Below are 56861 nucleotides of genomic sequence, written 5' to 3' on the forward strand. Positions count from 1 at the left end.
CCCCGTGAGCACATGAACCCGCGGCCCGCTCCCCCGCCGCTCCGCCCCTTCTTCCGGCTGTCTTCGGACTGTCTTCCGACTGCTGACACGCTCGTGAGCTGTGGGACGATTCAGAGGTTTCAGAGGAGGAGGGCTGGTGGAGGCAGGGCATCGTGTGGCGGGCAGATATCACCTGCTCGAACCCATCGGCCGGGGCGGCATGGGGGTCGTGTGGCGTGCTCACGATGAGCTGCTCGACCGTGCGGTGGCCGTCAAGGAGGTTCTCTACCAGCCGATGACCGAGGAGGACCGGGCGGCGTTCAACCGCCGGACCATCCGCGAGGCACGGGCCGCCGGCCGGATCTCCCACCCCAACGTCGTGGTCGTCCACGACGTGATCGAGGAGGACGGCCGCCCCTGGATCATCATGCAGCTCGTCCGCTCCCGTTCCCTCGGCCAAGTGGTCCGCGAGCACGGCCCGCTCGTTCCCGAACGCGTCGCCTCCATCGGCCTCCAGGTGCTCGACGCCCTGTGCACGGCGCACGCCTCCGGGATCCTGCACCGCGACGTCAAGCCGGAGAACGTGCTGCTCACCGAGGACGGCCGGGTGGTCCTCACCGACTTCGGCATCGCGACCATGTCGGAGGAGGCCGGGCTGACCATGACCGGCGTCGTCACCGGCACCCCGGCGTTCCTGCCCCCGGAGCGGCTCAACGGTGACCCCGCGACCCCCGAATCCGACCTCTGGTCGCTCGGCGCGACCATCTACGCCGCTGTGGAGGGCAGAGCGCCCTTCGACCGGACCTCGCCCATCGCCACCATGGCGGCCGTACTGCACAACGACCCCGATCCGGCCAGGCGCGCCGGGCCGCTCACCCCCGTGATCGACGGCCTCCTCATCAAGGACCCCACGCGACGGATCGACGCCGTGGAAGTCTCCGCGATGCTCCACGCGGTGGCCACCGGAACGGCAGCCGCCCGCGACCGCCACGCCGGACACCGGCCCGAGCCGTTCCCTCTGGCCGCGGCCTCACCGGACTCCGGAGCCGGTCCGCACGCTCCCGGTGCCGCTTTCGGTACGGCTACGCCCCCCTCGACCGGCGCCCACGCCGTCGGCCTCCCCGGATCCGGTGTCCCCGGGCCCGACGGTTACGGACCCGGCGTCCCCGGGCCCGACGGTTACGGACCCGGCGGTTACGGACCTGGCGGTTATGGACCCCAGAGCCACGGGTCCGGCGGCCACGGCTTCGCCGTCCCGGGGGTGACCGGTCCCGGGTCCGCTCAGGGGGTCGGCAACCACAACGGCCTTCAGGGACAGGGCGCCCCCGGCGGCGCATATGGAGCCGCCGGTCCCGGGCTCGCATATGGAGCCGCCGGTCCCGGGCTCGCATATGGAGCCGCCGGTCCCGCGGGCGTGCACGGGATGGGCACCGTTCCGCCCTGGAGCGGCGCACCGACCGGCGGCCCGCCCCAGCCGCCCGCGCCGCCGCAGTCCGGGCGGCGCTCGTCCGCGACACGGATGGTCCTGGTCATCCTTCTCCCGGTACTGCTCGCCGGTGCCGGGGTCGGTGGCTGGTACGGCTATCAGGCCCTCACGGCGGATGCCGGCGGCGGGCCGTCGCCAGCCGAGTCATCTGGGTCGTCCGGGTCGTCCTCTGGGACATCTGGGACATCTGGGACGTCGTCTCCCGCCCCGTCCGCGAAGCCGTCTACCGGCAGCGGATCTCCCGTCCCGTCGGCGTCACCGTCTTCCGCGAGCAGGCTGCCGCGCGGGTGGGCGATGCGCGACGACAAGCTGGGCTTCTCCATCGCGGTTCCCCAGAACTGGACGGAGGAACGGGGAGCGACGCGAGTACGGTTCCAATCTCCCACGTCCAGGACCACCTATCTGGTGGTCGACTTCACGCGCTGGGTCGACACCGACCAGGATCCGATGCTCCACGCTCAGCAACTGTCGGAGAATCCCAAGACCACGAGCGCCTTCCCCGGCTATCAGCGGCTCGGCCTGCGGTCGGTGGTCTTCCAGAGACTTCCCGCCGCCGACTGGGAGTTCACCTGGCAATCGGATCAGGGCACGGTGCACGCCCTCGACCGCTCCTTCGTCACCACCGACAAGCGGGACGTCGCGATCTACTGGCAGACCTCCGACAGCCGATGGGCTCAGGAGGGGCAGTCCTACTTCACCTGGTTCACCAGGACGTTCCGGTCCGGCCGGTAACGCTCGCCCTCACCGCGACCGGTCCGGCCGGTAACGCTCGCCCTCACCGCGACCGGTCCGGCCGCACCGCCCCGTGATCGCGTCGTCCGGCACGCTCAACGCCGGCACGCGGCCACGTGACAGAGCACCCGCCGAAATCGGAGCGGTCCATGGCTGGCGGAACGCGGCCGCGCGTGTGCATCGTTGACCATGAGCGATCCTCTGCACGAACGCGACCAGGCCGCCGCGGCGCTGGACATGGTGGCCAAGGCCGCCGGTCCCTACCTCGACTCGCTCGGCGACCGTCCCGTTCACGACCACCGCGCGGACATCCTTCTCGACCTGCTCGACGGCTCGCTTCCGGAGCACGGAGAGGGCACCCTCGACAGCGTCGAGCTGCTGCTGCGCGTCGGTACCGAGGCGGCGACCCACTCCTCGGGCCCCCGTTTCTTCCACTTCATCGTCGGAGGCTCGACGCCGGCGGCCCAGGCGGGCGACTGGGTGACCTCGCTGCTGGACCAAGCCGGCGGGCTCTGGCTGACCTCGCCGTTCGCCGCCCGGGCGGAGACCGTCGCGCTGCGGTGGCTGAAAGACCTGTTCGGACTGCCGCAGTCCTACGGCGGCGTGCTGACCCCGAGCGCGACCTTCGCCAACCTCACCGGGCTGGCCTGCGCACGACAGTGGTGGGGCGAGTGTCACGGCCGTGACGTGGCGGCCGACGGGCTCGCCGGACTGCCGCCGATGCCGGTGCTGGCCGGAGGCTACCTCCACCCGAGCAGCCGCAAGGCGCTGCTGACCCTCGGCTGCGGCCGGGACAGCGCCCGGATCTTCGCCCGGGACGACGCGGGGCGGGTCGACCTGGAGGCCATGGAGCGTGAGCTCGAACGCGTCGACGGCCCGGCCGTGATCGTCGGGAACGCGGGTGAGGTGAACACCGGCGACTTCGACCCCATCGGCGACCTGGCGGACCTGGCCGAACGGCACGGCGCCTGGCTGCACGTGGACGGCGCCTTCGGGCTGTTCGCGGCGGCCTCCCCCCGGCTCTCGCACCTGGTCGAGGGGGTGGAACGGGCGCACTCGGTGACCGCGGACGGGCACAAGTGGCTCAACGTCCCCTACGAGAGCGGATTCGCGTTCGTCCGGGAGCAGGGGCTCATGGGCCGGACCTTCGGCCCGTGGGGCGCGGCCTACCTCCCCGCCGAGGACGACCCGCACCTCAACTACAACTGCCTGGGCCCTGAGTCGTCGCGGCGAGCGCGGGCACTGCCCATCTGGGCGACCCTGCGGGCGTACGGCAGGCAGGGCAACCGCGAGATGGTCGAGCGCCACCACGCGCTGGCCCTGCGGCTGGGCGAGATCGTCGAGAGCGCCCCCGACCTGGAGTTGCTCGCTCCGGTACGGCTCTGCGTGGTCTGCTTCCGCTACCGCCCGCCCGGCGTTCCCGAGGAGGAGGTGAACGCGCTGAACGCGTGGATCGGCGAGGAGTTGCTCGCCGACGGCCGCGTCTACGCCGGGACCACCACCTACCGTGGGATGACCGCCCTGCGCCCCGCCATCCTCAACTGGCGCACCACCGAGGCCGACATCGATCTGCTGGTCTCGGTCGTCCGGGAGATCGCCGCCCGCCGTACGAGATGACGGGGAGCCGGCCCGGCGTGACGTGGGCCGGGCGGGCTCCGATCCGTGAGACGGGTGAGACCCGGCGTCGCGCTAGCTCTCGTCGCTGACGATCTCCAGGGCGCGGGCCAGGTCCTCGGGATAGGGGCTGGTGAACGAGACCCACTCCCCTGACGCCGGGTGTTCGAAGGCGAGGGAGACCGCGTGCAGCCACTGCCGGGTCACACCGAGCCGCGCGGCCAGCGTGGGGTCGGCACCGTACATGAGATCGCCCACGCACGGGTGGCGCAGAGCCGACATGTGCACCCGGATCTGGTGCGTCCTGCCGGTCTCCAGCTTGATGTCGAGCAACGACGCCGCGCGGAACGCCTCCACGGTGTCGTAGTGGGTGACCGACTCCTTGCCGCCCGCCACGACCGCGAACCGGCCGTCACCGGACGGGTGCCGGTCGATGGGCGCGTCCACCGTGCCGCGCAACGGGTCCATGTGGCCCTGCACCAGCGCGTGGTAGCGCTTGTCGACGGTGCGTTCCTTGAACGCCCGCTTGAGGTGGGAGTAGGCGAACTCGCTCTTGGCGACCACCATCGCGCCGGTGGTGTTCGCGTCGAGCCGGTGGACGATGCCCTGGCGTTCGGCGGCGCCGCTGGTCGCGACCTTGTGCCCGGCTCCCAGCAGCCCGCCGATGACCGTGTGCCCGGTCCAGCCGACCGTCGGGTGGGCGGCCACTCCGATGGGCTTGTCCACCACGACGATGTCGTCGTCCTCGTACAGGATCGTCATGCCCGGCACGGGTTCCGCCACGGGCATCGGTGTGGCCGGCGGCGGGGGAATGGTCACGTCGAGCCAGGCCCCGGCGTGCACGCGGTCCGACTTGGCCGCGATCGAGCCGTCGACGAGCACGTCACCGGTGGCGATCAGCTCCGCGGCCCTGGTCCGGGAGAAGCCGAACAGCCGGGCCAGGGCGGCGTCCAGGCGCTCGCCCTCCAGGCCCTCCGGCACGGGAAGACTGCGCTGCTCACCCATCGGACTCCTCCCCGGTGTGCCGCGAACCGTCCACCTGGTAACCGCGCCAGGCGAGGAAGACGGCCAGGATGCCGCCGCAGACGATCGCCGAGTCGGCGATGTTGAACACCGGGAAGCGGGTGGCCGGGAAGACCTGAATGAAGTCGACCACGTGTCCCTGCAGCGGAGCGGGCGCGCGGAAGAGGCGGTCGGTCAGGTTCCCGAGCGCGCCCCCGAGCAGCAGCCCCAAAGTGATCGCCCACGGAAGGCTCCGGAGCTGCCGTGCCGTACGGAGGATCGCGATGACCACACCGAATGCGATCACCGTGAAGACGATCGTCATCCCGGTGCCGATGCTGAACGCGGCTCCGGAATTGCGGATCACGTTCAGCAGCAGCACCTCGGGGATGACCTCCACCGGCTCCTTGTGCTCGAGGAAGGTCACCACGAGCGTCTTGGTCACCAGGTCGAGGACGTACGCGAGAACCGCCACGACGCCGAGGACGGCGATCCTCCGCGCGCGGACGGGGCCGTCGGCGGTCCCCGCTTCGGCCTGGTCGCTCAGCGGCGCTCCTCCCGCTGCTTGCAGGCCACGCACAGCGTCGCCCTCGGGAACGCCTGAAGGCGCTCCTTGCCGATCGGCTTGTGGCACGATTCGCACACTCCGTAAGTCCCTGCGGCGATGCGGGCGATCGCCCGCTCGTTCTGCGCGAGCAGGTCGCGCGCATTCAGGGTAAGGGCGATCTCACGCTCACGCTCATACGTCTTGGCGCCGGCGTCCGCCGGATCATCTCCGGCGCCCTCACTGGCGTCCCCTGACGCGAGCTGTTCCTCGGCCCGGGAGATGTCGGCGACGAGTTCCTCGATCTCGTGCCGGAGCCGCTCCCGCACCTCGGCGAGCTCTCCTTCTGACCAGGTCTCTTCGCTGGTGGCGGTTCTCGTCGCACGCGTCGTCATGAGGGCCTCCCGTTGTAAGGCGCAGTGATCAAACACACGAGCAGTCCGGGCAGCATAGGTCGCCCGAAACGGCCCGGCAATCGACGCGCCGGGCGCTTTACCTGCCCCATAAGCGAACGATGCACCTGTTCCTCAGGCGAACGGGACACCCGCCCCGCGAGCGAATTCCACCCGTGTGCGGACGGCTCACCCGGCCCGCAGGCGAGCGGCGCGTTCCGCGATCTCCTCATCGTTCCCCTCGATGTCCACGACCTTGTCGCGACTTGTCGTACCCGTGACAAGCCGGACCGCGCCCCGCGACACCCCGAAAGCGGAGGCGACGGCCCTCAGGGCCGCCTCCGTCGCCTTTCCGTCCACCGCGCGGGCGCACACCCTGACAACAATCGCGGTGTCTCCGTATGTTCCGCCCACGCCCTCGCGAGCGGAACCCGGCTTCACCCTGATCGACAGCCGCATTTCGGGAAGCCCCTATCGTGTCTCTGCGTTATCGTTTTAGTTTGCAAGGCGCTGATGGGGACGAGTACCTCCGTACCCACTCGCAGGAGCGACCCGGGGACGGTGCGAGCCCGGGGCGAGCCGCGGAGAGAAGATCACCCCGGAGCCGCCGGAAGAAAGGCCCACAGCCGAGTAGACCCGGCCGCGACACGAATGAGAGGGCCCGCCCACGAGGCGGGTCAAGAAGGGTGGTACCGCGGAGCCGTCCGGCTTCGTCCCTTCACGCCATGTCAGTCACGCGTGGAGGTCCCGCCCGACGATGTCTTCCCACTACTTCTGCTCTCTTCCCGCGCAGGTGGACCTGCCGGCCCTCGAACGCGAGGTCCTCGAACGCTGGCGGGAAGGGAAGGTATTCGAACGCTCTCTCGAACAGAACGCCGGCGGCCCGTCCTGGGTCTTCTTCGAGGGTCCGCCCACCGCGAACGGCATGCCCGGCGTCCACCACATCGAGGCGCGCGTCTTCAAGGACGTCTTCCCCCGTTACAAGTCGATGCGCGGCTACCACGTTCCCCGCAAGGCGGGCTGGGACTGTCACGGCCTGCCCGTGGAGGTCGCCGTCGAGAAGGAGCTCGGCCTCTCCGGCAAGCCCCAGATCGAGGCGTACGGCATCGCCGAGTTCAACGCGAAGTGCCGGGAGTCCGTCCTCCGGCACGTGGACGCGTTCGAGGAGATGACCGAGCGGATGGGCTACTGGGTCGACATGTCCCAGGCCTACCGCACGATGGATCCCCAGTACGTCGAGGCCGTCTGGTGGTCGCTGAAGACCATCTGGGACAAGGACCTGCTGTTCCGCGACTTCCGCATCACGCCGTACTGCCCCCGCTGCGGCACCGGGCTGTCCGACCACGAGCTCGGCCAGCCGGGCGGGTACGAGACCGTCTCCAGCCCCTCGGTGTACGTGCGGATGCCCGTCACGTCCGGCCCGCTGGCCGAGATGGGCGCCGCGCTGCTGATCTGGACGACCACACCGTGGACGCTGGTGTCCAACACCGCCGTGGCCGTACACCCCGACGTGACCTACGTCGCGGCGCGTACCGGCGGCGAGGTGCTCGTGATCGCCGAGCCGCTACTGGCGCAGGTTCTCGGTGACCGCGCCGAGGTGCTCGCCACGTTCACCGGAAAGGACCTGGAGCACACGTCCTACCGCCGCCCGTTCGACCTGGTCGCCTTCCCTGAGGTGCCCGGGCAGGACGGTCCCGGCGCGCACTATGTCGTGCTGGGCGACTACGTCACCGTGGAGGACGGCACCGGCCTGGTCCACCAGGCCCCGGCCTTCGGCGCCGACGACATGGCCGTCTGCAAGCGGTACGGCATGCCGGTCGTCAACCCGATCGGCCCTGACGGGCGCTTCCTGCCGGACGTCCCGCTGGTCCGCGGCATGTTCTTCAAGGACGCCGACGAGCCGCTGACGGAGAGCCTGCGCGAGCGCGGCCTGCTGTTCCGCGGCAGCCACTTCGAGCACAGCTACCCGCACTGCTGGCGCTGCCACACGGCCCTCCTCTACTACGCGCTCCCGTCCTGGTACATCAGGACGACCGCGATCAAGGACGAGCTGCTCGCCGAGAACGAGCGGACCAACTGGTTCCCCGGCACGATCAAGAACGGCCGGTACGGCGAGTGGCTGCGGAACAACGTCGACTGGGCGCTGTCGCGGTCCCGCTACTGGGGCACGCCACTGCCGCTGTGGGTCTGCTCCGAGGACGACGCGCACGTCACCTGCGTCGGGTCGCTCAAGGAGCTCGGCGAGCTCGCCGGTCAGGACCTGTCCGGGCTCGATCCGCACCGCCCCTATGTGGACGACGTCGCCTTCCCCTGCCGCGAGTGCGGTGCCGAGGCGAGGCGCGTGCCCGACGTCATCGACGTCTGGTACGACTCCGGCGCCATGCCGTTCGCCCAGTGGGGCGCGCCGCACGTCGGCAAGGAGACCTTCGAGCAGGCCTATCCCGGGCAGTTCATCTGCGAGGCCATCGACCAGACCCGCGGCTGGTTCTACTCGATGATGGCGGTCGGCACGCTGGTCTTCGGCCGGTCCTCCTACGAGAACGTGCTCTGCCTCGGCCTGATCCTCGCCGAGGACGGCCGCAAGATGAGCAAGCACCTGGGCAACGTGCTCCGGCCGATGCCGCTCATGGAGCAGCACGGCGCCGACTCCCTCCGCTGGTACATGGCCACCTCCGGCTCGCCCTGGGCGCCCCGCCGGATCGGCCATACCGCGCTGGAGGAGATCATCCGGAAGGTCCTGCTGACCTACTGGAACACCGCGTCGTTCTTCACGCTCTACGCCAACGCCGAGTCGTGGTCGCCGTCCAGGCTGGCGGACGCTCCGCCGAGCGCCGAACGCCCGCTGATCGACAGGTGGGCGCTGGCCGAGCTGCACCGGACGGTCGCCGAGGTGACGGCCGCGCTCGACGAGTTCGACACGGCCAAGGCCGGTCGCCGGGTGACGGAGTTCCTGGACGACCTGTCGAACTGGTACGTCCGGCGCTCCCGCCGCAGGTTCTGGTCCGGCGAGGCCGCCGCGTTCGCCACGCTGTACGAGTGCCTGGAGACCGTGACGCGGCTGATGGCCCCGATCGTGCCGTTCCTCACGGACTACGTGTGGGATGTGCTGCGCGGGGTCGACGCGCCGCAGTCGGTGCACCTGGCCGCGTGGCCCGAGGTCGACGAGGCGGCGCTGAACCCGGCGCTCTCCGAGCAGATGGCGCTGGTCCGCCGCCTGGTGGAGCTCGGCCGCTCGGCCCGTGCCTCCTCCTCGGTCAAGACCCGCCAGCCGCTGGGCCGCGCGCTCATCGGGGCTCCCGGCTGGCCCGCGCTGCCCGGCGAACTGCGCGAACTGATCGCCGACGAGTTGAACGTCCAGGCACTGGAAGACATGTCCGGATTCTCCGCCGACCTGGTGACGTTCACCGTCAAGCCGAACTTCCGGTCGCTCGGCAAGCGGTTCGGCGCCCAGACCAAGCTGGTCGCCGCCGCCGTCGGCGCCGCCGACCCGGCGGCGCTCGCCCAGGCCCTCAGGTCCGGTACGGCCGCCGCCGTCGAGGCCGGTGAGCTGGGCACGGTCGAGCTCGGGCCGGACGACGTGATCGTCACCGAGCAGCCGCGATCGGGCTGGGCCGTGGAGACCGGCGCGGTGGACACCGGCACCGGGGAGACCGTCGCGCTCGACCTGGAGATCACCGACGAGCTGCGCCGCGCGGGCCTGGTCCGCGAGGTCATCCGGCTCGTCCAGGACGCCCGGAAGTCCACGGGGCTGGCGATCACCGACCGGATCGAGCTGTGGTGGTCCGCGAGCGGTGACGACTTGGCCGACGCCCTCCGCGCCGGGGGCCAAGCCATCTCCGACGAGGTCCTCGCCTCCGGTTTCGCCGAAGGCTCCCAGGACGGCCTCCCGAGGTTCGAGGACGCCGACCTCGGGCTGGTCTTCCAGCTCCGCCGCGCCTAGGCCGACCTCCTCATCCTGCGGCCGTCCGGCCGCAGGATGAGGAAAACCCGGCAGCGGAACCCGTACGCGGGTCCTGCTGCCGGGTGAGGGCCGGGATCTAGGCGGTGCAGACGGGGCAGGGTGTGAGCCCGGCCCCTTCCGCGTCCGGCCTGGTCTTCGTCTCGACGCTGTCCTCGGGAGCGGCCTTGATCAGGGGGCACTCGGGCAGGTGGTAACGACGGGCACCGATCATGATCTTCACGATGTCCGTCTCACCCGGCTGTGCCCCGGGATCCGGCTGCACCACGGGGTCGAAGAAGGAACGCGACACGGGTGCCGTGGTGGAACCGGCCGGGTCCGCTGACCCGGCGCGCCCGGGATCCTCGGTCTCGGCCGGGTCCGCCGGCTCCGTGTTCTTCGTCATGCTCTCCGCCCGTGGGGCGGTCTCTCCGGCGGACGCCACGGTCTCCGCGACCGCGGGCTCACCGGGTGTGCTTCCAGAGGGTGTGCCTTCCGAGGGCGTGTTCTCGCCCGCCGTGCTCTCCTCCGCGTCGGCCGCGACACGCGCCGCCGCCTCGGGGACGCAGGCGGTGCAGGGCGTGAACCCTTCCTCGCGAGCTTCCTCGTGCGTCAACTCCTCGACCTCGCGCCCCTGGAGCTGCCGGCAGTCCGCCAGGTGGAACCGCTTCCTACCGGGGATGACCAGCACGATCGCGTCAGGCCCCAGGTCCCGCCCGGCCGAGGCCGATGGCCTCGACAGCGGCCGCGTCGGCTGCTGCTGCGGGAAGGCGTGCGACATCGGCGCCCCGGGAGGGGGAACCGGGGGGACCGCCATCATGGGGGGCACCGCCGGATGCGCCGGGGGCCCGCCGAAGGCGGGAAGCCCGACGTGTCCGGGAAGAGGGGCGTGTCCGGGCATACCCGAATGCCCGGGAACGCCGGCGTGCGCCATCTGGGGAACCGCCGCGCCGCGAGGAGCCTGAACCGGTTCCTCGGCGGCACGACCGCCGGCGGGGAACAGCTCATGGCGCCTCAGCAACGCCCCGATCAGCAGGCAGACCGCGGACAGCACGCTGACCACGATCGACCACATCACGAGGAACGGCTTCGCCAGCACCACACCTGCGATGAGCAGGCCGATGGCGACGAGCACCAGCGCGGCACTGATAAGGATCACGGGGGGATCTCCGAGAAGCGGGTCGTGAGGAGGGGACGACCCGTCGCCTTACCGGCGGTCGTTGTGGGGGCCGTCGGGGGTCTGGAACGCGCCAGAGTGCTGCGGAGGCTCCTGGCCGAAGGGGTTGGGGTTGCCCTGCATCGGCTGGGGACCCGGGGCGACCGCGTGGGCCATCGCCGGGGCCGCGCCCACGATCGGGAAACCGCCGCTGTTCTCGGCCGAGACGTTCAGGTCCGCGAGCTGCTGCTCGAGGTACAGCTTCAGGCGGCTGCGGTACTCCCGCTCGAAGCTGCGCAGCTCCTCGACCTTGCGCTCGAGCTCGTCCCGGGTCTGCACCAGGGAGCCCATGGCCTGACGGTGGCGCTCCTGCGCGTCGCGCTCGAGGGTCTCGGCGCGGGCACGGGCGTCACCGATGATCTGCTCGGCCTGGCGGCGAGCCTTGCCGAGGATGTCGTCGGCCTCGCGGCGGGCGCGGGTCACGGTCTCGTCCGCCTCGCGGCGGGCGTCGGCGATCGCCTGGTCGGCGGTCTGCTGGGCGAGGGCGAGCACCCGGGCCGCGGTGTCCATGTTGTCCTCGGCGGGCGGCATGCCCATGCCGACGGGGACGGGCTCGGGACGGACGGGCTCCGGAGGCTTGATGGGCTCGGGCTGCGGCACCATCATCTCGGGCTTCGGCTCGGCGACCGGGGCGGGCGCCATCTGCATGCCACCGGCCATGCCCATGCCGCCCGGCACCTTGCCGCGCAGGCACTCGGCCAGTTTGGCGCGAAGCTCCTCGTTCTCCTGGATGAGTCGGTCGAGTTCCGCCTCGACCTCGTCAAGGAAGGCGTCGACCTCCTCCTCGTCGTACCCCGGCCTCAGCCGGGTGGTACTGAACTGCTTGTTCCGCACATCGGCGGGCGTCAGCGGCATGTGAGTCTCCTTGGCGCGCTTGGAGTCTGTCCGGAGGGACGGTTCCCGATCAACGAAGCGCGGACACGACTTGGATCAAGACCAAGACCACAATGAACAGCACTGTGAAGCTTAGGTCAAAGGCCACCGTACCCAACCTCAGGGGCGGAATGAAACGGCGGAGAAATTTGAGAGGCGGGTCGGTCAGTGTGTAAGTGACCTCCGCCACTACCAGGACGACCCCGGAAGGCCGCCAGGAGCGGGCAAAAAGCTGCACCGTATCAAAGATCATTCTGCCGATCAGCAGAACGAGATAGAGAGAGAGTACAGCGACCAAGATCTCACTGACGATCCCCACGGTCGAGCCTCACCTCCGTCCAGTTCCGCAGTCTCCGGTCCCCATGGGCACCGCTCAGCCGGTCACTGTCCATACATGGAACTCTAGCTCTGGTTGAAGAAGCCGCGTTCCGCGATTCTGGCCTTGTCTTCGGCGGTCACCTCAACGTTGGCGGGAGACAACAGGAACACCTTGTTCGTAACACGTTCGATGCTCCCGTGTAGGCCAAAGACGAGACCTGCCGCAAAATCGACAAGACGCTTGGCGTCACTGTCAACCATTTCCGTAAGGTTCATGATGACCGGAGTGCCCTCACGGAAGTGCTCCCCGATCGTGCGCGCCTCGTTGTACGTGCGGGGATGAAGGGTCGTGATCCGCGCCAGATCGGTCGTACGACGCTCGAGCACGGTGGTGGAGGGACGGGGCGCGGGGACGGACGCGTCGCCGTCCTCATCGTGCTCCTGGGACGCCGTATGTCCTCCCTGCCCCCCGGCGGAGAAGCCCCGGCGCGCCGACTCGTAGTCGTCGTCGGCGTAGTCCTCGTCGTTCGCGTACTCGGTCACGTACCTGTCGTCGTAGCGGTCGTCCTCCACGAGACCGAGGTAGACCGCCATCTTGCGCATCGCGCCGGCCATCTCTCGTCGTCCTCCGTGTCACCGGGGCGGGTTCACCGCGCCACGCGCCGTCCGGTACTGCCACGCAGTCCCGGCCGATGCCCGGCCCGGCTTCCTCCCCTTCATGCCTTCTAGGTCCCTGTCGGAAGGCCAGGGCGGTAGCCGTACCCCCGTGGAGCTCACCGCTGATCGACCTCTACCTGAATGCGGACGCCAAGGTCCACTTGGGGGACATTACCTGACGAAGGGCTTCCTGCGGCCGAGCAACGCCGTACCGACACGCAGGTGTGTCGCGCCGTTCGCGATCGCCTCGTCGAGGTCCCCGCTCATACCCGCCGATATGACGTCCGCGCCGGGGTGTTCCTCCCGTACGGCCCGCGCCGTCCGGGCCAGGCGGGCGAACGCCGGGCCCGGCTCCTCTCCCAGCGGCGCGACGGCCATGACACCGCGAAGCCGCAGGTTGTCGGCTCGGGCGATGGCGGCGGCCAGGTCGGGAACCGCCGCCGGAACGACGCCGCCGCGCTCGGCGACTCCTCCGGAATCAGGCGGCGCGGTGTCCAGCGACACCTGGATGAGGCAGCCGATCTCCCGGCCGGCCTTCACCGCCTCGCGGCTCAACGCGTCCACCAGCCGGGGACGGTCCACAGAGTGGACCAGGTCGGCGTACGCGACCACGGAGCGGACCTTGTTGGTCTGCAACTGGCCGATGAAGTGCCAGGTGAGGCCGAGACCGGCGCATTCGGCCGCCTTGGCGGCGGCCTCCTGGTCCCGGTTCTCACCGACGTCCGTCACTCCGAGCCCGGCGAGCAGCCGTACGTCGGAGGCGGGGTAGGTCTTCGTTACCGCGATGAGGGTGATCTCGGAAGGGTCCCGGCCGGCGGCACGGCACGCATCGCGGATGCGTGACTCCGTCTCGGCCAGGCCCGCCGCGAGCTCCTCGCGTCGTGCGTCGTTCACATGTACTCGCGTGTGGGGAGGGTCACTTGAGGAAGTCGGGCACGTCGAGCTCCTCCTCCTGCTCCTCGAACACCACCGGCCGGCGGGTTGCCGGCTGGCTGACGCGCGAGGTGATCGGAGTCGGCGGCTCGGGCGTGGGGCGCGGAATCGAGAAGGGTCCCGTTACCGTGCTCTGCTCCGAGCGCGACGCCTCCGCCGTGCTCTCACGTGAGAACGCTCCAGCGGGCTCGGAAGTTTCCGGAGCGCGATCGGAAACCGGCGTCATCGCGGGCTTGGGCGGCTGGACCGCCTCGACCTGGGAGACCGGCGGCGCGGGCGGGGTCACCGGAGTGGACGGGGCGGACATCGGCCGAACCGGGGCGGGCTGCTCCGCACGCGGTTCGGGCTTCGCCGGGGCGGAGGCCGCGGCCGGCCGCGCGGGCGGCGTGGTGGCCGGGCGGGCCGGTTCCGGCCGGGCGGGCTGCGGCCGCGCGGCGGACTGGGGCGGAGCGGCCGCCGGCTTGGCCGGCGCCGGCTCGTCGAAGCCCGCGGCGATGACCGTCACACGCACCTCGTCGCCGAGGGCGTCGTCGATGACCGTGCCGAAGATGATGTTGGCGTCCGGAGCCGCCGCGTTGGACACGAGCTGGGCCGCCTCGTTGATCTCGAACAGGCCCAGGTCCGAGCCGCCCGCGATCGACAGCAGCACGCCGTGCGCGCCGTCGATGCTGGCCTCAAGCAGCGGGCTGGACACCGCCATCTCGGCGGCGGCCACCGAGCGGTCGTCGCCGCGAGCGTGTCCGATGCCCATAAGCGCGGACCCCGCGCCGGACATGACCGACTTCACGTCGGCGAAGTCCAGGTTGATGAGTCCGGGGGTGGTGATCAGATCGGTTATGCCCTGCACACCGGAGAGCAGCACCTGGTCGGCGGCCTTGAACGCGTCCAGCACGCTGACCTGCCGGTCGGAGATCGACAGGAGCCGGTCGTTCGGGATGACGATCAGCGTGTCCACCTCCTCGCGGAGGGTCTCTATGCCGGCCTCGGCCTGCATCGCCCGGCGCCTGCCCTCGAAGCTGAAGGGCCGGGTCACGACACCTATGGTCAGGGCGCCGAGCGAACGGGCGATGTTCGCCACGACGGGCGCGCCACCGGTGCCGGTGCCGCCACCCTCGCCCGCGGTGACGAACACCATGTCGGCACCCTTGATGACCTCCTCGATCTCCTCGCGGTGGTCTTCGGCGGCCTTGCGGCCGACCTCCGGGTTGGCGCCGGCGCCCAGGCCGCGAGTGAGCTCGCGGCCGACGTCAAGCTTCACATCGGCGTCACTCATCAGCAGCGCCTGGGCGTCGGTGTTGATGGCGATGAACTCGACGCCCTTGAGTCCCTCCTCGATCATCCGGTTGACGGCGTTCACTCCGCCGCCGCCGATGCCGACGACCTTGATGACCGCGAGGTAGTTCTGCGGTGCTGCCACGACGAGGGGCCTTTCCGCTCGTTTGCGTTGGATGCGGGCGGTGCCCGCGCTGTCTCAAAACTCTCACCCTCAAGTTGAGATTTAGAGTTATGTCAACCTGAAGATTGATACGGACAGTAGGGTTGCCCCTCCCCCAGGGTCAACTAACCTCGCCGCAAGCGCCGTCCGGCGTGTCGCGGCCTGTCCGATTCGCGCGCGCGTCTGATCACTCCTGGCCAGGTTGATCGCGCGCCCCGTGAGAAATGTCACTTCACCGTCACCACGTCGGGTGAGCTGACGTCGTAACTGGCGGCCCGGGTCTTGAGGAGGGACTGCAGGACCCGTGTCTTCTCCGCCGACCGCCCGGCGTCTCCCCACGTGACCTCACGGCCGTCGGCCAGGAGCAGCGAGACGGACGACGGTGACGGCGCGCCCACCTCGCTGACGCGTGCCCTCAGCCCTTCGGGAAGGGCGGTCAGCACGGTCAGCGCGGACCGGGTGGCGACGTCGTCCGGGGCCGGCCGCTGGACGCGCAGCAGGGGCAGCCGGACCGTCACGCCCGCCTCGCCGAGGACCACCCCGTAGCGGTCCATGGTCATGGCCCTGCCGTTCACCTTGGCCACGGCCACGGGGGTGCGCTCGACGACCGCGACCTGGAGCGTCCCCGGCCAGCCGCGGTCCACGCGCACCGACTCCACCTGGGTCAGCGCCGCGACCCGCCGCTCGACCTCTTCCAGGTCGACCCGGGCCAGCGGAGTGCCCGGCACCACTCCGGACGCGCGCCGCACATCGTCGGCGGGCACCCTCGCGCTGCCGGTGACCCGAACGTCCCGCACCCCGAGCACGGACGAGAAGAAGACCAGCCACGTCGCCGCGCCGACCACGCCACCGGTCAGCAGGGTCGCCAGACCCACTCGCCAGATGGTCGCCCTCACGTCTCACTCCGATCGGCGGGCGGCGAGCCTCCAGGTGGGGTACCAGGTGCCGTACTCGCCGGTTCGGCTCACCACCTTCGCAGCCCGGAGGCCGTCACGCGCCGCGACTCGCCGGACCAGTGGCCCGCGACCGCCGCCACGACTCACCCGGCGGACAGTTCCTCGACGATCCGCGGGCCAAGCTCGGTCACGTCACCGGCGCCCATCGTGAGGACGATGTCCCCGGGACGCGCCCGTCCGGCCACCAGCGCGGGCACCGCCGACCGGTCCGGCGCGTACGCGACCCGCCCCTCGGGCAGCGGCACCTTCCCGGCCACCAGCGCGCCGGAGACGCCCGGCTCCGGATCCTCGCGGGCTCCGTACACGTCCAGGACGATCGCCTCGTCCGCGAGTCCGAGAGCCGCGCCGAACTCGTCGGCGAAGAAGCGGGTGCGGGAGTAGAGGTGCGGCTGGAAGACCGCGATCACCCGGCCGCCATCCGCCACGACGTCACGCGCCGCGCGCAGGTCCGCCGCCAGCTCCGTCGGATGGTGGGCGTAGCTGTCGAACACCGAGACGCCGTGCGCCTCTCCCTTGGCCTCGAACCGCCGCTTGGCGCCGGTGAACACCGCCAGGCCGTCCCTGATCTCGTCGAACGGCAGACCGAGCTCCAGGGCCACCGCGATGACGGCCGTCGCGTTGAGCGCGTTGTGCCGGCCGGGAACGGCGAGGCGCACGGTGCCGCGGCCGTCCACGGTGAACTCCAGGCCGAGTCCTCTCGGGACGATGTCGACGGCGCGGAGGTCGGCGCCCTCGACCTCGCCGTACGTGACGACCTTGAGGCCGCGCTCCCGGGCGATGGGCGCGAGCGCCGCGGCGCCCGGGTCGTCGGCGCAGAGCACGAGCACCGACCCGACCCGCTCGGCGAAACGCGCGAAGCTGTCGTAGACGGCCTGCGGCTCGCCGTAGTTGTCCAGGTGGTCGGGCTCGACGTTGGTCACCACGGCGATGCCCGGCGCGAGCATGAGGAAGGACCCGTCGCTCTCGTCGGCCTCGGCCACGAAGACCTCGCCGTTGCCCTCGTCCGCGCCGAGGCCGGTGGTGACGAGCTGCCCGCCGACGCAGTACGACGGGTCGGCGCCGCACTTCTGCAGGGCGACCGTCAGCATGGAGGTCGTCGTCGTCTTGCCGTGGGTGCCGGCGACGGCGATCCCGGTCCGCCCGGCCATCACCGCAGCCAGCGCCGCCGCCCGGGGGATGACCCTCAGGTTCTGCCGCAGCGCCTCCCCCAGCTCGGGGTTGGAGTCGCGGATCGCGGTGGAGACGACGACGGTGTCGACGTTCTTGATGTGCGAGGCGGCATGGCCCACGTGCACGACGGCTCCGAGGTCGCGAAGCTCGCTCAGCATCTCGGAGGTGCGGGCGTCGCTGCCGGACACGGGGACACCGCGCTTCAGCAGGATGCGCGCGATGCCGGACATGCCCGCGCCGCCGATGCCGATGAAGTGCACCCGTCCCAGCTCCTCCGCGGGGACGGGCTGTACGAGCTTGACAAGACTCACTGGTGGTTCCCCGCTCCTCGGGTCGTCTTCGTTCTCATCGGGAAGCGATCTCCAGGACCTTGCGCGCCAATATGACGTCGGCGTCCTTGCGGCCCATCCGGGACGCGGCCTCGGACATCATCGCGACACGTTCGGGGTCCTGCAGGATGGGCAGGAGCATCCGGACGATCCACTCGGCCGAGAGGTCGGCGTCGTCGACCATCAGGCCGCCGCCCGCCTGCACGATCGGCTGCGCGTTGAGCCGCTGCTCGCCGTTGCCGTGGGGCAGCGGCACGTACGCCGCCGGAAGCCCCACCGCGGTCAGCTCCGCGCACGTCATCGCGCCGCTGCGGCACAGCACGAGGTCGGCCGCGGCGTAGGCGAGATCCATCCGGTCCACGTAGGGCAGGATCACGTACTGCGGGTCGCCGGGCGGGGGCTCCATCTCGACCGTGTTCTTCGGGCCGATCACGTGCAGCACCTGGATGCCGGCCGCCCTCAGTATGGGCGAGGCCTCGAGCGCCGCCCGGTTGATGGAGCGGGCGCCCTGGGAGCCGCCGAACACCAGCAGCGTCGTGCGGTCGGACTCGAGACCGAAGTAGGACCTCGCCTTGTCCCCCAGGGAGAAGCGGTCCATCATCACGACCTCGCGGCGCAGCGGGATGCCGACGCACTGGGCGCCCGGCAGCGCGGTGTCGGGATGGCCGGTGAAGACGTGGTCGGTCAGCCGGGCGCCCAGGCGGTTGGCGAGCCCGGGCCTCGGGTTGGCCTCGTGGACCACGATCGGGACGCCGCGGCGGCGCGCCGCGAGATAGCCCGGAGTGGCGACGTACCCGCCGAAGCCCACCAGGACGTCGGCCTGGACGCGATCGAGGACGCCGGCCGCCGCGTTGATCGCCCCGGCCAGCCGGCCGGGCACCGTGAGCAGCTGCGGCGTGATGGCGCGGGGCAGCGGCACGGCGGGGACCAGCGCCAGCTCGTATCCCCGGGCCGGCACCAGGCGGGTCTCCAAGCCCTTCTCGGTGCCGAGGCAGGTGATCCCGATCGCCGGGTCCTGCTGGCGAAGCGCGTCGGCCAGCGCGAGCGCCGGCTCGATATGGCCGGCCGTGCCTCCGCCGGCGAGGACCACCCTCATGTCACTCCCTGCCCTCGGGTCGGATCGAGCGCCGGGTCATCGGCTCGCGCGGCGAGATCTCACCGACGGACGACCCAGGCCAAGCCAGCTTAGAGCCCGAGCGGCCGGTCCCGGTCCACGGGCGGCGAGGGCCTCGGCCGCTCCGGGCTCCTGCTTGGCGAACGACAACAACATGCCAAGCGCGGCGAGAGTCGGCAACAGGGCCGACCCTCCGTAGGAGACCAGCGGAAGGGGGATGCCGGTGATGGGCAGCACCCCGATCACCGCGCCGATGTTCACGAGCGCCTGGCCGGCGATCCACGCGACCGCCGCGGCGGCGGTCAGCCGGATGAAGGGGTCGTTGACCCGCGACGCGATCCGCAGCCCGGCGTAGCCGAGCAGGCCGAACAACGCGACCACGACGAGCGTGCCCATCAGGCCGAGCTCCTCGCCGAGGATCGAGAAGATGAAGTCACTCTCGGCGTGCGGCACCCAGTCCCATTTCGCCCGGCTGCTGCCGAGGCCGAGCCCGAACCAGCCGCCCGTTCCCATCGCTATCTGTCCCTGCGCCGCCTGGTAGCCCTCGCCCTGGGCGGAATCCCACACGTGCAGGAACCCCGTGAGCCGGGCCATCCGGTACGGCTCGACCATGATCATAATTGTCGTGGCGAGCACGAGCAGCCCGAGAACCGCGGCGAACAGCCGCACCGGCGCGCCGACCACCCACAGCAGGGTCAGGAAGATCAGCATGAGCACGATCGTCGTGCCGAGGTCGCGGCCGAGCATGACCAGGACCGCGAGGATGGCCACGCCCGGCATCAGGGGGACCAGCAGGTGCCGCCACTCGATCAGGCCGCCACGCGCCTTGCGCGCCAGCATGTCGGCGCCCCAAAGGACGAGCGCGAGCTTGGCCGGCTCCGAGGGCTGGATGGTGAAGCCGCCGATGTAGAGCCACCGCTGCGCGCCCAGCTCGGTGGCCCCGATGAAGATCACCATGACCAGGCCGATGATCGAGATCGCCAGCAGCGGATATCCCGCGAGCTGGAAGATGCGCCGCGGCAGCCGGGAGCAGATCCACATGATCGGAAGGCCGAGGGCCACCGCGCCGATCTGCCGCAGGAACAGGTAGAACGGCGAACGGCCCGGACTGATCTGCATCGACTCGATGCTGGACGCCGAGAGGACCATCATCAGCCCGAGCGCGAGGAGCAGAGCGCTGCACCCGAGGACCAGGTAGTACGAGACCAGCGGCCGTCCGAGGAGCTCACGGAGCCGGGCCCGCCACCGGAGTATGTCGTGCGCGTCTCCGGCCTTTTCCGCCGCCTCACTCGTCATATGTGCTTTCGTCCTCGTTTTCCCCGGCGTGACGTCTAGCCGGAAAGCCCGCGAACCGCTCGCGCGAAGGCGTCCCCTCGTGCCCCGTAATGCGGCCACATGTCCAGCGACGCCCCGGCGGGCGCGAGCAGGACGGTGTCCCCGGGAGAGGCGAGCCGCCGGGCTTCGCCGACGACGCGGTCCATGACACCAGTGTCTTGCCCGGGAACGTCCACCACCGGGACATTCGCGGCGTGTCGCGCCAGAGCCTGCCTGACTCGCTCGCGATCCTGGCCGAGGAGCACGGCTCCGCGCAGTCGCGGGGCGGCCCGGCGCACCAGGTCGTCGACGTCCGCCCCCTTCAGCTGGCCTCCGGCGATCCACACGATCGACGGGTAGGCCGCGAGCGAGGCGGCCGCGGCGTGCGGGTTGGTGGCCTTGGAGTCGTCCACGTAGTCGACCCCGCCGACCGTGGCCACATGCGCGATCCGGTGCGGGTCGGGCGTGAAGGCCCGCAGGCCGCGCCGTACGGCGTCGGCGGGCACGCCGTACGCGCGGGCGAGCGCGGCGGCGGCGAGCGCGTTGGCGACGTTGTGCGGCGCGAACGGCGTGATGTCGTGGAGATCGGCCAGTTCCTCGGCCTCGTGGACGGGATCGGCCACGAACGCCCGGTCGACCAGGAGCTCCTCGACCACGCCGAGCTGCCCCGGCAGGGGGGTGCCGAGCGTGAAGCCCACGAGCCGGGCGTCTCCGCCGCGGACCTCGCCCGGCCGGTACGGCGCGGCCAGGCGCTCGGACCACTCGTCGTCGGCGTTGTAGACGATCACATCGGCGTTCTCGAAGATCCGGGCCTTGGCGGCGGCGTACTCCTCCATGGAACCGTGCCAGTCGATGTGGTCGGGGGCGACGTTCAGCAACGCGGCGGCGTACGGCGCCAGGCTCGACGACCAGTGCAGCTGGAAGCTGGAGAGCTCGACCGCGAGCACGTCGTACGGCTCGCCCACGGCCTCGGCGATGGGGACGCCGACGTTGCCGACGGCGGCGGCGCGGTGCCCCGCCGCGACCAATATCGAGGTCAGCATCCGCACGGCGGTGGTCTTGCCGTTGGTGCCGGTCAGGGCGAGCCAGGCCGCGGCCGAGCCGTCGGTCGCGCGGTGCCGCCAGGCCAGCTCGACCTCGCCGATCACCTCGACGCCGGCCCGCGCGGCGGCGGCCAGCAGCGGATGGCCGGGACGCCAGCCGGGCGAGGTGACGAGCAACGACGTCCCCTCGGGGAGGATCGGCTCGCCGAAGCGCACCTCGACGCCGAGGGCGGCCAGCTCGGCGGCGGCCGCCCGCTGGCGCTCCCCTTCGTTCGCCTCGAGCACGATGACGCTCTCGCCGCTCGCGGCCAGGCCGCGGGCCGCGGCTGCGCCGGAGACCCCGAGCCCGGCGACGACCACGCTCACTGTCTGGGCATCCATTCGAGGTAGAAGAGGCCGAGCGCGGAGGCGGCGCAGAGCGCGGCGATCAGCCAGAAGCGCACCACGATGGTGGTCTCGGCCCAGCCCTTCAGCTCGAAGTGGTGCTGGAGCGGGGCCATCCGGAAGACCCGTTTCCCTGTCAGCTTGAAGAAGCCGACCTGGATCATGACCGACGCCGTGATGACCACGGGCAGGCCCGCCAGGACGACCAGCAGGAGCTGAGTGCGGGTGGTGAACGCCAGGCCGGCGATGACGCCGCCCAGGGCGAGCGACCCCGTGTCGCCCATGAAGATCTTGGCGGGCGGGGCGTTCCACCACAGGAAGCCGACCAGGGCTCCGAGGACGGCGGCGGCGACCACGGCCAGGTCCAGCGGGTCGCGCACCACGTAGCAGTTAGGGCCGAGCGCCGCGGTGCAGCTGTTGCGCAGCTGCCAGTTGCCGATCAGCACGTACGACGCGAGCACGACGCCGGTCGCGCCGCTGGCCAGCCCGTCGAGGCCGTCGGTGAGGTTCACCGCGTTCGAGAAGCCGACGATGATGAACAGCACCCAGATCGTGAACCCCACGAGTCCGATGGACGGCCCGAAGTCACGCAGGAAGGACAGCTTGGTCTCGGCCGGGGTGATGTCGTACGCGTTGGGGAACTGGACGCAGAGCACAGCGAACACGGCGCCGACGACGAGCTGGCCGAGCGCCTTGGCGCCGCTCCGCAGGCCCAGGCTGCGCTGCTTGTAGATCTTGATGAAGTCGTCCAGGAACCCGACGAGGCCGAGACCGGTCATCAGGAACAGCACCAGCAGGGCCGACACGGTCGGCGGTTCCGACACCGAGGAGAAGAACGTCATCAGGTGCGCGCTGAAATATCCGATCAACGCGGCGATCACGATCACGGTGCCGCCCATGGTGGGGGTGCCCCGCTTGTCGTAGTGCCCCGAGGGTCCTTCCTCGCGGATGTTCTGGCCGTAGCCGCGCCGGGCGAAGAGCCGGATGGCCAGGGGTGTGCCGGCCATGGACAGCAGCAGCGACACCATGGCGGCGATGAGGATGTTCCTCACCGGTCGTCACCTCCGAGCAGGGCCTCGGCGACCCGTTCGAGACCGGCCGCCCGCGGCCCCTTGACCAGGACCACGTCTCCCGGGGCGAGCCGCGTGGACAGTTCCGCGGCGGCGGTGGCGGCGTCGGGGACGTGCAGCGCGCCCGGCGCTCCGACCAGGACCGGTCCGGCGTCCTCACCGCCGACGACGATCAGGCCCTCCAGTCCGGCGCCCGCGGCGAGCCGCCCGACGTCCTCGTTCAGCGCGACGCTGTCCTCTCCGAGCTCGCGCAGCGCGGCGATCACGGCGAAGCTGCGCCGCCCCTCACCGAGTACGGCGAGGCTGTCGAAGGCGGCCCGCATCGAGTCGGGATTGGCGTTGTACGCGTCGTTGATGACGGTCACGCCGTCGCTCCGGTCGGTGACCTCCATGCGCCAGCGGCTGCGCGGCTCCGCCTCCGACAGCTCCTCACCGATCGTCCCCACCGGGAGCCCCAGCTCGTAGGCGGCCGCGGCGGCGGCCAGGGCGTTCTCGACGGCGTGCGCGCCATACAGGCGGAGCCGTACGGGCGCGGCGCCGGACGGCGTGCGCAGCGTGAAGGAGGCGCGTCCCCGGCCGTCGAGCGTCACGTCCTCGGCCCGCACCTCGGCGTCCGCGGACCGTCCGAAGAAGGTCACCCGGGCACGGGTGCGGCCGGCCATGGCGGCCACCAGGGGGTCGTCGGCGTTGAGCACGGCCACGCCGTCCTCCGGCAGCGCCTCCACGAGCTCGCCCTTGGCCTGCGCGATCGCCTCCTTGCCGCCGAACACGCCGAGATGGGCGGTGCCCACGTTCAGCACGACACCGATCCGCGGCGGCGCGATCCGCGCCAGGTCGGCGATGTGGCCGACGTTCCTCGCGCTCAGCTCCAGGACCAGGAACCGGGTGCCCTCGTCCGCCCGCAGCACGGTCAGCGGGTGGCCGATCTCGTTGTTGTACGAGCCGACGGGGGCCACGGTGGGGCCCATCCGGGCGGCGAGCCTGGCCAGCAGGTCCTTGGTCGTGGTCTTGCCGGCGGAACCGGTCACCCCGACCACGGTCGCGCCGGGCAGCTCGGACACGACGGTGGTCGCCAGCGCGGCGAGGGCGGCCAGGACGTCACCGACGATCACGGCCGGCGCCTCGACGGGCCGGGACGCGAGGACGGCGACCGCCCCGTCCGCGCACGCCCGCGCGGCGAAGTCGTGGCCGTCCGCACGCTCTCCCTTGATCGCGACGAACAGCGATCCCGGCTCGACGGCCCGCGAGTCGATCACGACGGGGCCGCGGACCACGGCGCGGGCGTCGGCGATGCCGGTGAGCGCACCCGAGGTGATCTCGGCGACCCGGGCCAGCGGCAACGGGATCATGCGTCTTTCCTGCTCTCTATCACGTTTGATCGGTCGACTCCGCCTCGCCTCACGCACGCTGCGGCGGCGCGTCCCGCCCCGCGTCGTGCCCGGCTCGGCTTCCTCTCCTGGAGATGGCCTCGGCGACCACCTCACGATCGTCGAAGGGGATGACCTTCCCCTCGACGTACTGCCCCTGCTCGTGGCCCTTGCCTGCCACGACCACCACGTCTCCCGCTCCCGCCCCCGCGATGGCCAGGTCGATCGCGGCGGCCCGGTCGGGCTCCACGATCACGTGCGCTCGTTCGCCCTGAGGCACCCTGAGCGCTCCCTCCATCATCGCGGCCAGGATCGCGAGCGGATCCTCGCTCCTGGGGTTGTCGCTGGTGAGAATCGCGACATCGGCCAGCCTCGCGGCGGCCTCTCCCATGATCGGGCGCTTGCCGCGGTCGCGGTCGCCACCACAGCCCAGCACGACGACGAGACGACCCTGGGTCACCTCGCGCAGCGAGCCGAGGACCGACTCTACGGCACCGGGCTTGTGAGCGTAGTCCACGATCGCCTGGAAGCCCACCGAGCCGGGAACGCGCTCCATCCGGCCGGGAACGCCGGTGAACGCGCCGATGCCGTCCACCGCCGTCTGCAGGCCGACGCCCGCCTCGACCAGTGCGACGATCACGCCGAGGGAGTTGGCCACGTTGAACGGGCCGGGCAGGGCCACCGAGGCGTCGGCTTCGACTCCCCCGGGACCGACCACACGGAAGGTGCTGCCGTCGGCGCCCAGCCGCACGTCCTCGGCCCGCCAGTCGGCCTCGGCGGCTCCCTTGGCGGAGAACGTCGTCGTCGGAACCTTGGCCCGGCCGAGGAGCTCGCGGCCGTACGGGTCGTCGATGTTGACCACGCCGACGCGGGACAGCTCGGGGGTGAACAGCCGGACCTTGGTGGAGAAGTAGTCCTCCAGGTCGCTGTGGAAGTCCAGGTGGTCCTGCGACAGGTTCGTGAATATCGCGACATCGTAGAAGATGCCGTCCACGCGCCCGAGCGCGAGAGCGTGGCTGGACACCTCCATGGCGGCGGCGGACACGCTCTGCTCCCGCATCAGCGCGAACAGCCCGTGCAGGTCGCTGGCCTCGGGGGTGGTGAGCTCCGGCGTGAACCGCAGGTCGCCCGCGCGGATCTCCACGCCGCCGACCAGGCCGGTACGGTGACCGGCCGCCCGCAGGCCCGCCTCCAGCAGAAACGTGGAGGTCGACTTGCCGCTGGTGCCGGTGACGCCGATGACCATGACGTCACGGGCTGGCCGGCCGTACACCCACGCGGAGACCTGCCCGAGCAGGGCCCGCGGGTCGGGCACGACGAGCACCGGCAGGCCGGTGGCCGCGGCGGCGGCACGGCCCTCCTCGTCGGTGAGGATCGCCACCGCCCCCGCCGCCATGGCCTCGCGGGAGAACGCGGCGCCGTGGGCGTTCTTGCCCGGGAGCGCGACGTACAGGTCGCCCCGCCGGATACGGCGGGAGTCGATGCCGATGCCGGTGACGGCGCCGCGGGGCGCCTTCGAGCCGGGTGAGGGCACCACGGAGGACGTGCCGAGAACGGCCGCCAGGCCGGAGAGCGGGCGGGCCGGCACGGCCTCGGGACGCATGGAGAACGGGGGACGCACGGCGAGAGCGTACCTTCCCTGGTCACTCTCCGGCGCGAAGGACGACCTTGGGCGCCTTCGTGCCGGTCGGCGGGATCTTCTTGGTCTTCAAGGCGAAGCTCATGACCTCCTTGAACACGGGCGCGGCCACCATGCCGCCGTAATGGCCCTTCTTCGGGTCCTGGATGACGGCCAGCGCCACCAGGCGCGGCGCGTCCGCCGGGGTGAAGCCGACGAACGTAGCCGTATAACCGCAGTACCCGCCGCACTTCTGGTCGTACCGCATGGCCGTGCCGGTCTTTCCCGCCACACGATATCCGGGGATCGCCGCCTCCGCTCCGGTGCCGTCGTTGCCCACGGCGGCTTCGAGCATCCCGGAGATCTGGCGGGCGGTCGTCTCGCTGATCACCCTCGTCTGCTTGGCGGTCGGCGCCGGAACCAGGTGCCCGTTGCCGTCGGTGGTCCCCGCGACGAGCGAGGGCGTCACCCGCACGCCGCCGTTGGCGATCGTCTGGTAGACGCTGGCCATCTGCAGCGCGGTGACCGAGACGCCCTGGCCGTACGCGACGGTACAGCGCTGGCTGCCGGACCAGGACTGCCACGCGGGCAGCAGGCCGGCCTCCTCTCCGGGCAGTCCGGAGCCGCTGGTCGAGCCGAACCCGAACGCGCGGATCGTGTCGTAGAGCCGCTGGTCGCTCAGCCGGCGCGCCGCCATGATCGTGCCGACGTTGCTGGACTCCGCGATGACCCCGGTGAACGTGAGCCGCTCGGGCGCGTGCGGGTGGGCGTCCTTGAGCGTCCGGTCCGCGCACTGGATCTGGTCGGGCACCCGGAAGACGGTGTTCGGGGTGACCCCGCCGTGCTCGATCGCCGCGGCGGCGGTGATCACCTTGTTGGTGCTCCCCGGCTCGAAGACCTCCGACACCGCCCGGTTGCCCCGGTCCGCCTCGGACACCGTGTCCCAGTGGTTCAGGTCCACTCCCGGCGAGTTCGCCATCGCGAGGATCTGGCCGGTCTTGATGTCCATCACGATCACGCTGCCGCTGAGCGCCTTGCTCTCCTGGACCTGGCGGTCGATCGCCTGCTCGGCCGCCCACTGGACGTCCCGGTCGATCGTCAGGCGCACGTCACGGCCCGCCACCGGCTCCTTGCGGGTGCTGCGCGTCATCGGGATGCGCTCGCCGTTCCGGCCGATCTCGATGCTCTGCTGGCCGTCCTGCCCGGCGAGGATCTTGTCGTACGTGCGCTCCAGCCCTTCGAGGCCGTGCCCGTCGAAGCCGACGAAGCCGAGCAGCCCGCCGGCGAGCCTGCCTCCGGGGTACTGGCGGCGGTAGGTCGGCTTGGAGCCGACGCCCTTGAGCCTGAGACTCATGATCTTCTTGGCGCGCAGCGGCTCGACGTCCCGGTCGAGGGGGATGTACCGCTGGTCGGTCTTCGCGAGCGCGGCGGCGACCTTCTCCTTGGGCAGGTTCAGCTCCCTGGCCAGGGTGGCGCCGACGAGGTCCCGCTTCTTCGGGTCCACGTCGTACGGGTCCACGTAGATCTCGGCCGCGTCCATGGTGAGGGCCAGCTCGTTGCCGTTCACGTCCGTGATCGAGCCGCGCTTGGCCGGCAGCGTCTCCGGCTGGACCCGCTGCTGGGCCGCCTTCGCCTGCAGCGCCTTCGAGTCCAGCCCCTGGAGCTGGACGAGGCGCCCCGCGAACAGGGACAGCACGAACGCCATGGCGATCAGCCCGGCGTGCAGGCGCCGCTCGGGGTTGCCCAGGCGCAGTACGGCGGGCGGCCGGGGTTGCGGGGTCCTGGGCGGCTGGTTCCTCGGCTGCCGGCTCCGGGGCGGCTCGTCGCCCGGAGGCCGGCCGGGCGGGCGGAGGCCGCGCGAGCGCATGGTCTCCTGCCGGTCGTCCCCCCTCGGGGCGCGTGGCCCTCCGGAACGCGGCTCACCGCCCTGCCCGCCGGGCGCGGAGCGCGGCTTGCCGTTCTGCCCGCCGGGCGCGGGGCGCGGCTTACCGTTCTGCCCGCCGGGCGCGGGACGCGGCTTACCGTTCTGCCCGCCCGGCGTCGCGGAGCGCGGTTCACCGCCCTGCCCGGCGGCCTTGTCGGGGTCCTCACCCGTACGGCGCGGCCCGCCGGGACGTGAGTCCCTTGGAGGGCCTCCGGAGGCGCCGGACCGGCCGCCCCCGGGGCCGGACCGTCCACCGGCACCGGGGGCGGGCCTGCCGGACCCGGAGGTGCTCCTGCCACCGCCGGAACCCTGCGGACCACGCCTGCCCGAGCCGCTGCCGCCAGGACCCTGGCCGCCGCGCCCGCCCGTACCGCCCCCCGGGCCCTGACCGCCGCGGCCACCGGAGCCGCCGCGGCCGGGCCCCGGGTTCCGGCCGCCGCCTTCCCTCACCGAGCCGTGCCCTCCGCCTGACGCTCACCCTCACTGCTGATCCGGGCCCCGGGCTCGGGGTCGGTACGGACGAAGTTCGGGGAGGATCCGTTGGGGCCCACCCCGGAGCCGCCGCGAGCCTGCTCGTCGAGCGCGTTGGGCTGGGTCAGCGTGCGGACCTGGTTGTCGAGCTGATCCGCCTGCTGGCGCAGCCGCTCGGTGCCCGACCGCAGGTCGCTCAGCTCGAACGAGTCCTGCGCGAGCACGGTGTTCAGCAGCAGCAGGCTGACGAGGCCGCCGCAGAGCAGGCCGACGACGAGCAGGACGAACGGCGCGCGCGGCGGCCGCCTTCCGCCCCGCGCGGCGGCCGCCGCGGTCTTCGGGACGGCACCGCGCCGCACCGGACGCCGCCTTCCCCTGACGACGACCGGCTCGGCGGTGACCGTCGTGGAAAGCTCGGCGTCCGCGGGGACCGTGCCGGCTGCGGGCGCCTCGGTGGTCGTCGTGGCCCTCGGCGCACGCCCGGAAGGAGGTGCGGCAGGACGCGCGGACGGGCTAGCGGTGGGACGGGCGGACGCGCGTGCGGACGCGCTCGCGGTGGGGGCGGACGCGCGTGCGGTGGGGGCGGACGCGCGTGCGGACGTGCGGGCGGACGCGGGCTGCGCCGCCGCGCCCTTCGCCGCGCTCCGGCCCTTCGCGGCGCTCGCGCTCCTCGAAGCACTCGCATTCTTCGAAGCACCGGCGCTCTTCGAAGCGGCAGCGCCCCTCGAAGCGCCGTCACCCTTGGAGGCGCCGGCGCTCTTCGCGGCGCTCGCTCCCCTGGCACCGCCGGTGGCCTTCGCGGCATCGGTGGCGGTGGCGCCACGGCCGCCCGGCCGCACCGGCGGGTCGGCCGGAGGAACGGCGCGCGCCGCCGAGGCGGGCCTGCGGGTCCCGCTCGCGGGCGGGTCCACGGCCTCCCCTCCGCGGATCTGCCGCCCGTCGCGCCCGTTCTGCGCGCGGCCGGCGGCGTTCGCCGCCGTGCGCCCCCTGGCGGGAACACGTCGCGCCGACTGCCGGTTCTCCTGCTCTGTCCTCATCCCTGGCGGATCCTCTCTGCCGCCCGCAACCGGGCCGACGCCGCCCGCGGGTTGCGGGCCACCTCGTCTTCGTCCGGGAGCTCCGCTCCCCTCGTCAGAAGGCGGAACCGGGGCTGGTGAGCCTCTAGCGGGACGGGCAGCCCGGGTGGGCTGGTGTCCCTGGTTCGCGCCGCGAGGACCTGCTTGGTGAGCCGATCCTCCAAGGAGTGGTAGGCGAGCACGACCACGCGCCCGCCCAGCGCGAGCGCGTCGAGGGCGGCGGGCAGTGCCCGCTCGAGAGCGGTGAGCTCCTCGTTCACCTCGATGCGCAAGGCCTGGAAAGTCCTTTTCGCGGGGTTGCCCCCAGTACGCCGGGTCGCGGCGGGGATCGCCGCCCTGACCAGCTCGGCGAGCTGCTTGGTGGAGGTGATCGGCCGCTTGGACCGTTCCTTGACGATCAGGCTCGCCACGCGCGAGGCGAAGCGTTCCTCGCCGTAGTCGCGCAGGATGCGGGCCAGGTCCGCCGCGGAGTAGGTGTTGACGACCAGCTCCGCGGTGAGCTCCTGGTCCCGGTCCATCCTCATGTCGAGGGGGGCGTCGTAGGAGTACGCGAAGCCACGCTCCGCCTCGTCGAGTTGCGGTGAGGAGACGCCGAGGTCGAACAGGACGCCGTCGACTTTGGGCCGTCCGATGCGGTCCAGGACGTCGGCCAGCTCGTCGGAGACCGCGCGCACGATGGTGGTGCGCTCCGCGTAGGGCGCGAGGCGCGCGGTGGACCGCTCGATGGCGGTCGGGTCGCGGTCGATGCCGACGAGGTGGAGGGAGGGGTGGGCGGCGAGCAGTGCCTGCGCGTGTCCGCCCAGGCCGAGGTTCGCGTCGACGACCACTGGATCCGGCCCGGACAACGCCGGCGCCAACAGATCCAGAACGCGATCGAGCATGACCGGAACGTGACCGGACGTCTGCTCGGAGAACTCCGACAACGCTGTAACCCCCATAAAAGCTGCCGCTGCAAAGCTCGCGGATGTGCGGCTGCCGTCGGTGATCTTCTTCTGGATCCCCCACCCAAAGGACCGGTTCCGGCGGGGAACCGACCCGCCCGGCCAGGTCCCCATCCGCGTCGCCTTCCGCGGAACCTGACACCGGGGAAGGTGCATCAGGTGCCGCCGGGAGCGGGTGGAGACCTCGCCGAACGTCACCGACGGGTCTTTCCTGGTCTCACGCGTCGGCGAAAGACCAGCTGTCACGAATTCACAGGACTCCGGGCAACACCTCCTCGGAAAGATCGGAGAACGCCTGCTCCTGATCCGCCAGGTAGGCCTCCCAGGCCGCGGCGTCCCAGATCTCCAGGCGGGTGTTGGCTCCGATGACGGCGCAGTCACGTTCCAGGCCGGCGTATTGCCGCAGGCTCGGGGGAATCGTGATCCGTCCCTGCTTGTCCGGCGTCTCGTCGGACGCGCTCGCGAAGAAGACCCGGCTGTAGTCCCGGACCGCCTTGGCGGTCACCGGCGCGGTGCGCAGAGCCTCGGTGATGCGCTGGAACTCCTCTACGGGGAAGACGTAGAGGCAGCGCTCCTGGCCCTTGGTGATCACAAGACCCTCCGCCAGCTCCTCGCGATACTTCGCCGGCAGGAACAGCCGTCCTTTGTCGTCCAGACGCGGTTGGTGGGTGCCGAGGAACACCGGCTCCACCTCCCGTGCCTTGCGGAGCGCTCAGCGCTTTCGCCCCTGCCCTCCACTGCGCACCACCATACTCCACTTCTCCCCACCGTCAACTGATTCCGGCCCTCCAAGCGCCGTATTTCCTTCGCATTTCCGCAGGTCAATTGAGGTGGTGCGGAGTGGGGCGCCCCGGAGCGCCGAGCCCCTCTCGTGGGCGTGTCGGAACGGGCCTCCGGGCGCCCGCAAGCCCGGCGCGGGCGGGCTTTCCTCGTACGGCCGCCGCCGGGTGGAGGAAAGTGGAGCAGTTATGTCACGGGATTCGGACGGGCACGCGACCTCAACGAGAAACGAACTCATAACACTATGGGCAGTTCAACCGGATTTCTGGACAAAGTCGCCCGCGAACCTGAGGCGTCATAAGGTCGGTACGCAGAATGGATAAGGAACGCCAAACGCCCCATTCAGGGGGGCACTTCCTCATGGAGGCCAGGTGGCAGTAACTTCCGACGTCGCCCCCGACGCTGGCAACCGGCTGGACGACCTGGTCGACGTCGCGCATCGGATCCGCCGGGCGATCGAATCGGTGGTCGAGGGCAAGTCCGACGTTGTCCGTCTCACTCTCACCGTTCTCCTCGCGGAGGGCCACCTGCTCATTGAGGACGTGCCGGGAGTCGGTAAGACGATGCTGGCGAAGGCGCTGGCACGATCCATTGACTGCCCCGTCAGGCGCGTGCAGTTCACCCCCGATCTGCTGCCGAGCGACATCACCGGTGTCAGCGCGTACAACCAGCAGACCCGGGAGTTCGAATTCAAGCCCGGGCCGATCTTCGCCAACATCGTGGTCGGCGATGAGATCAACCGCGCCTCCCCCAAGACGCAGTCCGCGCTGCTGGAGTGCATGGAAGAGCATCAGGTCACGGTGGACGGCGTCACCTATGAGCTCGAGTCGCCCTTCATGGTGATCGCGACGCAGAACCCGATCGAGATGGAGGGCACCTATCCGCTCCCCGAGGCGCAACGGGACCGCTTCACCGCGAAGATCGCGATGGGCTACCCCGAGCCGACGGCCGAGCTGGAGATGCTCGACGTGCACGGCGCCTCCCAGCCTCTCGGCAAGCTGGAGCCGGTGGCCACGACCGCCGAGGTGCACGCGCTCATCGAGGCGGTCCGCGCGGTCTACGTCTCCCAGGCGGTGAAGAAATACGCCGTCGACCTGGTCACCGCGACCCGGCGCTCCCCGGACCTGCGCCTGGGCGCCTCTCCGCGCGCCACCCTTCACCTGGTGCGCGGTGCCAGAGCGCACGCGGCGCTCGCCGGTCGGGACTACGTGATCCCGGACGACCTGCAGGAGCTGGCGGTGCCCGTGCTCGCGCACCGGCTGCTGCCCAGCCTCGAGGCGCAGGGACAGCGCCGCCATCCGGAGCAGGTTCTGGCCGAGCTGGTACGCCGCGTCCCCGTGCCGGACACGAACTGACGTCCTTCCCGGGCCGGAGGCTTCGGGCCCCCGCCCCGGGAGAGTTCAAGGCCCCGGGAGAGTTCAAGGAGATTCGATGACCGGGCTCAAGGCGCTGACCTCGCGCGGCAGGTCCTTCCTCGCGTCCGGGGTCGCGGCGCTGCTGTGCGCCCTCGTCCTCGGCGAGCACGACCTGCTGCGCATCGCCGTGATGATCATCGCGATGCCGCTCCTGGCCGCGATGGTCGTGGCCAGGACCCGCTACCGGCTGACCTGTGCCAGGCGCCTGGACCCCGCCCGCGTCGAGGCGGGCACCGACAGCACGGTGACCCTCCGGCTGGAGAACGTGACCCGGCTGCCGACCGGGCTGCTGCTCGTCGAGGACAACCTCCAGTACGCGCTGGGGACGCGGCCCCGGTTCGTCCTCGACCGGGTGGAGTCGCGCGGCGTCCGGGAGGTCGACTACAAGGTCCACTCCGACCTGCGGGGGCGCTATCCCATCGGCCCCCTGTCGGTCCGCATCACCGACCCGTTCGGGATGGTCGAGCTCACCCGGTCGTTCACCATCACCGACACGCTGGTGGTCGTCCCCGAGGTGGTCCCACTCCCCCACGTGCGCCTCTCCGGCGAGTGGAGCGGTGGGGGCGACAGCCGTACCCGGTCGGTGGCGGCGGCCGGCGACGACGACGTGGCGCCGCGCGAGTACCGCCGGGGCGACGACCTGCGGCGGGTGCACTGGAGGTCGACCGCCCGGCGCGGCGAACTGATGGTGCGGCGTGAAGAGCAGCAGTGGCAGAGCAGGGGCGCGCTCCTGCTGGACACCCGGAGGCACGCGCACCGGGGCGACGGGCCGCGTTCGTCGTTCGAGGTGGCGGTCTCCGCCGCCGCGTCGATCGGCGTGCACCTGGCCCACGAGGGCCTCGGCCTGCGCCTGGTCACCGACCAGGGCCCGCAGCACCTCGCCGAGGGCGGTGTGTCGTGGTCGTTGCTCGACACCCTCTCGGTCGTACGGCAGAGCTCGGCGCGCTCGCTCGAACACGGTGTGGCGGCACTGCGCCAGGGCGGCGGGGACGGGCTGATCGTGGCGGTCCTCGGGGCGATCGACGTCGAGGAGGCTCAGGCGCTGGCCCGGCTGCGGCACACCGGGGTGACCGGGGTCGCGGTCCTGCTCGACGTGACGAGCTGGGACTCCGCCCCTGACGAGTCGTTCGAGGCGGCGCAGGATGTGCTGACGGGCGGCGGGTGGCGGGTGCTGCGGCTTCCCTCCGGCACGTCCCTCGCCACCGTCTGGCCCGAGGCGGCGTACAAGAGGAGCGCGGCGTGACGGAGCGAACCCGACGCAGGGAGCGAAGTGGATCGCGAGGAACGAGCGGCCCGCGAAGCGAGCGAGGAGCGGTGAGCGACCGATGAAACGGAGCGAACCCGACGCAGGGAGCGAAGTGGATCGCGAGGAACGAGCGGCCCGCGAAGCGAGCGAGGAGCGGTGAGCGACCGATGAAACGGAGCGAACCCGACGCAGGGAGCGAAGTGGATCGCGAGGAACGAGCGGCCCGCGAAGCGAGCGAGGAGCGGTGAGCGACCGATGAAACGGAGCGAACCCGACGCAGGGAGCGAAGTGGATCGCGAGGAACGAGCGGCCCGCGCGGCGAGCGAGGAACGGTGAGCGGGCGATGAGGCTGCCGATCGCGGCGGGGCTGGCCACCGGCTCGGTCGCCCTGACGCTCTATTCGCTGTTCGACGGCGGCGCCTGGTTCTGGGCCGGTGTGGGCACGCTCCTGGTGACGACGACCGCGGCGACTCTGGCGTCGCGGTTCGCCGTACCGAGGTGGGCGGTGCCGCCCGTGCTCCTGCTCCTGGTGGGGGTGTACCTGTCGGCCACGTTCGCCAAGCAGGAGACGTGGGCCTGGGTGGTCCCGACCAAGGCGTCGGTGCTCCGGCTGGGCGAGCTGTTCGCCGAGGGGTTCGCCGACATCCAGCGGTTCGCCGCGCCTGTGCCCACCGAACCCGGCATCACCCTGCTGACGGCGAGCGGGATCGGCCTGATCGCCGTCCTCGTCGACCTGTTCGCGGTACGGCTGCGCCGCGCGGCGCTGGCGGGGCTGCCGTTGCTGGGCCTGTTCACGGTCCCCGCGGCCGTGCTGACCGAGCCCGTCGCCTGGCCCGCGTTCGTGATCGCCGCGATCGGTTATGTCGGGCTGCTGGTGGCGGACAGCCGCGAGCGGCTCAGCCACTGGGGCCGGGCGGTCCTGGTGCGGCGGTCGCGGACGGCTGGGGCGGACAAGGCGGACTCCGGCCGGCTGGCTCTGTCGGGCAAGCGGATCGGCGCGACCGCGATCACTCTCGCGATCGTCGTGCCCGCCCTGATCCCCGCGCTGAGCCCGGACCCGCTGTTCGGCTTCGGCGTGGGCAACGGCTCGGGGCGTGGCGGCAGCAGCATTGGCATCCCCGACGCCATCGCCAAGCTCAGCGGCCAGCTGGCCCAGCAGGAGAACGCGACGGTGCTGACGTACACCAGCGCCGACGATCAGCCGCGCTACCTGCGGATCTATTCGCTCGACGTCTTCGACGGACTGAAGTGGACGGTGAGCCCGCTGCGCGGGCGTCCGGAGGACCGGGTGTCCGAGGGGCCGCTTCCCCCGCCGCCCGGCCTGGGGCCCGGTGTGGCGACGAACCGGGTGGAGAGCCGGATCAGCGTGAGCGACGACATCGACTCGCTGCTGTTCCTTCCCCTGCCCTATCCGGCGATCCAGGTCGACGCCGATGGCGACTGGCGTGCCGACCAGGCGTCCCGGATGGTGTTCTCCACCAAGGACGAGGCCGCGGGGCTGGACTACCGGGTGGTGGTGACCGAGCCGAAGCCGACGCACGCCCAGCTGGAGGTGATGGGGACGCAGCCGCCCGACGCCCGCTTCGTGGCGCTTCCGGAGCAGCTGGATCCCAAGATCAAGGCCATGGCGGAGCGGGTGACCTCCGAGGGCGGCACGCAGTACGAGAAGGCGGTCCTGCTGCAGGAGTGGTTCACCAAGAGCGGCGGATTCACCTACAGCCTGCGGACCAAGGGGTCGGGCGGCGACGCGCTGTCGCGGTTCATCCTCTCCGGCCGTGCGGGCTACTGCGAGCAGTTCGCCAGCGCGATGGCCGTGATGGCCCGGATGATCGGCATCCCCGCCCGGGTGTCAATCGGCTACACGGGCGGCACGAAGGTCGGTGACTCCTGGTCGGTGCGCACGCATGACGCGCACGCCTGGCCGGAGCTGTACTTCGAGGGCGCGGGCTGGCTGCGCTTCGAGCCGACGCCGGCCGGCGGCGCGGGTCAGGGCACGGCCCGTGTGCCCGACTACTCGCTGCCGCTCGCGCCCGAGGCCACGCCGTCGGCGGATCCGTCCACGGGCCCGTCGTCGGAGGACGACGACACCACCGGCGGCGGCGCCCCGGTCCGCCGCAACCCCCGGGACTTCGACCGCGATCTCGGCGCCCTCCCCGTCACCGTGGACCCCGGTCTGCCGGTGTCCGCCAAGGTCGGGATGGGAATGGCGGCGGTCCTGCTGCTGGCGCTCGTGCCGGCGGTGGCGCGGTCGCTGGTACGCCGCCGGAGGCGGACGCTGATCCGGCGCGGCGCGGCGGGACCGGTGCCCACGGCGCCCCGGGGAGAGCACTCGGCCGCGACGGCCGGGGCGTCGACCGCGATCAGGGCGGCCTGGGCCGAGCTGTGCGACACGCTCACCGATCTCGGCATGGCGCGGGAGCCGAGCGAGAGCCCGCGCGCGCTCGCCAGGAGGCTGGCCGAGATGTACGAGTTCGACGCGGAGACGGGGGCCGCGGTCACGAGCATCGCGACGGCGGAGGAGCGGATGCGTTACGCTCCGTCGCTGCCGGCCACCGGGCCAGGGACCGACGAGCTTCGGCGGGTGCGGCGGGCGCTGACGGCCACGATGTCGAGGAAGAGGCGGGTCGGGGCGGTGCTCGCTCCCAGATCGACCCTGCTGCGGTTGCGGGCGGCCGGCACGGGGGTTCTGGACGTCTTCGACCGGCTGGAGGGCGTCCGGCTCTGGCCGTTGTCACGGAGCGGGGCCGGCACGCGGTAGGGCACGCGCTGCGGTAGGGCACACAGTAGGCACACAGTAGGCACACAGTAGGCACGCGGTAGGCCATGCGGTAAGGGAAGCCGTCGGGCACCGCGCCCCGGGATCAGGGGCGGCTCACTCCGGGTGAGCCGCCTCGGCGGGCTCCGGGCCGACCGCTGTCGAGGGTGTGCTCACCGCTCGTCGGTGCGGCGGCGCCAGCGCTCCTCCATGCGGTCCATGAACCCCCTCCGCTGCTGGCGCCTGCCCCGCGCCTGGGCGGGCGGGCTCTCGCCGCCGAAGCCGTTCATGCGCTTCCAGCTGGACAGGCCCCACAGGCAGGTCGCCAGCATGACCACGAACCCGGCGACGCCGATGATCGGATTCGCGATGACGCCGACCATCAGCAGGACGACACCGAGTGCGAAGCCAATGGAGGCCTTCACCAGGCGGCGCTTGTAGTGGCTGCGTGGATCACTGATCCGAACGGCGTTGGCCCACTTCGGGTCCTCGGCATAGAGGGCCTGCTCGATCTGGTCGAGCAAGCGCTGCTCGTGCTCAGACAGCGGCACGGCGCCTCCCAAGGACGGCCCCATTTCGGGGAAGACGGCAACGGACGACACGGGGTGTCCGGACCTCGCGGTCGGTTATCCCCAGAATACGAGGCTGTAGACGTAGACGAAAGAAAACGTCCAACGTGGTCCAAACCGGAGGTGACGTCATAGATCCATTGGACCAAACGGACGCTGAACGAGAGAGGCCAGGCGGACCGCATCGGGACCGAAGCGCCGGATGGCCTTGTCCATCGCCTGTTCCGCCTCCCGCCAGCCCGTCTCCCGCTCGCCGAGGCTGAGTTGACGGGTGGCCGTACCGGCCGGGCGGAGGTTCTCCACCCGCACTCCGACCAGCCTGAGCCGGACCCGATCCAGCCCGGCGGCCTCGAAGAGCTCGCATGATGTGGTGAATATCTCCTTGGCGACGTCGGTCGCCTCTCGCAGTGTGCGCGACCTGGTGATCGTGGTGAAGTCGGAACGGCGGAGCTTGACGCTGACCGTCCGGCCGACGTGACCGCTCGCCCTGAGCCGGGCGGCGACCCGCTCGGACAGCCGCAGCAGCTCGCGCTTGATCGCCTCGGGGTCGTCGACGTCGAAGGGGAACGTCTCCTCGTTGCCGATGCTCTTGTCGGGGGTGTGCGGCACGACCGGGCGCTCGTCCCGACCCCAGGCGAGCGCGGCCAGGTGGGCGCCCGCGGCGCCGAACTCGCGCTGGAGGGTGGAGACGGGCACCTGGGCGAGGTCGCCCACGGTCCGGATGCCGAGCCGGACCAGGGCCTGCTCCGTGCGCTCTCCAACGCCCCACAGCGCGGCGACGGGCAGCGGGTGGAGGAAGTCCACCACGCCGTCGGCCGCGATGACCAACAGCCCGTCGGGCTTGCACTGGCGGGAGGCGAGCTTGGCCACGAACTTGGTGCTCGCGACGCCGACCGAGCAGGTGATGCCGTATCTCTCGGCGACCTGCTCGCGGATCATCGCGGCGATGGCCGCGGGGCGGCCGAGCCGGCGCCGGGCTCCGCCGACGTCGAGGAACGCCTCGTCCGAGGCGATCGGCTCCACCTCGGGGGTGATCGACCGGAAGATCTCCATGACGCCCCTGGAGACCTCGGCGTACTTCCCGTGGCTGGGCGGGATGATCGTCGCCCGGGGGCAGAGCCGCATGGCCCGCGTCATCGGCATCGCCGAGTGCACCCCGAACCGCCTGGCCTCGTAGGTGGCGCTGAGCACCACCCCGCGGGCCCCGGCGGCGCCGACGATGACCGGCAGGCCGCGCAGCTCGGGCCGGTCGAGGAGCTCGACGCTGGCGAAGAACGCGTCCATGTCCACGTGCAGGATCGGACAGCCGCTGTCGTCGGCCAGCCCGCCGCCGCCTTGGGGGAGCATCTGCTTCCGGGACACGTTCGCGATCCTATCCGAACATCCGTTCTATCGATAGGCGATGACGTGCACCTGCGTGGCGATGTCGCGTAGCACGGGATGGGCCGCGGCCACCTGCTCCAGCTCGATGAGCGCAGCGGGATCGCCTTCGGCGAGCCTGCTGGGCACCAGGTCGGCGAAGACCCGGACGCCGTGCACCTCGCCGACGGTGAACCCCGCCTTGGCCAGGAGGCCCGTCACGGCCTCCCTGGTGAACCTGCGGGGCGTCGGGTCGCGGTCGCCCCAGCGCCCGGCCGAGTCGGCGAGCACCTGGCGCGCCTCGCCGAAGTTCCCGGACAGGGCGCGGTGGATGGCCGTGGCGACCGGGTTGGCGGCCAGCACACTGACCACGCCGCCCCGGCGCAGGATGCCCGCCGCGGCGGTGAGGGCGGCGGCGGGGTCCTCGACGTACTCCAGGACGCTGTGACAGAGCACCAGATCGACGCTGTCGGGCTCCAGGAGGTCGCCGAGGTCTCCGGTGTCCCCCTGCAGGCCCTTGACGCTCACGCCCGTCTCAGCGGCCCGGCGCTCCAGTGCGGCCAGCGAGTCCGGTGTCGGATCGACCACGGTCACGGCGTGCCCGAGCCGGGCCAGTGGCACCGCGAACCCGCCCGTGCCACCCCCCGCGTCCACGATGTCCAGCGACCCGCGTCCCGTGGCGGCCATCCGGTCCGCCAGGACCGCGCGCAGCGCCTCCCAGACGACGGTCTGCCGCGTGGCGTCACGCACTTTCGCCCCTCCCTCGTACGGCTCCCGCCAGCCTAACGGCACTGCCGGGCACCCCCGGGCGGTGCGGCCGGACTGCCGGGAACGGCCCGGAAGCGGAGACCGCACGCGGGCGGTCAGAGCGAAAGCGACGGCTTGAGCTGCTTGAAGCGAGCGAGGAGGCCGTTGACGAAATGCGGCGACTCGTCCGTGGACAGCTCCGCGGCGAGATGGACCCACTCGCTGATGACGACGCCCTCGGGGACCTCGGCCGACCAGAGCATCTCGTAGGTGCCGCCGCGCAGGATGTTGCGGTCGACGGCGGGCATGCGCTCCAGCGTCCAGCCCTCGGCGTACGTCGCGAGGAGCTCGTCGATGCGGGTCAGATGCCTCGCCACACCTTCGACGAGGGTGGACGTGTACTCGTTGACGGGCGGCTCCGCGCGCTCGACACGCTCGGCCAGGACGTTCAGCGGGCTCTCGTCGCGCGCCTCCGCCTCGAAGAGGATGTCGAGCGCGCGCCGGCGGGCTTTGCCGCGAGCCGACACGTCAGGCCCGACCGAGGTATTCGCCGCTGCGGGTGTCGACCTTGACCTTCTCGCCGGTCGTGATGAAGAGCGGGACCTTGATCTCGGCGCCGGTCTCCAGCTTGGCGGGCTTGGTGCCGCCGGTGGAGCGGTCGCCCTGGAGGCCGGGCTCGGTCTCGGCGATGGTCAGCTCGACGGCCGCCGGCAGGTCGACGTAGAGCACGTTGCCCTCGTTGATCGCGACCGTGGCCAGCATGTTCTCCAGCAGGTAGTTGGCGGCGTCGCCCACGGCCGCACGCGAGACGTTCAGCATGTCGTAGGTCTCGGTGTCCATGAAGACGTAGTCGTCGCCGTCGAGGTACGAGTACTGCATCTCGCGCTTGTCGACGTTGGCCACCTCGACCTTGACGCCCGCGTTGAAGGTCTTGTCCACGACCTTGCCGGACATGATGTTCTTCAGCTTGGTGCGGACGAACGCGCCGCCCTTGCCGGGCTTGACGTGCTGGAACTCCACGACGGTCCAGAGTTCACCGCCGTCGAGCTTGAGCACCAGTCCGTTCTTCAGGTCGTTCGTCGTCGCCACGTGGTTCTCCTGAGTGCGGCTGCCCTAGAGGACGAGCAGCTCCTTGGTCGTCAGTGTGAGGAGCTCCGGCCCGTCGGCACGAGTCACCAGCGTGTCCTCGATGCGCACCCCGCCCCTGCCGGGCAGGTAGACCCCCGGCTCAACGGTGAGCGGAACCCGATCGTCTATTCTACCGGTCTTGCCGGGGCCGAGGAACGGCAGCTCGTGGATCTCCAGGCCGACCCCGTGTCCCAGGCCGTGGCCGAAGTGCTCGGCGTGCCCGGCCTCCTCGATCACACCGCGCGCGGCCGCGTCCAGGTCATGCGCCGTCGCCCCCGTCCGTACGGCACGGCGGCCCGCGCGCTGCGCCTGCCGTACGAGCTCGTAGAGGTCGCGCAGCCAGTCGGCGGGCCGGCCGACGGCCACGGTCCGGGTCATGTCGGCGTGGTAGCCGTCGACGCGGGCGCCGAAGTCCATGGTCACCAGGTCGCCGGGCTCGATCGCGCGGCCGGACGGCGAGTGGTGCGGGATCGCCCCGTTCGGGCCGCTCGCCACGATCGAGTCGAAGGCGGGCTTCTCGGCGCCGAGCTCCGTCATGGCGGACTCCAGCCAGCGGGCGACCTCACGCTCGGTGACGCCGGGGATGATCCGCTCGACCACCTGGGAGAACGCGTCGTCGGTGATCGCGCAGGCGCGGCGGAGCACCTCGATCTCACCCTCGTCCTTCACGGTCCTGACCTCCTCGACGAGGCCGCTGACGGGGGTGAGGCCCGGGTGGTCGCCGAGGAGCCGGTGGTACTCGGCCACGGACATGTCGTGGGCCTCGATCGCCACCCGCCCCGAACGCCCGGCCAGCGCGCCCGTGACGTCGCGGGCCTCGATCGGCCCGGCGTCCGCGCACTCGCGCCTGGCGGTCTCGATGTAGCGGGAGTCCGTGGCGAGCACGGCCTCCCCGTCGGCGGTGACGAGGACCGCCGCGTTGGAGCTGGACAGGCCGGTGAGATAGCGCACGTTGACCGGTCGCGTGACGAGCAGCGCGGTCACGTCGTGCTGGGGCAGTGCCGCGGCGACCCTGGCGCGGCGTGAGACGAATGGCATGGAACTCCTCCGATCCGACGGATCGGACTCTACGCGCCCGCCGGGCGGTTTCCGACCCCGTGACCGGCCGCGGGCTCAGGAGTTCTCGGCGTGGGCGGGCCGCCGGGCCTGGGCCCCGCGCGACGACCGCAGCGGCACCTCGCGCAAGAACAGCACCGCGACGACCCCGAGGAGCGCGGCGGGCACCCCGACGAGGAAGACCATCTGCATGCCCCGGGCGAACGCCTCGAGCACGATCACGCGGATGGGGTCAGGGAGCTTCCCGATCGCCTCGGGGGTGCCGAGGCTGAGCGTGGCCCCGGAGCCGGACGGCCTGATGTGCGCGGCCGTCATCAGGGACGTCATCTCGCTCTTGACCTTGTTGGTGAGGATCGCGCCGTAGGCGGCCACGCCCACCGCGCCTCCGAGGCTGCGGAAGAACGAGACGCCGGAGGTCGTGGAGGCCATGTCGCGCGGTTCCGCGGCGTTCTGCGCCGCGAGGATGAGCATCTGCATGGTCAGGCCGAGGCCGACGCCGAAGACCGCGATGTCCAGGCCGATCACGAGATAGCCGGAGTCCACGTGCAGCCGCGAGAGCAGGCCGAGGCCGACCGCGACCAGCACCATGCCGGCCACGGGAAAGAGCTTCCACCGGCCGGTCCTGGTGACGATCCGGCCGGAGACGATGGAACCGAGGAACAGGCTCACCACCATGGGCAGCGTCATCAGCCCGGAGTCCGTCGGGCTCATGCCCTTGACGATCTGGAGGTACTGCGGCAGGTAGATCATCGCGCCGAACATGGCGATGCCGACGAGGAGGGAGGCCAGGCTCGCCAGCACGAAGGTCCGGTTCCCGAACAGCCGGGGCGGGAGGATCGGACTAGCGGCCCGGCGCTCCGCGACCACCGCGAGCAGGATCATGACCACGCCGAGCGCGCACAGGCCGTACGTCCAGGGGGAGTTCCAGTCGAACTCGTGCCCGCCGAGGGAGAGCACGAGCATGAACGAGGTGGCCGCCCCGGTGATGGTGAAGGCCCCCCACCAGTCGATGCGGGCGTCGCGGTGCTCGTGATCGAGGCGGAGGACCTTCTGGATGACGGCGAACGCGATGACGGCGAGCGGGATGCAGACGTAGAAGCACCACCGCCAGCCGAGCCAGGACGCGTCCACGATGAAGCCGCCGAGCAGCGGCCCGGCGACGGTGGAGACGCCGAACACCGCGCCGACGTAACCGGAGTAGCGTCCCCGTTCCCTGGGCTCGACCACGTCGCCGAGGATCACCTGGGTGAGCGCGGAGAGCCCGCCCGCGCCCAGGCCCTGCGCGGCTCTCGCCGCGATCAGCATGCCCATGTTCTGCGACAGGCCGGCGACCACCGAGGCGGCCACGAACAGCGCCAGGGCCGTCTGGAACATCAGCTTTCGCCCGAAGATGTCGGAGAGCTTGCCCCACAGCGGGGTGGAGACCGTCATCGTGAGCAGCGTGGCGCTGGCGACCCAGGAGAGCTGGTCCTGCCCGCCGAGCTCGCCGACGATCGTGGGGAGCGCGGTGCCGACGACGGACGTCGAGATCATCGAGGTCAGGAGCGCGAGCAGCAGCCCGGAGAGGATCTCCATGACCTCTCGATGTGTATACGTCCGGCGGGTTCCCGCCCGATTCGCCACGTCAGTCACGGATCCCCCGCCTTAGTTAGTTCTTCTAAGGATTAGTAGACGCTTGTTTACATGTCAAACCCGTTAAGGTGGCCCCTCATGGCGAGAGATCGTGCCGCGACCAGCCGGCGGATCCTGGAGGCGGGCAGGGAGCTGTTCGCCGAACACGGCTACGAGCAGGTCACGATGCGGATGATCGCCGCCGCGGCCGACGCCAACGTGTCCCTGATCAATCGCTACTTCGGCACCAAGGCGGGCCTGTTCGCCCAGGTGGTCGCGACGGGCTCGACGCTTGAGGCCGTCATAGAGGGTGACCCCGAGGGACTGCCCGCCCGGCTGGCGGCTCGGATGGCGGCGCGGCTGAGCACCGGGACGGTCGAGCAGCTCACCCGCACGATCGACCGCGCGGGGAACAGCCCGGAGATCAGAGCGGTGCTCCGGGCGCGGGTCGAGGACGCCATGATCGGCGCGATCGCCGAGCGGCTGACCGGCCCGCGCCCGAGGGAGCGGGCCGCGCTCGCGGTGACGTTCATCCTCGGCGTCAGCTCACTGCGCCGCCTGCTCGGCCCGGAGCCGCTCCGCGACGCCGACCAGGCGGCCGTGGAGGCCAGGCTCACCACCGTCTTCTCCGCCTGCCTGCGCCCCTGAGCCGGGACCGCCGGCCTCCGGGCCGGCGCCGCGACGACCTGGTCCATCACCACCAAGGTCAGGTACGGCACGGGTGACGCCGCCGGTCGGGCCGTTACGCCGCGATGTCCCTGATCTTCTCGATCAGGGCGAGACGTTCCGCGTGGGTGCCCGCGATCGGCGCGACGTTGATGGTGGTCACCCCGGCCTCCCGCATCGCCGCCACCCGCTCGCGCACGTGGCCCTCGGAGCCGATCAGGGACATCCGCTCCAGCAGCTCGGCCGGGACCAGGGCGGCGGCCTCGTCCTTCTTGCCCTGGAGGTAGAGCTCCTGGATCTGCTCGGCCTCCTTCTCGTAGCCGTAGCGGCGGGCCAGGTCGTTGTAGAAGTTCTTGCCCTTGGCCCCCATGCCGCCGATGTAGAGGGCGGCCATCGGGCGGCCCAGCTCGCGGATGCCCTCCACGTCGTCGCCGATCGCGAGGAACGCCTGGGCGATGACGTCGAGCTCGCCGAGCGACGGGTCGCGCCGCGCCCGGCCCGCGGCCAGGGACGCACCCCACACGTCGGCCGCCTTCTCCGGGACGAAGAAGATCGGCTCCCAGCCCTCGGCCAGCTCTGCGGCCAGCTCGACGTTCTTGGGCCCGATGGCGGCGAGCACGATCGGGATGCGCTCCCGCACGGGGTGGTTGATCAGCTTGAGCGGCTTGCCGAGGCCGGTGCCGCCCTCCAGCGGCAGCGTGTAGTGCTTCCCGGCGTACTGCAGCCGCTCCCGCCGCCAGACCTTGCGGCAGATCTCGATGACCTCGCGGGTACGGCCGAGCGGCGCGGTGTACGGCACCCCATGGAAGCCCTCGATGACCTGGGGACCGGAGGCGCCGAGGCCGAGCGTGAAGCGGCCGTCGGAGACGTAGTCCATCCCGGCGGCCGTCATCGCGAGGAGCGCCGGGGTGCGGGAGTAGATCGGCAGGATGCCCGAGGCGATCTGGAGCCGCTCGGTCCTCGCGGCGATGTAGCCCATCTGGCTGACCGCGTCGAAGCTGTACGCCTCGGCGACGAAGACGACGTCCAGCCCGGCCTTCTCGTAGTCGGCCAGCTCGGCGACGGTCTCCTTGAAACCCCCGGCGTAGTTGAGGGCCATTCCGATCCGCATCCCGTACGTCCTTCCGCGCGCAGCACCGAAACCGAATGATGTTCCGTTTCCTCGGGCCAAGGCTAACGATTCGCGCGCCCGGCGGCCAACCTCGGTCACGGCAGGCGGGGAACGCGGACCACTCCGCCGGGCACGGCAAGGTGTCGCCCCCGGATCGCGGGAACCGCGGAACCGGAAGACGCCGCCGCCTCGGGCGATCGGGTGATTCGCGGGAGTCAGCGGCCTTCCATCGCGCGCAGGTCCTCGGGGGTGTCGAGGTCGGCCGGATCCCCCACGTCGTCGCAGGGCACGCGGGTGACCAGCTCGGCACGCGCGCGCAGGAAGGGGCGGGCCCCCACGTCTCCCTCCGCGAGCGCGGACACCTCGGCGAAGTGCTCGCGCGCGATGAGCACGGGGTTGCGCGGCGCGCCGCCGTACGCCGCCACGGCGACGGTGGCGCCCGCGCGGAACGCCTCGATCAGCCGGCGCACGGCCTCCGGGCGGACCAGCGGCTGGTCCACGAGGGCGATCACCACCGCGCGGGCCGAGCCGGGAAGCGCGTCGAGGCCCGCGCGCAGCGACGAGCCCATGCCGGTGGCCCAGTCCGGGTTGGGCACGGCCACCGCGCCCGCCACCTGGACCGCGACGGCCCCGACCACGATCAGGACGGGGTCGCAACCACCGTCCGCGAGCAGCCGCACGCCCCGGTCGGCGAGCCGCTCGCCCTCGAACTCGACCAGAGCCTTGGGCGCGCCCATCCTGCGCCCCGACCCCGCCGCCAGCAGGAGGCCCGCGACGGTGCCCCGGTCAGCCGTGCCCATGTGCCTCGCCGTCGCCGTGGATGCGGCCCGTGGTCTCGGTGAGCGCACGGCCCGAACCGCCCCACCGGAGCTGGATCAGCTCGGCCGCGATCGACACCGCCGTCTCCTCGGGCGTACGCGCGCCGAGGTCCAGCCCGATCGGCGAGCGCAGCCGGACCAGCTCCGCCTCCGCGAGGCCCGCCTCGCGGAGCCTGCGCAGCCGGTCCTCGTGGGTGCGCCGCGACCCCATGGCCCCCACGTACGCCGCCGGAGTGCGCAACGCGACCTCCAGCAGCGGGACGTCGAACTTGGGGTCGTGGGTGAGGACGCAGATCACGGTCCGCTCGTCCACCACGGCCGTGGACAGGTAGTCGTGCGGCCACTTCACCACGACCTCGTCGGCCTCGGGGAAGCGCCTGGCCGTCGCGAAGACCGGGCGGGCGTCGCAGACCACCACGTGGTAGCCGAGGAACTTGCCGATCCTCGCGACCGCCGCGGCGAAGTCGATGGCCCCGAACACCAGCATGCGCGGGGACGGCGCGAACGACTGCACGAAGACCTGGAGGTCGTCCAGCCGCCGCTCGCCCTCGGGCCCGTACCGGCGGACCCCGGTGAGTCCCTGCGCGAGCATGCCGCGGGCGTCGTCGTCCACCGCGTCGTCCAGCCGGGAGGAGCCGAGCGTGCCCGAGGCACCGTCCGCCCGGACGACGCGGCGGGCGCCGATCCGGCCCGGCCCGGAGACGATCGTCGCCACCGCGACCGGTTCGCGGCGCTCGATGGAGGCGGCGATCTCCCCCAGCTCCGGATAGGTCTCGCGCGAGACCGGTTCGACGAACACGTCGATGATGCCGCCGCAGGTCAGCCCCACGGAGAACGCGTCGTCGTCGCTGACGCCGTAACGCTGGAGCACGGGCGTGCCGTCGCCGACGACCTGTTGGGCCAGCTCGTAGACCGCGCCCTCGACGCAGCCGCCGGAGACGCTGCCGGTGGCCTCGTCGCCGAGCACGGCCATGGAGGCGCCGGGCGGCCGTGGCGCGCTACGGAACGTCCCGACCACCGTGGCGAGGCCGAACCGCTCCCCCGCCTCCCACCAGCGCACGATCTGGGACAGCACGTCACGCATCCGGCCTCCCCGCGTCGCCGTCGGGCCACGACCCGCCCTTGTCCTTGTCCGTGCCGCCCATGCCCATGCCCTTGCCGTTGCGGTTGCCGTTACGGTTGCGGATGCCGTTGCCGTTGCCGTTGCCTTTGCCGAGCAGGGCCGCGAGCTCCTCGAACGCCGCCAGGCTGTGCCCGGCGACGAAATCCGTGATGTACGGCAGCGCCGCCCGCATCCCGGCGGTCAGCGGCCGGTAGGCCGGGTCCCCCTTGTGCGGGTTGACCCAGATCACCCGGTGCGCGAGCCGCGACAACCGCTCCATCTGCCGTCCGAGCAGGCTCGCGTCTCCTCGCTCCCAGCCGTCGGAGGCGATCACCACGATCGCTCCGCGTACGTCGGACAGCCGGAGCAGTTCCTTGAGCTCCTCCCCCAGCCGGGTTCCGCCGCTCCAGTCGGGGATCGCCGCCGAGACGGCGTCCATGGCGACGCCGGGGTCGCGGTGGCGCAGCTCCGCGGTCACCCTGGTGAGGCGGGTGCCCACGCTGAACACCTCGGTGACCCGCGGTTCGGCGCGGACGAGGGCGTGCGCGAAACGCAGCAGCGTGTCGGCGTAGGCGGCCATCGAGCCGCTCACATCCACCAGCATGACGACCCGTCTGGGCTTCTCCCTGCGGGCGCGGAACCGCAGCCGGGCGGGCTCCCCACCGCGGCGGACGGCCTCGCGCACGGTCCTGCGGCCGTCCATCGCCCCCCGGTGGGACGGCACGCGGCGCCGCGACCTGCGCTGTTCGCGGGCGCTCCTGAGCATGCCGAGCAGCCGGGCCACCTCCCCGCGCTCGGCGGCCGTCATCCTGGCGACGTCCCGGTGGCGCAGCACCTCGATTTCGCTCGCCGTGGCGGCCGTCGTGTCCACCTCGCGCCCCTCACCCCGGTCGCCGGAGTCGCCCGGCCGCAGCGTGAACCGGGTCACGGTCACGGCCGGCACGCGGTGGGCGGGGCCCGGCCGCTCACCTCCGAAGTAGGCGGCGAAGCACCGGTCGTAGCGGTCGAGGTCGTCGGGACCCGAGCACAGCGTGAGCCGCCCGGCCCAGTAGACGTCACGCCGTTCGCGCACATCCAGCTCGCGGAGCGCGGCGATGAAGCCCTGGGTCCGCTGGTGGTCCGCCGCGACCCCGGCCGCACGCAGTGTGCGGGCGAACCCGGTCATCGTCGACACGAAGGCGTCTCGCTCGTCACCCGTGGTCCCGCCGTGGAGATCAGGCCCGGCGTGGAGATCAGGCCCGCCGGGAGGTTCAGACACGGCCGCCGCCCGCGCTTCCCGGGAGCGCGGAGCCCAGCAGGCCGTTCCGGCGTACGGTCTCCTGGTCCTCGCGGTATTTGAGCAGCGCGCCGAGGGTGACCGCCGCCAGGTCGGGGCTGAGCCGGGAGGCGCCGAGCGTGAGCAGCGCCTCCGTCCAGTCGAGCGTCTCGGCCACACCGGGCGGCTTGACCAGGTCGGCCCCGCGCAGGCGTCCCGCCGCGTCGGCCACCTCGGCGGCGAGCTCCTCCGTACACGCGGGCAGCCGCCGCAGCAGGATCGCCACCTCGCGCTCGAACCCGGGGTGCTCGATCCAGTGGTACAGGCAGCGCCGCTTGAGCGCCTCGTGCACCTCGCGGGTGCGGTTGGAGGTCACGACCACGACCGGCGGCGTCTCGGCCCTGATCGTGCCCAGCTCGGGCACCGAGATCGTGAAGTCGGACAGGACCTCCAGCAGGAACGCCTCGAACTCGTCGTCCGCCCGGTCGATCTCGTCCACCAGCAGCACGCACGGCCGGGTCTCCAGAGCGCGCAGCAGCGGCCGGGCGATCAGGAACCTCCGGTCGTAGATCTCGCCCTCCAGCGCCCGGACGTCGGTGACCCCGGCCGCCTCGGCGGCCTTCAGGTGCAGCAACTGGCGGGCGAAGTCCCAGTCGTAGAGCGCCTGGGCGGCGTCCAGCCCCTCGTAGCACTGCAACCTGATCAACGGGGCGGAAAGGATCGCCGAGAGCGTCTTGGCCAGCTCGGTCTTGCCGACTCCCGCCTCGCCCTCCAGGAAGAGCGGGCGCCCCATCCGCAGGGCGAGGAACGCCGCCGTCGCCAACCCCTCGTCGGCCAGGTAGTCGTGCTCCTCCAGCAGCGTGGCCAGCTTGCCGGGCGAGTCGATCTCCGCCGCCCTCCCGGTCATCCGATCGGCGCCCGCCGCCGGTGCCCGGTCCGTCCGCTGGTCCATCGGCTGGTTCGTCTGCGACACACAGTCAGGCTACGTCCACCGCCCCTCGCCTGACTGTGGTCGATTTCGCCAAACACCGGATGGATTCGTATGAGTTGCTCTGCGTTTCCGGCCGTTCTCGCGTCAGAGAGCCACCAGCCGTCCGCCGCGGCCCCGCAGGCGTGCCGAGGCCAGAGCGCCACCGGCCAGAGCCACGGCGAGCAGCGTGCCGCAGGCCGCGACGGACGTGCGGACGTCGCCCGCGAGTGCGGCGCGCAGGCCGCGGACGGCCCAGTAGCCAGGGGAGATCGGGGCCGCGGCCGCGACCCAGTGCGGCAGGACGGCGAGCGGGACGAGCGCGCCGCCGAGGCTGCTGAGCAGCATCCCGCCGATATCGTAGGCGGCCGAGAGTTCGCCCATGCTGCGGACGAGTACGCCGACCAGCGCGCCGAGGCCGAGCAGGGTGGCGCTCCAGCTCAGCAGGACGCCGAGCAGCGGGAGCGGATGTGGAACGCTCAGGCCGAAGGCGCACACCCCGAAGCCGATGATGAGCAGTTGCTGGGCGAGCAGGGCCGCGAAGACGGGGACGGCCTTGCCGGCGAGCAGCTCGGCGGGGTGGACGGACGTGGCGCGCAGCCGGTCCCAGGTGCGGCCGAGCCGTTCGGTGAGGATGGCCCCGCCGGAGATGCTGAGCGCGAGCAGCGAGAAGGTGACCAGCGTGCCCACGACGGCCTGCTCGGTGCCCACCGCCCGGCCCTGCGCGGCCACGTAGAGGGGGCGAAGCAGGGTGAGGAAGACGAGCGGAAGGATCATCCGGCTGAGCAGCGGGCCGGGCTCGCGCAACATCAGCAGCAGGTTGTGGCGCACGAGGACGCTCGTACGGGTGAGGGACTCACGCGCGGACATCACGGGCTTTCGTGTCCTCCTCGGTCTCCGCCGCTTCCAGTGAGCGGTAGAGGTCGTCCAGGCTGGGGCGGCGCACGTCGACGGAGGCGGGCGTGCGACCGGAGGCGAGCAACGCGGCGAGGTCGGCGCCGGGGTCGGCCGTCGGCAGGCGCAGTTCGGGTTCGGCCCGGTCCGCGAAGACGACCTTCAGCTCGCCGGGCAGGTCACGGGTGAGCTCCTGCTGGGTCCCGCGCGCGATGACGCGCCCGGCGCGGGCGAGCGCCACCGTGGCGTCGAGATCGACGAGTTCCGGCAGGTAGTGCGTGGTGTAGAGGACGGCGGTCCCGGCTTCGGCCCGTGCCCTGACGGCGGCCAGCAGGGCGGAGCGGGTTTCGGGGTCGGCCCCGGCGGTCGGCTCGTCCAGGAGCAGCAGCCGGGGCGAACCGACCATGGCGGTGGCCGCCTGGACACGGCGACGCTGCCCACCGGACAGGACGCCCACGGGCCGGTCCGCGAGCGCGGCCAGGTGGAGCTCGTCCAGGACGCGGACGATCTCCTCGTCCCGGCGCCGCCCGCGGAGCCCGGCCAGTCCGGCGAACAACCGCAGGTTCTCCCGTACGGTGACCCGGTTGTACAGGGCGAGCTCCTGCGGGGCCACACCGAGCAGCCGCCGTACGGCGCGACCGGCGCGCAGCGCGTCACACCCGCCCACGCGCAGCCGCCCCGCCTCGGGGCGGACGAGACCGCTCACGATCTCGACGAAGGTGGTCTTGCCCGCGCCGTTGTGCCCGATCAGGCCGACGATCTCGCCGGGCGCGACCGCGAGATCGAAGCCGTCGAGGGCGCGCCGCCGGCCGTAACGCTTCACCAGGCCCTCCGCGAGGAGCATCCCGCCTCCCTTCAAGGTCTACACCGTATACGTCTACACTGTATACCTATGGGTGGAAGGCGGGAAGAGATCCTGGACGCGGCGGTGGCCATCGCCGACGAGCACGGTCTCGACGCGGTGTCGATGCGGGCGCTGGCCGATCGCGTCGGGGTGACGCCGATGGCGCTGTACCGGCATGTCAGCGACAAGGCCGCGCTGCTGGACGGCATGGTCGGGCGGCTGCTCGCCGCGCTCCGGCCGCCCGTCGCCGCCGGGGAGCGCCCTTGGAGTGAACGGCTCGGCGCCCTCGCGCGGGCCTGCCGGGAGGTGACCCGGCAGCACCCCTGGGCGGCGCCCCTGCTCTTCTCGCGGCCCGCCGTCACACCGGACGCCGTGCGTACCGTGGACGTCGTCTACACCGCGCTCATCGACGCGGGGGTCCCGGATCGCGACGTGCCCCGGCTGGAGCGCCTGATCGGCACCTTCGTGATCGGGTTCGCCGCCTCCGAGGCCGGGGGCCGCTTCGCCCCCGGCACGCCGGACCCGCGCGGCCGGCGCGGGCAACTCCCGGACGGCGCGCTTCCCGGGCACAGCAGGCTCGCGCCGTGGCTGGACCTGCCCCTGGACCTGACCGCCGAGTTCGAGGCCGACCTGGACGATCTCCTGCGGCTGATCGAGGCGGCCGCACGACGAGAGAACTGAGGGCGGCTCCCTGCGATCCGACGGGACGGCGACGGCCTCGTACGGCATCCGCGTGGCATGACCGACCGTCCCCCAGGGGGATCGCCCGGATTCGGCGATAGGGTCGCGGGCATGGAGCAGCCCGCCCTCCGTTCTCCGGCGTCCCTGGACCTCGCCCCCTCCCCGTGCGCGGACGCGCTGCGCGCCGAGCTGATCGCGCGCTGGGCGGAGCCGCACCGGCGCTACCACACGACCGCGCACCTCGACGCCGTCCTCGCCGCCGTCGAGCCACTCGCCGGGCACGCCGACGACCCGGGCGCCGTACGGCTGGCCGCCTGGTTCCACGACGCGGTGTACGACGGACGGCCCGGATGGGACGAGGAGCGGAGCGCCCAGCTCGCGCAGGCCCGGCTGGCCGCCTGCGGGGCGCCGGACGACCTCGTCCGCGAGGTCGCGCGGCTGGTGCGGGTGACGTCGGCGCACGCCTACGAGCCCGGTGACGCCAACGCCGCCGTTCTGTGCGACGCCGACCTGTCCGTCCTGGGCGGCGCGTGGCCCGGCTACACGGCGTACGCGAACGCCGTACGCGAGGAGTACCGGGACGTGCCCGACGCGCTGTTCCGCGCGGGGCGCTCGCACGTGCTCCGGCAGCTCCTTGAGCACCCCCATCTGTACGGCACGGCCACCGGCCGGGCGCTCTGGGAGGCCAGGGCCAGGGAGAACATCGCCAGGGAGCTGGCCTCACTCGCCTGACCGGCCACCTGGGAGCGCCGGGGCGGGGAACCGGTCCCGCTCGGCCGACCACCGCGCATGAGGGGGCCGGGCGAGGGAGCCTGAGTCACTCGGCCGGCGACCGTCCGGCCAGGGGAAGCCGCTTGGGCCGGCGCAGGCCGGAGGCCCTGAGGCGGAAGACGAGCTCCCGGCTCGACACCGCCACAGCGCCCAGCAGGACGGCCTGGTCGTAGACGGTCTCGGGGACGTCGTAGTGGTCGCGGTCGAAGGCGCGCGGCGGCACGCCGAGGACGCGGGCGAAGCCGTGCAGCTCCTCGTACGAATGATCGCTGACGAGGTGCGACCAGAGGAGTCCGCGGGGTCCGGGCCAGTTGGGCCGGTCGATCAGCACGCTCATTCGCAGCCTCGCCAGGTCGGACGGATGTTCACGCGGAACTTTACGGCGAAACCCGACACCGCCTAAAAACCCATTGACCAAGTAGGAAATATGGGTAATCCTGGGGATGACCGATCCACCGGCCCCTGCGAGGTTTCCCGATGTCCGTCCTCGAACTGGGGACACCGGCCAGGACGACATCGCGTCCCGGCCCACGTCCCCGGCCCCGGCGGCTGCCCGGCAACGCCTGGCGGCGCTGGATCAGCCCGCTGGCCCTCGTGGCCGTCTGGCAGCTCGCCAGCACCACGGGACTACTCCCGGAGCGCCTGCTCGCCGCCCCGTCCGTGATCGCCACGACAGCCGTCGACCTCGTCCGGCAAGGAACGCTCCCCACCGCCGTCGCCGTCTCCTTGCAGCGCGTCCTGATCGGCTTCGCCGTGGGAGCGGTCGCGGGCGTCGGCCTCGCCCTGCTCGCGGGACTGAGCCGCGGGGGCGAGAACGCGATCGACCCGATCATGCAGATGCTGCGCGCGCTGCCGTTCTTCGGGCTGATCCCGCTGTTCATCCTCTGGTTCGGCATCGGAGAGGCGCCCAAGATCCTTCTGGTGGCCCTCGCCGTGTCGTTCCCGCTCTACCTGAACACCTACTCCGGGATCCGCGGCGTGGACGGCAAGCTGGCGGAGGTCGCCCGGACGATCAGACTCGGCCGGGCCCGGCTCATCCGGCACATCGTGCTACCCGGAGCGCTCCCGCAGACGCTCGTCGGCCTCCGGCAGAGCCTGGGGGTCGCCTGGCTCGCGCTCATCGTGGCCGAGCAGGTCAACGCGAACGCCGGCCTGGGCTACCTGATCAACGACGCCAGGGAGTTCCTCCGCACCGACGTGATCGTGGTGGGCCTCCTCGTCTACAGCGCCCTCGGCCTGCTGACGGACGCACTCGTACGACTCATCGAAAGGAGGGCCCTGGCATGGCGACGGGAATTCATCACGGCGTGACCCTTCCTGCGGGCCGGGTGGCCACCGTCCGCGACCTCACCAGGGAGTTCGGCGACCGCACCGTGCTCGACCGGCTCGATCTGGAGATCGCCGAGGGCGAGTTCATCGCACTCCTCGGCCGCAGCGGCTCGGGCAAGTCGACCCTGCTCCGGGCACTCGCCGGATTGGACGACGAGGTCGCGGGCGAGGTGGCCGTCACCGGATCGGTCGCGGTGGCGTTCCAGGAGCCGCGGCTCGTCCCGTGGCGGCGGGTGCACGCCAACGTGACGCTCGGCCTCCACGTGCCGGACGCGAAGGCGCGGGCCGACGCGGCGCTGGCGGAGGTCGACCTCACCGCGCGGGCGGGCGCCTGGCCGCTCACCCTCTCCGGCGGGGAGGCGCAGCGGGCCAGCCTGGCGCGCGCCCTCGTACGCGAGCCGGAGCTGCTGCTCCTCGACGAGCCGTTCAGCGCCCTGGACGCGCTGACCCGGATCACCATGCACCACCTCGTCCTCACGCTGTGGTCCGTCCACCGGCCCGCGGTACTGCTGGTCACCCACGACGTGGACGAGGCCCTGCTGCTCGCCGACCGCGTCCTCGTCCTGGACGAAGGGCGCATCGCGCACGAGTCGCTCGTCACGGCCCGGCGGCCCCGGCACCGCGACGATCCCGAGCTCGTCTCCCTCCACTCGACCCTGCTCGCCTCACTCGGCGTGTCCCCCCAAGGAACGGCGACGTGACCGGGAGGGTCCTCGCCGCGCTGCTGCTCGCCGCCTCGGTCGGTACGGCCTGCGCCGCGGCCGGATCAACGTCCGGATCCGCGGCCGGCCGGTCAGGAGCGTCCGGGCCGGACGGCGCCTCCGTGACATTGCGGATCGGCGACCAGAAGGCCGGATCCGAGGCGCTGCTCAAGGCCGCCGGGCTCCTCGACGGCACCTCCTACAAGGTCGCCTGGGCCCAGTTCACGTCAGGTCCGCCGCTCCTGGAGGCGGTGAACGCCGGGGCGGTCGACATCGGAGGCGTCGGCAACACCCCACCGGTCTTCGCCGCAGCCTCCGGGTCGAGGATCACGGTGGTCGCCGCCTACCGGCAGCCCCTGTCCGGGGCCGCGATCCTGATCCCCGGCGGCTCCCCCGTCACCGCGCCCGCCCAGCTCAAGGGCAAGAAGATCGCGGTGGCCAAGGGCAGCTCCGCGCACCATCACCTGCTCGCCGTACTGAAGAAGGAGGGACTGTCCTTCACGGACATCCAGCCGCAGTACCTCCAGCCCGCCGACGCGCTCGCCGCGTTCGCCTCAGGCACGGTCGACGCCTGGGCGATCTGGGACCCCTTCACCTCCCAGGCGCGGCTCGAACACGGGGCGAAGGTCCTGGTGGACGGCGACGGCTACGTCAACGGCCTCAACTTCCAGGTCGCCGCCCCCGCCGCCCTGCGGGACCAGGGCAGGGAGGCCGCGATCCGGGACTACCTCTCCCGGCTCGCCCGCGCGAGGAAGTGGGCCGTCGCGCACCAGGCCGAATGGGCGGAGGTGTGGGCACGGGAGACCGGCCTGCCCGTGGAGGTCACCAAGGCCGCCGTCGCGAACACCGTCACCACGCCGATCACGATCGACGACACCGTCACCGATTCGGAACAGCGGATCGCCGACGCCTTCACCGCCGAGGGCCTGATCCCGGGCAGCGTGCGGTTCTCCGATTTCATCGACAGCCGGTTCAACGACGTCGTCGGAAAGGGCCAACCATGAGATTCCACTGGTTTCTCCCCACCTCGGGTGACGGGAGGGCGATCATCGGCGGCGGGCACGGGCTGCGCCGCGGGTACGGCCTCCCGGTGACCGGGGCGTTCCGCCCGCCCTCGATCGACTATCTCGGCCAGATCGCCAGGTCCGCCGAGCAGCTCGGCTTCGAGGCGGTGCTCACGCCGACCGGCACCTGGTGCGAGGACGCCTGGCTGGTCACCGCCGCGCTCACCCAGGTGACGACGCGGCTGAAGTTCCTCGTGGCGTTCCGGCCCGGGGTGCTCTCCCCGACGCTGGCCGCCCAGATGGCCGCCACCTACCAGCGGATCTCCGGGGGACGGCTGCTCCTCAACATCGTCACCGGGGGCGAGGGCGCCGAGCAGCGCCGGTTCGGCGACCACCTGGACAAGGTCGAGCGGTACGCGCGGACCGACGAGTTCCTCTCCGTCGTCCGGGGCGCCTGGGACGGGCCGTTCGACTTCCAGGGCACCTACTACGACGTCGAGGAGGCGACCGTCGCCGAACGGCCCGATCCCCTTCCCGAGCTGTACTTCGGCGGGTCGTCGGCCGCGGCGGGCCCGGTCGCCGCCAGGCACGTGGACGTGTACCTCACCTGGGGCGAGCCGCCCGCGCAGGTCGCGGAGAAGCTGGAGTGGGTGCGCTCGCTGGCCGCGCAGGAGGGCCGCACGCTGCGGTTCGGCGTCCGGCTGCACGTGATCACCCGGGACACCTCCTCAGCGGCCTGGGCCGAGGCCGGACGGCTGCTCGACCAGATCGACGCCGAGGACATCGAGGCCGCCCGCGCCGTCCTCGGGCGCAGCGACTCCGTCGGGCAGAAGCGCATGCTCGCACTCAGCAAGGGCTTCAGGGGCGGGGCCGTACGGGATCTGGAGATCCATCCGGGCCTGTGGGCGGGGGTCGGCCTGGTCCGCGGCGGCGCGGGAACGTCCCTGGTCGGCAGCCACGCGGAGGTCGCCGACCTGATCGAGGAGTACGCCTCGGTCGGCGTCTCGGAGTTCGTGTTGTCCGGCTATCCCCACCTGGAGGAGGCGTACTGGTTCGGCGAGGGCGTGCTGCCCGAGCTGCGCCGCCGCGGCCTGCTCGGCGACCCGGCGGCGGGTGCCGCGAACGGCACGGCGGACCCCGCCGCGGAGGGACCGGTACGGCTCACCGCCTGACCGGCGGCCTCCGCGTCAGTCGTGGTCGGGGGCCTCGCCGCGGGCGCGGATGAGGGCGCGCAGCTCGGAGACCGCCTTCCGGGAGCGCGCCTTCTCCGTTCCCTGGATGCCCATCGCGCCGACGCTGTATCCGTCGGCCAGGTCGAGCTTGGGCCAGGGATCACCCTCGGCCAGGTTCACGTCGAGCACCTCGGCCCACTCGAAACGGTGGGTCCGCAGCGCGTTGACGACCTTGATGCCCCTCTCGTCGGCCTCGACGCGGAGCCGGCCGAGCAGGTGCAGCACGGCCGCCACCGCGCAGCCGAAGAGGACCATGCCGATGCGGTCGGGCAGCTTGAACTGCTCGGGCAGGATCACGGCGAGGATCAGCGCGCCCACGACCATCACCGCGGCCATGCCGTACGCGATGACGCGGGCCCGCCTGGGGCGCCAGGTCACCGGCAGCGGAGGCGGCGTCATGTCAGCCGTCATGGCTCACCACCCACTCGCCGAGGGCGTCGTGGCCGGTCAGAGGGGCGTCTGAGAACTTCTGCATGATCACCGAACTGCGTTGGTCGGAAGGGTCGCATGCAAGCTACTGCATGGATCAGGTGCCCAGGAGCGCGGGGCCGCGCAGGAGGAGCGCGGTCTCCAACGCGGCGACCGTGGCCTCGTATCCCTTGTCCTCGTGGCCGCCCGGCACGCCGGAGCGGTCGAGCGCCTGACCGAGCGTCTCACAGGTGAGCACCCCGTTGCCGACCGGGGTGGACTCGTCCAGCGACACCCTGGTCAGTCCGGCCGTGACCGAGTCGCAGACGTAGTCGAAGTGCGCCGTCTCGCCGCGGATCACCGCCCCCAGCGCCACGACCGCGTCGCACCTGCGCGCCAGGGCCTGCGCCACGACGGGGATCTCCAGCGACCCGGCGACCCGGATGACGGTCACCTCCGCGCCGCAGTCCCGCGCCGCCTGCTCGGCCCGCTCGACCAGACGGTCGGTGATCTCCGC

Annotated in this window: 52 protein-coding genes (1 of these 52 running past the window's edge); 13 read left to right on the top strand and 39 right to left on the bottom strand. The window is 71.8% G+C overall.

Features of this window, described 5'->3' with window-relative positions:
* The first annotated feature begins 136 nt into the window (after positions 1-136).
* Both IMZ11_RS27730 and IMZ11_RS27735 read left to right on the top strand, forming a co-directional pair.
* Entirely contained in the window at positions 137-2197 is a 2061-nt protein-coding gene (locus IMZ11_RS27730) for a serine/threonine-protein kinase (protein ID WP_228645352.1), read from the top strand.
* Positions 2198-2386: 189 nt separating this feature from the next.
* A complete protein-coding gene (locus IMZ11_RS27735; RefSeq protein WP_228645353.1) occupies positions 2387-3814 on the top strand; it encodes a pyridoxal-dependent decarboxylase in 1428 nt (475 codons plus the stop codon).
* A 72-nt stretch (positions 3815-3886) separates the two neighbouring features.
* Here IMZ11_RS27735 and IMZ11_RS27740 read toward each other — a convergent pair whose 3' ends face one another.
* The 4 genes from IMZ11_RS27740 to IMZ11_RS27755 form a co-directional block, all read right to left on the bottom strand.
* A complete protein-coding gene (locus IMZ11_RS27740; RefSeq protein WP_228645354.1) occupies positions 3887-4816 on the bottom strand; it encodes an RluA family pseudouridine synthase in 930 nt (309 codons plus the stop codon).
* The gene (lspA, locus tag IMZ11_RS27745; protein ID WP_228645355.1) at positions 4809-5393 is read right to left on the bottom strand and encodes a signal peptidase II; all 585 of its coding nucleotides are present in this window, start codon (positions 5391-5393) and stop codon (positions 4809-4811) included. Before lspA ends, IMZ11_RS27740 begins: the two co-directional genes overlap by 8 nt.
* A complete protein-coding gene (locus IMZ11_RS27750; RefSeq protein ID WP_228645356.1) occupies positions 5357-5752 on the bottom strand; it encodes a TraR/DksA C4-type zinc finger protein in 396 nt (131 codons plus the stop codon). The genes lspA and IMZ11_RS27750 overlap by 37 nt, the downstream gene beginning before the upstream one ends.
* A gap of 186 nt (positions 5753-5938) precedes the next feature.
* The gene (locus IMZ11_RS27755; protein WP_228645357.1) at positions 5939-6208 is read right to left on the bottom strand and encodes a DUF167 domain-containing protein; all 270 of its coding nucleotides are present in this window, start codon (positions 6206-6208) and stop codon (positions 5939-5941) included.
* A gap of 298 nt (positions 6209-6506) precedes the next feature.
* On the opposite strand from IMZ11_RS27755, the gene ileS reads away from it, so the two are divergent.
* On the top strand, positions 6507-9689 hold the full coding sequence (gene ileS, locus IMZ11_RS27760) for an isoleucine--tRNA ligase (RefSeq protein ID WP_228645358.1): 3183 nt from the start codon (positions 6507-6509) through the stop codon (positions 9687-9689).
* A 97-nt stretch (positions 9690-9786) separates the two neighbouring features.
* On the opposite strand, the gene IMZ11_RS27765 is transcribed toward ileS, so the two are convergent.
* The 18 genes from IMZ11_RS27765 to mraZ form a co-directional block, all read right to left on the bottom strand.
* Positions 9787-10845 (bottom strand): hypothetical protein, encoded by a 1059-nt coding sequence (locus tag IMZ11_RS27765; RefSeq protein WP_228645359.1) that lies wholly within the window; start codon positions 10843-10845, stop codon positions 9787-9789.
* A 48-nt stretch (positions 10846-10893) separates the two neighbouring features.
* Positions 10894-11757: a DivIVA domain-containing protein gene (locus IMZ11_RS27770; RefSeq protein ID WP_061252352.1), complete on the bottom strand. Its 864-nt coding sequence runs from the start codon at positions 11755-11757 to the stop codon at positions 10894-10896.
* Between the two features lie 49 nt (positions 11758-11806).
* On the bottom strand, positions 11807-12094 hold the full coding sequence (locus tag IMZ11_RS27775) for a YggT family protein (RefSeq protein ID WP_061252351.1): 288 nt from the start codon (positions 12092-12094) through the stop codon (positions 11807-11809).
* 83 nt (positions 12095-12177) lie between these two features.
* On the bottom strand, positions 12178-12708 hold the full coding sequence (locus IMZ11_RS27780; protein WP_061252350.1) for a cell division protein SepF: 531 nt from the start codon (positions 12706-12708) through the stop codon (positions 12178-12180).
* 213 nt (positions 12709-12921) lie between these two features.
* Positions 12922-13644 carry a YggS family pyridoxal phosphate-dependent enzyme gene (locus tag IMZ11_RS27785; RefSeq protein WP_228645360.1) on the bottom strand — a complete coding sequence of 241 codons (723 nt, stop codon included), beginning with the start codon at positions 13642-13644 and terminating at the stop codon, positions 12922-12924.
* A 22-nt stretch (positions 13645-13666) separates the two neighbouring features.
* Positions 13667-15100, bottom strand: coding sequence for a cell division protein FtsZ (ftsZ, locus tag IMZ11_RS27790; RefSeq protein ID WP_228645361.1), 1434 nt, complete (start codon positions 15098-15100; stop codon positions 13667-13669).
* A 245-nt stretch (positions 15101-15345) separates the two neighbouring features.
* A complete protein-coding gene (locus IMZ11_RS27795; RefSeq protein ID WP_228645362.1) occupies positions 15346-15993 on the bottom strand; it encodes an FtsQ-type POTRA domain-containing protein in 648 nt (215 codons plus the stop codon).
* Positions 15994-16157: 164 nt separating this feature from the next.
* Positions 16158-17555, bottom strand: coding sequence for a UDP-N-acetylmuramate--L-alanine ligase (murC, locus tag IMZ11_RS27800; protein ID WP_228645363.1), 1398 nt, complete (start codon positions 17553-17555; stop codon positions 16158-16160).
* A 34-nt stretch (positions 17556-17589) separates the two neighbouring features.
* The gene (murG, locus tag IMZ11_RS27805; RefSeq protein ID WP_228645364.1) at positions 17590-18669 is read right to left on the bottom strand and encodes an undecaprenyldiphospho-muramoylpentapeptide beta-N-acetylglucosaminyltransferase; all 1080 of its coding nucleotides are present in this window, start codon (positions 18667-18669) and stop codon (positions 17590-17592) included.
* 36 nt (positions 18670-18705) lie between these two features.
* A complete protein-coding gene (gene ftsW, locus IMZ11_RS27810; protein ID WP_228645365.1) occupies positions 18706-19983 on the bottom strand; it encodes a putative lipid II flippase FtsW in 1278 nt (425 codons plus the stop codon).
* Between the two features lie 35 nt (positions 19984-20018).
* Positions 20019-21425 (bottom strand): UDP-N-acetylmuramoyl-L-alanine--D-glutamate ligase, encoded by a 1407-nt coding sequence (gene murD, locus IMZ11_RS27815; RefSeq protein ID WP_228645366.1) that lies wholly within the window; start codon positions 21423-21425, stop codon positions 20019-20021.
* Positions 21407-22480, bottom strand: coding sequence for a phospho-N-acetylmuramoyl-pentapeptide-transferase (mraY, locus tag IMZ11_RS27820; RefSeq protein ID WP_228645367.1), 1074 nt, complete (start codon positions 22478-22480; stop codon positions 21407-21409). Before mraY ends, murD begins: the two co-directional genes overlap by 19 nt.
* Positions 22477-23847 (bottom strand): UDP-N-acetylmuramoyl-tripeptide--D-alanyl-D-alanine ligase, encoded by a 1371-nt coding sequence (gene murF / locus IMZ11_RS27825; RefSeq protein WP_228645368.1) that lies wholly within the window; start codon positions 23845-23847, stop codon positions 22477-22479. Before murF ends, mraY begins: the two co-directional genes overlap by 4 nt.
* Before the next feature lie 49 nt (positions 23848-23896).
* Positions 23897-25468 carry a UDP-N-acetylmuramoyl-L-alanyl-D-glutamate--2,6-diaminopimelate ligase gene (locus tag IMZ11_RS27830; RefSeq protein WP_228645398.1) on the bottom strand — a complete coding sequence of 524 codons (1572 nt, stop codon included), beginning with the start codon at positions 25466-25468 and terminating at the stop codon, positions 23897-23899.
* A 40-nt stretch (positions 25469-25508) separates the two neighbouring features.
* A complete protein-coding gene (locus IMZ11_RS27835) occupies positions 25509-27350 on the bottom strand; it encodes a penicillin-binding protein 2 (protein WP_228645369.1) in 1842 nt (613 codons plus the stop codon).
* Between the two features lie 503 nt (positions 27351-27853).
* Entirely contained in the window at positions 27854-28915 is a 1062-nt protein-coding gene (locus tag IMZ11_RS27840) for a hypothetical protein (protein WP_228645370.1), read from the bottom strand.
* A complete protein-coding gene (gene rsmH / locus IMZ11_RS27845) occupies positions 28912-29892 on the bottom strand; it encodes a 16S rRNA (cytosine(1402)-N(4))-methyltransferase RsmH (RefSeq protein ID WP_228645371.1) in 981 nt (326 codons plus the stop codon). Before rsmH ends, IMZ11_RS27840 begins: the two co-directional genes overlap by 4 nt.
* 253 nt (positions 29893-30145) lie before the next feature.
* On the bottom strand, positions 30146-30577 hold the full coding sequence (gene mraZ / locus IMZ11_RS27850) for a division/cell wall cluster transcriptional repressor MraZ (RefSeq protein WP_061256860.1): 432 nt from the start codon (positions 30575-30577) through the stop codon (positions 30146-30148).
* Positions 30578-31046: 469 nt separating this feature from the next.
* Between mraZ and IMZ11_RS27855 the strand changes: the two genes are divergently transcribed.
* The 3 genes from IMZ11_RS27855 (at position 31047) to IMZ11_RS27865 (ending at position 36094) form a co-directional block, all read left to right on the top strand.
* Positions 31047-32030 carry a MoxR family ATPase gene (locus tag IMZ11_RS27855; protein ID WP_228645372.1) on the top strand — a complete coding sequence of 328 codons (984 nt, stop codon included), beginning with the start codon at positions 31047-31049 and terminating at the stop codon, positions 32028-32030.
* Between the two features lie 76 nt (positions 32031-32106).
* Positions 32107-33333 carry a DUF58 domain-containing protein gene (locus IMZ11_RS27860; RefSeq protein WP_228645373.1) on the top strand — a complete coding sequence of 409 codons (1227 nt, stop codon included), beginning with the start codon at positions 32107-32109 and terminating at the stop codon, positions 33331-33333.
* 346 nt (positions 33334-33679) lie between these two features.
* Entirely contained in the window at positions 33680-36094 is a 2415-nt protein-coding gene (locus IMZ11_RS27865; protein ID WP_228645374.1) for a DUF3488 and transglutaminase-like domain-containing protein, read from the top strand.
* 170 nt (positions 36095-36264) lie between these two features.
* Here IMZ11_RS27865 and IMZ11_RS27870 read toward each other — a convergent pair whose 3' ends face one another.
* The 7 genes from IMZ11_RS27870 to IMZ11_RS27900 form a co-directional block, all read right to left on the bottom strand.
* Entirely contained in the window at positions 36265-36642 is a 378-nt protein-coding gene (locus IMZ11_RS27870; RefSeq protein ID WP_061256760.1) for a DUF3040 domain-containing protein, read from the bottom strand.
* A 147-nt stretch (positions 36643-36789) separates the two neighbouring features.
* Positions 36790-38007 (bottom strand): DNA polymerase IV, encoded by a 1218-nt coding sequence (locus IMZ11_RS27875; protein ID WP_228645399.1) that lies wholly within the window; start codon positions 38005-38007, stop codon positions 36790-36792.
* A gap of 42 nt (positions 38008-38049) precedes the next feature.
* Positions 38050-38769, bottom strand: coding sequence for a methyltransferase domain-containing protein (locus tag IMZ11_RS27880; RefSeq protein WP_374462854.1), 720 nt, complete (start codon positions 38767-38769; stop codon positions 38050-38052).
* 113 nt (positions 38770-38882) lie between these two features.
* Complete coding sequence (nusB, locus tag IMZ11_RS27885; RefSeq protein ID WP_061256754.1) at positions 38883-39293, bottom strand: transcription antitermination factor NusB; 411 nt, start codon at positions 39291-39293, stop codon at positions 38883-38885.
* 1 nt (position 39294) lies between these two features.
* A complete protein-coding gene (efp, locus tag IMZ11_RS27890; RefSeq protein ID WP_061256752.1) occupies positions 39295-39855 on the bottom strand; it encodes an elongation factor P in 561 nt (186 codons plus the stop codon).
* A gap of 24 nt (positions 39856-39879) precedes the next feature.
* Positions 39880-40932 carry a Xaa-Pro peptidase family protein gene (locus IMZ11_RS27895; RefSeq protein WP_228645375.1) on the bottom strand — a complete coding sequence of 351 codons (1053 nt, stop codon included), beginning with the start codon at positions 40930-40932 and terminating at the stop codon, positions 39880-39882.
* Between the two features lie 75 nt (positions 40933-41007).
* Positions 41008-42582: an MDR family MFS transporter gene (locus tag IMZ11_RS27900; protein ID WP_228645376.1), complete on the bottom strand. Its 1575-nt coding sequence runs from the start codon at positions 42580-42582 to the stop codon at positions 41008-41010.
* 78 nt (positions 42583-42660) lie between these two features.
* On the opposite strand from IMZ11_RS27900, the gene IMZ11_RS27905 reads away from it, so the two are divergent.
* Positions 42661-43209 carry a TetR/AcrR family transcriptional regulator gene (locus IMZ11_RS27905; RefSeq protein WP_228645377.1) on the top strand — a complete coding sequence of 183 codons (549 nt, stop codon included), beginning with the start codon at positions 42661-42663 and terminating at the stop codon, positions 43207-43209.
* A 94-nt stretch (positions 43210-43303) separates the two neighbouring features.
* Here the strand turns inward: IMZ11_RS27905 and IMZ11_RS27910 are convergent, their stop codons facing one another.
* From IMZ11_RS27910 to IMZ11_RS27940, 7 genes are all read right to left on the bottom strand, one after another.
* Positions 43304-44338 (bottom strand): LLM class F420-dependent oxidoreductase, encoded by a 1035-nt coding sequence (locus tag IMZ11_RS27910; protein ID WP_061256744.1) that lies wholly within the window; start codon positions 44336-44338, stop codon positions 43304-43306.
* Positions 44339-44553: 215 nt separating this feature from the next.
* Positions 44554-45138, bottom strand: a complete 585-nt coding sequence (locus IMZ11_RS27915; protein WP_228645378.1) for an NTP transferase domain-containing protein — start codon at positions 45136-45138, stop codon at positions 44554-44556.
* Positions 45125-46240 carry an XdhC/CoxI family protein gene (locus tag IMZ11_RS27920; RefSeq protein WP_228645379.1) on the bottom strand — a complete coding sequence of 372 codons (1116 nt, stop codon included), beginning with the start codon at positions 46238-46240 and terminating at the stop codon, positions 45125-45127. The genes IMZ11_RS27915 and IMZ11_RS27920 overlap by 14 nt, the downstream gene beginning before the upstream one ends.
* Positions 46233-47516 (bottom strand): VWA domain-containing protein, encoded by a 1284-nt coding sequence (locus IMZ11_RS27925; RefSeq protein WP_228645380.1) that lies wholly within the window; start codon positions 47514-47516, stop codon positions 46233-46235. Before IMZ11_RS27925 ends, IMZ11_RS27920 begins: the two co-directional genes overlap by 8 nt.
* Positions 47509-48420 carry a MoxR family ATPase gene (locus IMZ11_RS27930; protein ID WP_228645401.1) on the bottom strand — a complete coding sequence of 304 codons (912 nt, stop codon included), beginning with the start codon at positions 48418-48420 and terminating at the stop codon, positions 47509-47511. Before IMZ11_RS27930 ends, IMZ11_RS27925 begins: the two co-directional genes overlap by 8 nt.
* 168 nt (positions 48421-48588) lie before the next feature.
* Complete coding sequence (locus IMZ11_RS27935; protein WP_228645402.1) at positions 48589-49350, bottom strand: ABC transporter permease; 762 nt, start codon at positions 49348-49350, stop codon at positions 48589-48591.
* Positions 49337-50218: an ABC transporter ATP-binding protein gene (locus tag IMZ11_RS27940; protein WP_228645381.1), complete on the bottom strand. Its 882-nt coding sequence runs from the start codon at positions 50216-50218 to the stop codon at positions 49337-49339. Before IMZ11_RS27940 ends, IMZ11_RS27935 begins: the two co-directional genes overlap by 14 nt.
* A gap of 48 nt (positions 50219-50266) precedes the next feature.
* Here IMZ11_RS27940 and IMZ11_RS27945 point away from each other — a divergent pair, with 48 nt between their 5' ends.
* Together IMZ11_RS27945 and IMZ11_RS27950 are read left to right on the top strand one after the other, a co-directional pair.
* Positions 50267-50899 carry a TetR/AcrR family transcriptional regulator gene (locus IMZ11_RS27945; protein ID WP_228645382.1) on the top strand — a complete coding sequence of 211 codons (633 nt, stop codon included), beginning with the start codon at positions 50267-50269 and terminating at the stop codon, positions 50897-50899.
* Between the two features lie 111 nt (positions 50900-51010).
* The gene (locus IMZ11_RS27950; protein WP_228645383.1) at positions 51011-51631 is read left to right on the top strand and encodes a metal-dependent phosphohydrolase; all 621 of its coding nucleotides are present in this window, start codon (positions 51011-51013) and stop codon (positions 51629-51631) included.
* Positions 51632-51716: 85 nt separating this feature from the next.
* On the opposite strand, the gene IMZ11_RS27955 is transcribed toward IMZ11_RS27950, so the two are convergent.
* Positions 51717-52007, bottom strand: a complete 291-nt coding sequence (locus tag IMZ11_RS27955; RefSeq protein ID WP_228645384.1) for a DUF4031 domain-containing protein — start codon at positions 52005-52007, stop codon at positions 51717-51719.
* A 140-nt stretch (positions 52008-52147) separates the two neighbouring features.
* Here IMZ11_RS27955 and IMZ11_RS27960 point away from each other — a divergent pair, with 140 nt between their 5' ends.
* From IMZ11_RS27960 to IMZ11_RS27975, 4 genes are read left to right on the top strand one after another with little or no spacing between them, the layout of a single operon-like run.
* Positions 52148-52981: an ABC transporter permease gene (locus tag IMZ11_RS27960; RefSeq protein ID WP_228645385.1), complete on the top strand. Its 834-nt coding sequence runs from the start codon at positions 52148-52150 to the stop codon at positions 52979-52981.
* The gene (locus tag IMZ11_RS27965; protein WP_228645386.1) at positions 52954-53700 is read left to right on the top strand and encodes an ABC transporter ATP-binding protein; all 747 of its coding nucleotides are present in this window, start codon (positions 52954-52956) and stop codon (positions 53698-53700) included. The genes IMZ11_RS27960 and IMZ11_RS27965 overlap by 28 nt, the downstream gene beginning before the upstream one ends.
* Entirely contained in the window at positions 53697-54704 is a 1008-nt protein-coding gene (locus IMZ11_RS27970; RefSeq protein WP_228645387.1) for an ABC transporter substrate-binding protein, read from the top strand. Before IMZ11_RS27965 ends, IMZ11_RS27970 begins: the two co-directional genes overlap by 4 nt.
* Positions 54701-55876, top strand: coding sequence for an LLM class flavin-dependent oxidoreductase (locus IMZ11_RS27975; protein ID WP_228645388.1), 1176 nt, complete (start codon positions 54701-54703; stop codon positions 55874-55876). Before IMZ11_RS27970 ends, IMZ11_RS27975 begins: the two co-directional genes overlap by 4 nt.
* A 15-nt stretch (positions 55877-55891) precedes the next feature.
* On the opposite strand, the gene IMZ11_RS27980 is transcribed toward IMZ11_RS27975, so the two are convergent.
* Both IMZ11_RS27980 and ribH read right to left on the bottom strand, forming a co-directional pair.
* Complete coding sequence (locus tag IMZ11_RS27980) at positions 55892-56347, bottom strand: PH domain-containing protein (protein WP_061256726.1); 456 nt, start codon at positions 56345-56347, stop codon at positions 55892-55894.
* Between the two features lie 115 nt (positions 56348-56462).
* On the bottom strand, positions 56463-56861 hold the 3' portion of the coding sequence (gene ribH, locus IMZ11_RS27985) for a 6,7-dimethyl-8-ribityllumazine synthase (protein ID WP_228645389.1). The gene runs 81 nt beyond the window's last position; 399 of the gene's 480 nt are visible here — the last part of the coding sequence; its start codon lies beyond the right edge, outside the window; its stop codon occupies positions 56463-56465.

Origin of the sequence: Microtetraspora sp. AC03309, assembly GCF_020826795.1 — a bacterium.
Classification (GTDB): domain Bacteria; phylum Actinomycetota; class Actinomycetes; order Streptosporangiales; family Streptosporangiaceae; genus Microtetraspora; species Microtetraspora glauca.

What these genes read in the sequence shown, in the direction of transcription:
- IMZ11_RS27735 (WP_228645353.1), top strand. Translation starts at nt 2,387, where the DNA reads ATGAGCGATCCTCTGCACGAACGCGACCAGGCCGCCGCGGCGCTGGAC.
- IMZ11_RS27740 (WP_228645354.1), bottom strand. Translation starts at nt 4,816, where the DNA reads ATGGGTGAGCAGCGCAGTCTTCCCGTGCCGGAGGGCCTGGAGGGCGAG.
- IMZ11_RS27750 (WP_228645356.1), bottom strand. Translation starts at nt 5,752, where the DNA reads ATGACGACGCGTGCGACGAGAACCGCCACCAGCGAAGAGACCTGGTCA.
- IMZ11_RS27755 (WP_228645357.1), bottom strand. Translation starts at nt 6,208, where the DNA reads ATGCGGCTGTCGATCAGGGTGAAGCCGGGTTCCGCTCGCGAGGGCGTG.
- ileS (WP_228645358.1), top strand. Translation starts at nt 6,507, where the DNA reads ATGTCTTCCCACTACTTCTGCTCTCTTCCCGCGCAGGTGGACCTGCCG.
- IMZ11_RS27770 (WP_061252352.1), bottom strand. Translation starts at nt 11,757, where the DNA reads ATGCCGCTGACGCCCGCCGATGTGCGGAACAAGCAGTTCAGTACCACC.
- IMZ11_RS27780 (WP_061252350.1), bottom strand. Translation starts at nt 12,708, where the DNA reads ATGGCCGGCGCGATGCGCAAGATGGCGGTCTACCTCGGTCTCGTGGAG.
- murG (WP_228645364.1), bottom strand. Translation starts at nt 18,669, where the DNA reads ATGAGGGTGGTCCTCGCCGGCGGAGGCACGGCCGGCCATATCGAGCCG.
- ftsW (WP_228645365.1), bottom strand. Translation starts at nt 19,983, where the DNA reads ATGACGAGTGAGGCGGCGGAAAAGGCCGGAGACGCGCACGACATACTC.
- murD (WP_228645366.1), bottom strand. Translation starts at nt 21,425, where the DNA reads ATGGATGCCCAGACAGTGAGCGTGGTCGTCGCCGGGCTCGGGGTCTCC.
- murF (WP_228645368.1), bottom strand. Translation starts at nt 23,847, where the DNA reads ATGATCCCGTTGCCGCTGGCCCGGGTCGCCGAGATCACCTCGGGTGCG.
- IMZ11_RS27830 (WP_228645398.1), bottom strand. Translation starts at nt 25,468, where the DNA reads ATGCGTCCCGAGGCCGTGCCGGCCCGCCCGCTCTCCGGCCTGGCGGCC.
- IMZ11_RS27835 (WP_228645369.1), bottom strand. Translation starts at nt 27,350, where the DNA reads ATGCGCTCGCGCGGCCTCCGCCCGCCCGGCCGGCCTCCGGGCGACGAG.
- IMZ11_RS27840 (WP_228645370.1), bottom strand. Translation starts at nt 28,915, where the DNA reads ATGAGGACAGAGCAGGAGAACCGGCAGTCGGCGCGACGTGTTCCCGCC.
- rsmH (WP_228645371.1), bottom strand. Translation starts at nt 29,892, where the DNA reads ATGGGGGTTACAGCGTTGTCGGAGTTCTCCGAGCAGACGTCCGGTCAC.
- IMZ11_RS27860 (WP_228645373.1), top strand. Translation starts at nt 32,107, where the DNA reads ATGACCGGGCTCAAGGCGCTGACCTCGCGCGGCAGGTCCTTCCTCGCG.
- IMZ11_RS27865 (WP_228645374.1), top strand. Translation starts at nt 33,680, where the DNA reads ATGAGGCTGCCGATCGCGGCGGGGCTGGCCACCGGCTCGGTCGCCCTG.
- IMZ11_RS27875 (WP_228645399.1), bottom strand. Translation starts at nt 38,007, where the DNA reads ATGCTCCCCCAAGGCGGCGGCGGGCTGGCCGACGACAGCGGCTGTCCG.
- IMZ11_RS27895 (WP_228645375.1), bottom strand. Translation starts at nt 40,932, where the DNA reads ATGCCATTCGTCTCACGCCGCGCCAGGGTCGCCGCGGCACTGCCCCAG.
- IMZ11_RS27905 (WP_228645377.1), top strand. Translation starts at nt 42,661, where the DNA reads ATGGCGAGAGATCGTGCCGCGACCAGCCGGCGGATCCTGGAGGCGGGC.
- IMZ11_RS27910 (WP_061256744.1), bottom strand. Translation starts at nt 44,338, where the DNA reads ATGCGGATCGGAATGGCCCTCAACTACGCCGGGGGTTTCAAGGAGACC.
- IMZ11_RS27915 (WP_228645378.1), bottom strand. Translation starts at nt 45,138, where the DNA reads ATGGGCACGGCTGACCGGGGCACCGTCGCGGGCCTCCTGCTGGCGGCG.
- IMZ11_RS27920 (WP_228645379.1), bottom strand. Translation starts at nt 46,240, where the DNA reads ATGCGTGACGTGCTGTCCCAGATCGTGCGCTGGTGGGAGGCGGGGGAG.
- IMZ11_RS27930 (WP_228645401.1), bottom strand. Translation starts at nt 48,420, where the DNA reads ATGACCGGGAGGGCGGCGGAGATCGACTCGCCCGGCAAGCTGGCCACG.
- IMZ11_RS27935 (WP_228645402.1), bottom strand. Translation starts at nt 49,350, where the DNA reads ATGTCCGCGCGTGAGTCCCTCACCCGTACGAGCGTCCTCGTGCGCCAC.
- IMZ11_RS27940 (WP_228645381.1), bottom strand. Translation starts at nt 50,218, where the DNA reads ATGCTCCTCGCGGAGGGCCTGGTGAAGCGTTACGGCCGGCGGCGCGCC.
- IMZ11_RS27945 (WP_228645382.1), top strand. Translation starts at nt 50,267, where the DNA reads ATGGGTGGAAGGCGGGAAGAGATCCTGGACGCGGCGGTGGCCATCGCC.
- IMZ11_RS27950 (WP_228645383.1), top strand. Translation starts at nt 51,011, where the DNA reads ATGGAGCAGCCCGCCCTCCGTTCTCCGGCGTCCCTGGACCTCGCCCCC.
- IMZ11_RS27955 (WP_228645384.1), bottom strand. Translation starts at nt 52,007, where the DNA reads ATGAGCGTGCTGATCGACCGGCCCAACTGGCCCGGACCCCGCGGACTC.
- IMZ11_RS27960 (WP_228645385.1), top strand. Translation starts at nt 52,148, where the DNA reads ATGTCCGTCCTCGAACTGGGGACACCGGCCAGGACGACATCGCGTCCC.
- IMZ11_RS27965 (WP_228645386.1), top strand. Translation starts at nt 52,954, where the DNA reads ATGGCGACGGGAATTCATCACGGCGTGACCCTTCCTGCGGGCCGGGTG.
- IMZ11_RS27975 (WP_228645388.1), top strand. Translation starts at nt 54,701, where the DNA reads ATGAGATTCCACTGGTTTCTCCCCACCTCGGGTGACGGGAGGGCGATC.
- IMZ11_RS27980 (WP_061256726.1), bottom strand. Translation starts at nt 56,347, where the DNA reads ATGACGGCTGACATGACGCCGCCTCCGCTGCCGGTGACCTGGCGCCCC.